Genomic DNA, 57,671 nt, shown 5'->3' with positions numbered 1-57,671 from the left:
GTGAAAATGTTGCAAGATATGATAATGGTTTACGGTTTGTCATTGAAGATAATGATTTGTATGTACGCAATGTGTTTACCGGTCACAAAATTCCTGTACGAAACAATAACAAAGTTACGCTGCTTTTAGCCAGCATGGGTCGTTTGGGTGCAGAGCTTTTAGCTGCATCACTGCGTTCTGCAGGCATACATGCTGAAGCAATGCCAGTACCTGATGCCAGAACATTGCAATTAGCACGGCAATTTGTCTCGGGGAAAGAATGCTTGCCTTCGCATCTGGTATTGGGAAGCGCACTGCAATACTTTTCTTCGTCACGATACAAGAAGGATGAAATATATTTATTATTTGTGCCTACAACCCAAGGACCATGCCGCACAGGCCAGTATTTTGTACTCTATGAAAATTTATTTAAGGATTTACGTTTTGAAAATGTATGCGTGGTAACACTTGATTCATCACATTCATATACAGAGTTGGGTCCGCACTTTTCAAAACATGCATGGTGGGGAGTTGTCATCAGCGACTATATGAAAGATATTGAAACAGCACTGAGAGCATGTGCCAAAGACCCAATAGCTGCACTTGCAGTGTATGATACACTGTGGCAGGAGTTACTTCAGGTTGCAGAAAAGGATATTACCAGAGTGATACCGGTGCTAAAAAGAATAGCTGATACTATCAGCAAAATACCATTACAAAGAGCTATCGCCCAATGCCCAAAAGTACTGGTAGTGGGAGAGATCTATGTACGCAGAGATGATTTTGCAATTGATGAACTTATTAAACATTTCAGCACAAAAGGAATTATTGCCAAGGTTTCAGGAGTTAGTGAATGGATCTATTATTGTGATTTTGTTCGCGAGTATGAGCTTAAAAAGGTAATAAAGCAAGCGCCATGGTATAAAAAGCTTTTTATAGCTGAAACAAAAAAGTTATTACGATTTTATATTGAACAATGGTATAAACATTCGGTAGAAAAAAAAGTTAAAAGAGCACTTGGGAAAACAGGGCTTATTCTGGAAACTCCTCATGATATGCATGCAATAATGGACATGGCAAAAAAACATTTTGTTAATTTAGAGCTTCAGTCCGAGATAAGTGTGTCAAGTGGCGTTGCAGCATCAGCAATGCAGGATGGGTATTCGGGCATTGTCAATATCTCGCCATTTGCTTGTTTGATTGGCCGTGTAATTGAAGGAATTCTCACCCCTTGGGCGCGGTTACAAGGATATCCCGTAATGTCATTGGAAATTGATGGAAATACTCTCCCTCCTACAACATTAAACAAGCTTGAAATATTCATGTTGAATGTGATGCGCTTTAAGGAAGAGCCCAAAATGAATGATATTATTGAGCACCGTGAGGTAAGGGCAGTTGGAGTTGAAAGAAAAATAATTAAAGAGTTATAACCTTTAGGCCTTTTTTGTAAAGGCTATTGCTTCATCAATACTATGAAAAACTGCAAAAAAGTCAAACATTGCAGGCTGTTCAATCATTATTTTTTGCAAAAGATCATCAGTCATCACAAGGAGAGCATACCCTCTTGTTTTTTTCCAGAATTGCAGCGCTTTCATTAAAACGCCTATTATTGGATTTGATACCTCCTGTACCACAAGGACATCAAGTATAAAATGCTGGTGGTCAGGGTAGTTTTGTATATCTTGCTTGACAAATTCTAGGATTTGGTTAGCTTCTTCTTTGGTGATTGTTGGTTTTTTGATTTTACCTATGAGAATGGCGTTGTCTTTTAAATATTCAGAAGAAAAAAGATCATTTAGTGTACTCATACGTTACCCTTTTTTTATAAATATTTATGTCATGGTAAAAAGTTAATAATTGATATGTCAATGAAAAAAAGTTTTTGATATAGTTACACTTGGTATTGTACTTCAAGCTTGTAATAGAACGTATGGAGCATTCACTTGAGAACTCTTACGCGATGCATCTTTTCAATTGTCTTTTATAGTGTGATAGCACTCAGCAGCCTGATCATTTTAATTGTACTGATTCTATGCATTGCCAATATTGTATTAACCAACGAACGAGTAGAAAAAATTATTATTAACCAGGTAGAGTCCAACCTCAATGCAAAAGCTTCCTGTGATGTGACTCATTTTTCTTTATTCAATGGCTTTGAAATAAAGAATTTCAAACTTTTGAATATTAATGATTTAAAACCTGTCATTTATTTTGATGAGTTAAAATTGAGGTATAGTTTTTTCCCACTGTTTATAGGGAAAATAAAAATATATGAAATTGGCATATATAAGCCACACATATATATAGAAGAGCATAATGGAATATGGAATGTTCAAAAATTGTTAAAACCACATGCAAAAGAAGATAAAATAGAAGAAGATAAAGACAAAAAAGAAAAAGAAAAAAAGGATGAAATAACTTTGCCAGTTCCATTTGAAATTCTTTTTGGGTTTGTAGTGGAAAATCTTTCGTTACATATTAAAAGCAGCACGTATAATCTCAATCTTGATAATTTTTCAGCAGGCATTTCATTCCACATTCCCCCAACACGCCATATTCCATTAAATCTTATGGCAGTAATGATATTTGACAAATTACACATAAAAGTAAATCCCGACCAAACGCTACAACTTTCGTTTGTGTCAAGGGATATTGCTGCAGGGCCACCGGTGTTATTTACTTTCAATCTTTTATATAATCCTGAAGAAACACAAGTGGCAAGTAATTTTAAGTGTGGTACCCACAATACTCCCATCAGGTTTACAAGAAAGCATGTAGCCCCCCTCAATGCACAAGTAAAATATGATATTGTATACAATCCAACAGATGATATATTGCACTGCAATATATTGAAAGTTGTATTTGCGCAATCAACCTGGATATCATTTGCTGGAACCATAAAAAAAATAAATACACAGCCTACAATACAGTTTGCCATGCTTGATAGCAATATCCGTCTTAATGAAGTGTATAGATACACCAGTATACTTCTGGGTAAAAAACCATATTTTAATGGTTCGCTTTCAATATTTCCTCTTATGATTACAGGGGATTCACATGAGTTAAAAGTTAAAGGTGCAATAAGAGGTAGTAAACTTGCGTTTTCTACGGGAGATTTTGCTATTACCATACCAACAGTTGAAATACCGTATTCAGTAATCATGCGCAATCCTTTTATTGAGGCAACTGTTGATGCTCAATTACCACATTTTGTGTATTCATTGGATGAAAACAAATCTAGGGAAAACAGTGTCAGTGTACAGTGTACTGTATTGTATTCTATGAATAATAATTCTCTGGACATCCAAAAATTACTTTTAATTCATAAAGCACCGGAGATAGCATCTGAAACAATTCGATGTGAAGCTTTTGGTAAAGTAATACTGGGTGAAAGTTTGAATGCAGACATTACAGTTTCTATGTTAAAGTTTGATCTTTCTTCAATAGCATATACTCTTCCAGCTCAGCTTAAGCATTCCCTTTCATCAAGTCCTATAACAAAACCTGTGACACTGAATATACATACAGATCTAAGTAGTTCTGAAGAAACAAATAGTATTAATATTAAAGCGATGTGTAATATACCTGATTATTCCATTGATGATTTATTGGTACAAGCAGCAATTACACAAAAACCAAAAAAAGGAAAAATTGATATATCCTACTTTGATGTATCAAGCTACAAGCACAAGGCTCATTGTTATGTGAAAGGCTCATTGATGACAAATCAGGAATTGATGCTTGATATTGAGGCAGGAGCAAAGGTTGCTCCGACGTCAAAAGTTGCATTTGGCAATTACTCATTGAGCGGTATGCTGCAAGCAATTATAGCCCTCAAAGGAACACTGCATACATTAGTTGCCACAGGAAGCTTGCAGTCAAAGGGTTTTCTGCTTAGTAATGATTCTGCAAAGCTTTTTGTTGGCCCTGTTGACATGAATATACCTATAGCCTACTCAATGGGCAAGAGCTTTAAAATACCATTTGATTCAACAGATGTTATGAATATTCAGTTTTTCAAACAAAAGGCAAACGTTTCAATTGGTAAAATTGTGGCACAGCATCCATCACGAAATATTGCATTTGAATATGTTACAAACATTCACGGGCATATTGGTTTTAATCGCAATATACTTGAAATCAAAGATTTTAGTGCACAGGTGTTAAAGGGCACGGTTACCTTTAAAGAATTATATTTCAATCTGGCCGATCTCAATCCGCAAAACATGGAATTTAAAATTGTCCTCAATGCACATGACATTGATATAGGCAAGCTTGACAAGCCTGAGTCGGTCAAAATTAATAAAGATTCATTGTTATCTTTTAATGCACAGGTTGTGGGCAAGAATCTTAATATTGCACAGGATTTTGATATTTCTGGTTCAGTAAATATCTATAAGGTGGGCGAACAATTTGCAAACAGGCTGTTCAAAGGTATTAATGAAGAGCGTGGCAGATCTAAATTGGGAATGGCACAGTTTGCAGTAGACAACTCACTTATTATTACCGGTTTTGATTTTTATCTTGATAAAGGGCTAGTTTATCCTACTGTTTTATTTAAAAAGAAAGTGCTGGGTGTTTTTGTTACTGTCAATAATGAGCAAGTACGCTATGAGCGGATACCGGTAGTTGAATTTTTTAACAGGGTAAGGGAGGAAACGTTATGAAACATATAGTGGCGATAGCACTGGCTATCGTTGCGGGAATACTGTATTCACAGGTACGATGCAGTTCATCAGCTTGCCTAAAAGGAATGCCAAGCTGTATTGAGATACATCCCCCTGCAATACACATTACAGGTGAAAAAACGGCTTTGGAGCGTCAGCTTATTGGTGAATACAAAGAAATTGAGAAGGACGCCTGGGTCACTTCAACAGTTATGGTTCCGTCAAAGGGGGAACGTTATGCATTTATATCTACAGATGAATCCCTACTACAGGCAATAAAGATACGTGAACTCAACCTTGACAGGATACGCATGTATAAAGACATGGGAATTATTGGTGAAATGAATAACGGATATGTGGGAATAGTAGATGAAAAGAAATTACAGTCAGTCAAAGATAGTGCAGCCATACGTTCTGTTGTTAATGATGAAAATAATGCACGAGTGATTATTTTTATTAAAAGTTCTGGCTCACAGGATAAAAATGATCCTAAAGCTATACGGTTTGGGTATGATTTTGCAAAAGAGCAGCATGCAAAAGCAAAAAAAGGCGACTGGATACAAAAAGAGGATGGGCGCTGGGTAAAAAAATGAAACGTATTGTAATTGCAATTGTTGTATTATTACTCACGGGATGTGCTACAACAGCATACCGCGACATACCGTTTGATTATTCACAAGTTTTAACAAAAGAATATCGTTTTGGAACAGGACGTTCAATACCGCTCACCTTTGATCGTAAGGTCAATGTGAGCGGTAGTATAACTGCTGATGGAAAATATTTTGTATATGCTTCAAATAAGGAACGCAATAATTTTGATATTTACCTGCGAGCGCTCAATGACATTACTACTGTCCGTATAACCATGCATCCCGCTCGTGATTTCTCTCCTGACGTATCAGTGGATGGTAAATGGTGTGCATTTGTTTCCACCAGAGATGATCCTGAAGGTGATATCTTTATCATGAAGCTTGATCCTGAAACGATGATTGCACAATCCGATCAGGAAGCACCATCAACAAATATTACTGTTATAAGGGACCCGCTTTCAGGAGCTATCGTACCAGTACGTGATGCTTCACCATGCTTTTCGCCAGATGGAAAATTAATTGCGTTTTCATCTACCCGCGATGGCGAGGAATCTATCTACATCATGGGAAGGGATGGGAAAGGCATAAAAAAAATTACTGAGGGCATGCAGCCGCGGTTTTCCAATGATGGTAATACGCTAATATTTGTGAAAAAAAATCAAAAAGGAACCAATGTTTTTACAGTAGATCTTACCACTGGTCAAATAAATCAAATCACTCACAATGAATATTTAGAGCTATCGCCCTGCTTTGGTAAAACCAGAAATGAAATTTATTTTATGCGCATTGAACAAGACACCAATAATGATGGTATAGTGAATACCAATGATGCAAGTATACTGTATGCCTATGATGTAAGCAAAAAAGAAGAATACCCGCTAACGCTTGTTGAAGAGCCATCAGCAACACCACGATGGGTCCCGTATGCTGATGGTGTAATTGTGTACAGCATTGTTGAAGGGGAATATATTAATATAGCAATGATCCCGCATACAGGGATAATCCCAAAACAAAAGAATGCATTGCGGCAGTATGAACTTGCTTTGAAATATAAAGAAGATTATGATGATCATGACCGTTACCTACGATGCCTTTTTGCGACATATTATTTTTTCAAAGAAGCAGGTGATGCTGAGTCTGGGATGATCATTGCAAAAGCATTATATGAACTATCGTATTACAAGCAGTATTCATTTGTTCAAACAATTCTTGCTGCAATGGCTAAAACCAGTAAACCTGCGTTCATATATGCGCGCTTAAGATCGGTCAAAGATAAGGAAAAAATATCATTGCTTGAGAACAGTATTAAGGAACTGTCGGCACAAAATAATGAGAAAGAAACACCGTTTTTTATGGAAGAGCTTGCTGATTTGTACATGAGTGCAAGAATGTTTGAGAAAGCTCAAGCAGTATACTCTGGCATTATTGCACACTATCCTCACTATGCGCGGGTGATGTATGTGCGCTACAAGGTAGGAGGGCTGGTGTATAATGATTTTGCTATTCCTGAAGAATGGATTTCTGTTTTACAATCCTCATACACCTATTTAAAAAATGCTATTACTATTCAAATTATTGATAGTGCAAAAAATATTGCAATACACAAACGATATAGCAACGCACTAGATGCATCCAAAAGCTACACTGTTCCAATCATCAAAGCTATTATGCAGTATATTGCTGCAACAAGCCTCATTGAGTTACAGCGGAATGACGAAGCAATACCGCTTTTGAAACAGGGATTGGAAAACACCAAGAAGCTTGATGTTTCATATTTTTTAATCAATATAGCATTAGGGCAATTATACTATGACCAAAAAAGTGATGAGTGGGTTGTGTACTATGAGGCTGCAGTCAATAATTATCAGGCTCAGTGGAAACAGGATATACGACCAATTATTGAACAGCTAAGTCAATATTTTGAACAAACTGGACAAAGGCTTATTTCAGAAGGCAATTATAAGGATGCTGCTTCATTATATAAGCGTTACATTACTATGAATACATTGCTCCTTCTCAAACGGCGATACAGAGATATTTACAGCAATAATGCACCAGGTGCACACACAGGGTATATTAATGCAATGCTGGGCTTATCACAGGATAGTTCAATACATGATCTTGAGAAGGAGTATCTTAACCGATTGCCTATTGCACGAATGGATTTTGATAAGGCGCACATCTTTGGCCTTGGGTATATTTATGTGAAATGGGCACAGGCATTGGCATTATCTCCAGGGCAAATGAATGGGAAATCCTCACAGGAGTTTGAAGAGCTTCTCTTGCTTTTCAAAAAAGCTTTGCGCCACATTGACTGGTCACTTTTTATAGATGACATGTTTGTGGATGCATATCTGTTAAAAGGGTGGATATATCAGTATATCGATGAACTTCGTAGTCTTTTCCCTTCAAAGAAACGAGTCATAGATACATATTTTTCTGAGTATCTGTGGGAAAAAAGTATTCCACTATATGAAAAGGCACTGGCAGCAAATAATGAAATCTTGTTTCCGCAGCGAGAAGCAGATATTCATTGCAATATTGGTAACATATATTTTCTTTTAAAAAATTTCAATTTAGCTGCACGCCATTATGATAAAGCAATTGAATTCAAAAAAGCTTTTTCAACATTGAAGGAAGAGGCTTTATTTTATTATCACTATGGATACTGCATGTGGCAGAAGGGGAATTATGCCCAGGCTTTTTCATCAATGCAGCAGTCATATCGAATTTATAAGGCGATAGCTCAGAAAAATGAACCTGCAATGGGTACATTGTTTGTACTGTATAAGTATTTTGCCCTCTTTGAACGAATGCAAGGCAATTACGAGAAAGCTATAGAATGGTATACTCACGCATTGAGTCAACTACCTAACATTCACAGTGATGAAAGCTCTTCGCGTATATATATTGAGATAGCTGAGTGTTACCGAAAAATGGATAATGATAACCAGGCTCTTACGTATTTAGAGCTTGCAAAACGGTCTTTGCAGAAAGAAAAGTCAGTACAGTATAAAATAGGCTGGAAATTTGGAGGTTTTGGCCCCGTATACTTCTATGATCTAGGACAGGACACTGTTGTTATTGGTGAGGGAAAAATTGTTTCGCACCTTTCAGGAATGCAAATGGAAATCCTTATCAATAACATGCAAGCTGACATTCTTACAAAGAGTGGAAAATTAAAAGAAGCTATAGCCCAGTATATGGCTATTGCCGAATTAACAAAAAAACAAAAATCTTCTTTAATGACTGATGCATATTTTACTGCCTTGTACAATGCGGGGTACTGTTATGCTCTTTCAGGCTCAATGCAAAAAGCACTGGAATTGTACGATAGCGCTCTTGCCATTGCGCAGGATAAAAATATTGCTATTGATAAAATCTATCAAATCCTGGTTCAATGGGCATATTGTTATACCAGCACTCTGAACAGTGATCCAGAGAAGTTGATGCGCATTGATGGTGCTCTGAAAAAAATTGAGCAGCTCAAAAATAGTATATTTGATAAAGTATATAATTCACTTGTTGATGAATATACTAAAAAGATGAAAGCCCAAAAGAAAAAACCAGCAGAACAGGATATTGCTGCACTAAAAGAACAGGCGGAAAAACAGGTAGAAGCCTATAGCATTAAATTTGATGCATTAATTGCTCTTTTGTATATGCATAAAGCTGCTATGATGCAACAGGATAGAAAAGCATCTGATGATAGCAGTGATGTAATTAAAGCTAATTCAATGTACAGGGAAGCAGAACGGTTGTTTTCTAAAGCTATTGTCTACTATGGTAATGAAGCCGTTCATCAGGAATTTGTTATTAAATTGCTTATCAATAGAGGAATATGTAAAATACGCAGTGGCCAGTACCGTGAAGGGTATGATGATATTATCAGTGCGCGCTTCAAAGCAAATAAAATTATGTCAAAGGATTTACTGTGGGATGTTGAAGCAACGCTCTGGGATATGGCTTACCGGCATGTGGAAATCAAGCAATTTATAGATAATCCTGAAAAGCTCATTATTGGGGTGTTGTCTCGCGTAGAGTTGTTACCACCCCTCTATCGTATGAAAAAGGAGTTTGTACAATACCTCTATGATGCATATACCAATGAACTATTACAAAACAAACGGTATAAAGAAGCCTACACAATACAAGCGCGCAAGCAGGTCATTACAATGGCTTTCAATGCGCTATCTATCCCTCATTTTTATAATAAAGAAGATACTGCTTTTTATGGAAAATTCTTGCGTACATGCTTTACCATACAGGATCTAGAACAAAAACTTACAAAGGCTATTCTTGCTGAAGAGGCAACAAGCAATATTGAAAAATTACAATCTCACATTGTTTCGCAGTATAGCATACTTGCAGCACATCGGTCATCTGCACCATTATATCTATTGCCCTATTTAGGTGTATATACGCCAACATCCCCTGATATTCCTGTGGTACATTTTTATATGTTTGATAGTAAACTTTATGGATGGCTGGTATATAACAATACTATAAATTGGAGACTAATTTCGGATTCACCCTATTCAGAAAGACTTGCTGAGGATGTTGAAAAATGTATTCAACCATTTGGAGGCAAAATTTACTGTATAATTAACAGTACGTTGATTACAATATACAACACTATACGCACATCAGTATTCTATGGCATGGGATGCGTTCCGGTTATTTCACGGGTAATAGATGCTGAAAAGTTGATGTGGTTGCCTGGAAATGTAGTAGCTACTGACAAAGGACTTCAAAAAATTGAAAAAACTACCATAAATATAACTGACTCGGAGTATATAGTTGATACTGATAATCCTGATATTGATGTAACACCACAATACTGTTATTCCAACAAAATAGAATGTTCAGCGCTATTTAAATATATGGATGTCTTAAAAATAGAGGAGCTAATGCTTTTGGCAGATGCAGCGGTGTATTCGCACATTGCTTCTGTTATCGTGTATTCAGATAGGAGTTCTGAAAACATGATTGCGTCGTTTATAAAGGGTGAAATACATCCATCTGATTTTAAAAAAGCAAGAGCAGTTGTTCTTGGTAAAGTTCCTGATTCTATAGAACAACAGCTACGTAATGTACAGATAGTTGGTCAGAAAAAACAAAGTGAGTTCACAGATGCTCTTATACGCGGTGATTATGATAGTGCACAGTTAGCTTTGCTGCGCTGGAGAAGGGCTGGATTAACAGAAAAAGAATATTTTGAGAAAAAGGTTTTGGTGTTGATCTACCAGAATAAATTAGATGAAGCATTGCAATTGCTGCGTTCTCAGCCCCATAACGCGCGTGCTATTTCATACAGTGTGTATATACATCTCCTAAAAGGGGATATACAGAGTGCTGAAAAATTGCTGTCCAATACTTATCTGGTTAATACATTTGATTATAGAGTGTATGAGTCAATAATTAAAGGATTTAAATATAAAGAAAAAATTGCTGATATTAATGAAATTTCACAAACCAACACATCAATTGTATCTATAAATCAGCTGTTATTGTTATTTGCTCAAGCTGCTTATCTATTGGGAGAAGAGAAAAAAGCTTTAGAACTTGTAAAGGTATATAAACCGGATTACATCCCCTCAATGCGTGAGCTGTTAGTTGCCTATTATTTAGGATATCCTCTTAATCATTACACTCATTCAATTGCATACCAAATGGTAAAAAAAGTTACAGAAGCAACGTATAGCAGCAATATTGCTAAAGCAATAATTGAATTTGGTACTTTATCACATTTTGCCATTTTAGAAATTATAAAGCAAAGCCAAAATTTAGATGATGAAAAATGGCAGCAAATCATGCTTGTTACTGAAAAAAGTGATCAGATGTGCTGGCTTGATGAGCAATTCAACACAGTAAAAATAGCTGAAATACTAAATGTCAGTAACCCTTTACGGACATTAGAGTATATAAGTGCGGCTAATTCCAAAAAGGATGTTATGTTGGCCGATGCAGTAGTTCTCAAATCTATAGTTGCATATCAAAAAAATAATAATTTTACCAAAGCATATGCTTCATGTAAATCGTTAAAGAAAGTGCCTTATGCATTGGAAAAAATATGGTATGCGTACTATGTTTATTCAGCAATAATGTTAGGCAAAACTGATGAGGCATACAAACTTTTAAATGATAGTACCTTGGTTACCAAGGATGCTTTCCTGTATAGAGTATTCAATATATGCATACAACTGCAGAAAATTTCTGCAGATAAGACTGTAGAGAGCACTTTATTACAAACTATCGCCCAGAATATTGATGAATTGATGTCAAGCTTACGTAGTGATGCTATACAATTGTATTATACTGAGTACAAGTATTTATTCGATAAACTTATTAATTACGCAATATCATATACAATGAGCAGAGGAAATCAACGCGAAGCACTGCGGTATGCTGAAATGCATAAGATGATTATGGCAACAGCGTTATTCAATGAAAATAGTCGGTATCAAAGTATCTATAATGAGCTTATTTCAAAAAATTTTCCAATCAGTGATATTCAGAAAATTATTCAAAGACACAAAGCGATATTATACATTGCAAAAAATGAAAATGATATTTTTGCCTGGATAATAACAAGGACATTCATTCAACCGGTGAGGCTACCGAATGTATATACCAAGCTTTATGCGATTGTAAGTGAATATTATGAAAAAGTAGGATTGCTACAACAGGCATTTGATAAAGAGGCTGAAATTAACAGTATAATGAAACCAATTATAAATGAAATAAGTGGGTATTCAGACATAATAGTAGTACCCGATGCATATACTGAAGCAATACCGTTTGAGATTATCCAATTTAATAGATATGATACGACAGTAAGTTTTATGCCATCTCTTATGGCAGCACTCAATGATGCAAAGCCTGTGCCGCCAATTGCGTGGATTAACGTAAGTAATACAAAAAAAGATCTTGTTGCAGCGGCACTTAAGCAATCAGGTTTACCATATACGTTTAAGGCAATACCTCAAGGGATTGCAATTGATGAAAGCCTCATTGAGTATAATAGTGATAAAAAAAGGTTAATGATGAAAGATGACATGCTGCAGTCTAATTATTTACTAATAAATGTAGGGGGTAAATCTTCTGTACCATATTATTATTTATTATTTATGATTCAAAGGGAGATACAAAACTGCATTTTGTTGCAGGTTGCGGTAGCTGATGTAAATGGAGTTATATTTATACGAGAGTTTTGCAATGCAATTCAAAGTAATAATTGTACTGCCTCGTATACAACAGCATATAAATTTATAAAAGCAGACAAGCGATTCAAAAATCCTGCGTATTGGATTGGGATTCGTTATTATAGAAGTACAATAAAAGATACAACCAATGGTGCCCAATAAATGAATAAAATAGAAATGCCAATTGTAATCATCATTGATGATGATGAGATAGTAAATGAAGTGTTAAAGTTTATTCTGGAGAATGAATATAAAGTTTATAATTTTTATACGGCTGAAGATGCACTAAAAAGTGGTGTAATAGCTTCTTCCGATGTCATAATAACCGATGTGAATCTTCCCGGCATAAACGGATTGGAATTTATACATAAAGTTCATGAAATTGATGAAAATGTTCCAATAATTGTTATCACTGCATACAATGATATTGAAATTGCAATATCAGCATTAAAAGCTGGAGCATTTGATTTTATACTTAAACCATTTAAAAATGATCAAATAACTCTGGCAGTGAAAAGGGCATATGAGCGCCATAAGCTGGTAAAAGAAAATATAAAATTGCTCGAAGAGCTAAAATTAAAAAACCAGGAACTTGAACGGCTTTATGCACAATTACAAGCACGTTCCATACAGATAGAAAATGAGCTTGATATTGCTAGCAACCTGCAGCAGTGCTTGTTTCCAGTGGTGTTTCCGGATATAAAAGGATTTTCATTTTACCTTAAGTTCAAGCCTGTTGAGAAAATAAGTGGTGATTTTTTTGATTTTATAATTCATGACGAAAAGCATTTTTCATTCATATTTGCTGATGTTTCAGGGCATGGAGTACCAGCTGCTCTTTATTCAGCTATTGTAAAGACAGCTATAACAACTTTTGTAGATATATCAAAAACTCCTGACCAAATATTAAAAGAGATGAACCAGTTTTTAATTCAGACACAAAAGATGATGAGCTACAATTATGCTACAATATTCTTTGCGCATTTTGATTTACAAAAATCCCATCTTGAGTATGTAAACGCGGGTCTACCTGCACCTATTGTGGTACATCCTGATGGACAAATAATAAGGATGGAAACAACAGGCCCCTTTGTTGGCATATTTGATACTTCGCTGTATACAACTAAAAGTATTGAACTTTTACCTGGGGATAAGTTGTTATTCTTTTCAGACGGTGCATTTGAGTGCCCCGATAGAGTTGATAGAATTCTTGGTGAAAAGCGATTCCAGCAATTAATTGATGAACACAGGCAACTAGAAATACCAGAACTCATAGAATTTTTGTTTGATAAAATACAGGATTTTTGTGGAGCCGATCGCTTTGTTGATGATGTTACAATGTTGGGGATGAAATTTAATCCGTAATAGTAAATTATAATTTTGTAGATATTCAATAATTTAAATAAATAAACACTCTAAAATTGTTGCACTTTTAATAATAATAAATAGTAATAATGTAGTTAAAAAGATTAATGGTTAATATTCACACAATAGTAGTACAAAAAGAATACTGTAGAAAATATTGGTGGAGGATGTCATGAAAAAAGTTTTATCTGTTTCTTTTATATATTTAGTATGTATTGTTGGCGTTTTATTATCAGCACAATGTATCTTTGCACTTGAAGTAAGCTTTGTGGTTGGGGAAGTAATTGTTGAACGGGATGGAAAGCAAATGATAGCAGTAGTAGGCATGAAAGCTCTCCAGGGTGATATTGTTATAACACGAAATGCAAGTATAGCAGAGTTGAAGTATACAGATAACAGTATTGTAAGAATTTTTGAAAATACAAAAGTCAAAATTGCTGCGGTACAGGATAATCAGGAAAACGTTTCTGTAATTAATGGTGTGATTAAAGCAAAGATTTCAAAATTACAAAAGGGTGAGTCTAAAAAAGTATATACCCCAACCACAGTGTGTGCAATAAGAGGAACAGAGTTTTTTGTTGCAGTAAGCGATAGCTCAAATTCCAGGATAAATATGGAAGAGGGTACACTTACTTTAATAAATCCTTATGGTGAAATCAATGTAAATAATGATGAACAGGCTACTGCTGAACTAGCAAAAAAACCTTTGATGGATGACAACCCAAAAAACCCTGAAGTGTGGAAAAATGCCGCTGACAAAGATTTTATGCTTGAGCCAGATAAATATGCTCAAAGTTATGAAGAATATCTTTCGATGTTGGAACAAAGAAGTTCAATGCAATCAGCTGAAATAGAAAAAATTAAGCAAGCATCCACTAGAAAAAAAGATCCAAAAAAATTAGAGAATGACATTAATGAATTGGAGAATAAAGTAGCCGCAATTGCAGATGACTATTATTTAGGTGATTGTGCAAATGCTGCTGTAGATCATGTGTTACAGAATTATAAAGAAAAGCGGCAGGAAATATTTGATAGTTTTAATAAAGTAAAGGCACAGGCAGATAAGGTTGTTAAACAACAAAAAGCTAATTATGAGGCAATAATGGCAATAAAAGAAGCCTATAGAAAGAGCTATGAAGAAATTAAAGGGAAACATAAGCAAAGCATCGAAAAAATTAAAGAAGAAGTTAATAAGAAAGCACAATAAATTGTGTTAGGATAGCAAAAAGTTTTTCCCTGATTGTACCCCTTGCTCAAAGCCTTCTAGAATTTTTTTTGGGTCGCGGGTTAATCTGTCTACGTTGAAATCATCAGGTGGATAAATAACACTGATATTTTTATATGTGTGTTCAAGTTCATCAAGAATTGCGTTATACATAATATACCGGTTTTCAAGTGCCTGAATGAGATATCGATATTTTGAATCTTTAAAATAATTTTCTATGATATAGCGGATCCAGAATGATTCCTCTTTTTTCCTATATCCTTTTTTCCTTGTTACAACAACAAGAATATCTTCTTCCTTAAATCCCATATGTAGCGCTTTCTTAAAGGGAATAGGATCAAGTAGACCTCCATCGCAGAGCTTTCGATTTTGATATTCTACAAAACCTCTGTATAATACAGGTATTGCTGCTGATGCTTTTAATGCGGTAACGATATCATCTTTTTTAGAATTTAAATAGACTGTTGCAGGAGGATTGTTGTCGCTATATTCAGTTGCAGTTATTAAGACGGGAATAGAGTGTTTTAGGTATTGAAAATTTAATGTTTCCTTGCCCTCGATGACTGTTGAAACCATCCAATCAAGGTTAAGTATATGTTTAGTTGGCCGTAAAATGTTTGAAATCTTAATGAAGTTATTGCTTAGCAGTACACCAAAAAAAGCATCGCGCGCTAAATAAATTTGAGAAGCAGAATACGCTACACCAGTTAAAGCACCAGCTGATGATCCAATGATGAGTTTAAAAGGGAAATAATCTCTGTCAGTGAATGCCTGAAGGACTCCTGTGAGGAAAACTCCACGCATACCTCCGCCTTCTAATATGAGCACTTTCTTTTTGGGATATGATTTTTTTTGAGATTGTTTGCTTACATATTTAATGATATGCGACAGTACTTTCATTGTGATTCCATTTTATTTAGCGTAGAGTAATTATTCTAAATATGTAACTATACTGCACAGCCTTTATGCAGTCAAACGTAAAAAATAGTGTTGATTAATTAAAATCGATAGAGTATACATTTAGTACAATGTAGATATAAATTTTTGTTGTGAAGTCTTTTATTTTTCCTGGAGGCCGTAATGGAAGCAATTATCATACAACATGGTGAAGCGGTTGATTCTTCGATTAACCCCCAGCGGCCATTGTCACAAAAAGGCAGAGAGCAGTTTTTACGATTTGCAGATTTTTTGCATATAATTAATTGGAGGCCTGATATTGTGTTGCATAGTGGTGTTTTGAGGGCTCATGAAAGTGCAGCAATACTTGCTGAAAAATTTAATTGTGAAATTGCAATCAACAAATCAATAAATCCTAACGATAATCCTGATAGTATTATTCAATATTTGCTACAGGAAAAGAGGAATACCATTGTGGTTACCCATAAACCATTTATTGATGTACTTGTGGCAAAAATTCTTTCAACTTCTCAAACAGGGATTTTAACTATAACTAATGCTTCTCCTGTGTTTGTAACTAGCGATGGCGAAATGCTGTATTGCACAGCATATATACCTGAAAAGATGATTGATGTAATTATTCGTTCTTTTTTAAGCCGGCAAGTATAAGGATAATGATACCAATAATTGACCATATAAAAGTACGCAATCGTCGCACTATACCTATTGTAAGGCCCATTGATGGATCATATCCTAAAAGTTTAAGGGCTAATGAATACGATCCTTCACTGGTTCCTAAGTTGGCTGGCATGAAGAACATTACGGATGTTAAGAAAAGACCAAATACATACAGAAAAAGTGCATGATATATATTAAATTGAATATTGAGGAAATATACTATCAGATATATCTCTAAAGTACATGATATTGTCACTGCAAAATAATGAAGTAATACTGATATGATAAACTTATATATGTGAGATTTGCTGCTGAAGATGTATTTAATTTCTTCATCCAATTCTTCAATTTTTTTTCGTCTGTCTTCTGTAATTATTTTAGTGCTCAATCGTGATGGTATTATTGAAATGATAAAATCTAATAGACCTTCACGCTGTTTTTGAATAATCAAAAAAATAATTAACAGAGTAAGTGAAAAAAATCCTAATGCAATAGCTGTGATGTAAAGAGGCAGTTTAAGAATAAATAAACTTAATATAATTCCTGTTAAAAACATTAGTGCATTTGCCAGTGAATGTGCAGTCCTGTCCAGCACAACAGAGGCCAATCCAATCTGAAAAGGGATATATTTTTTCATAAACATAGCTTTTAACGGTTCTCCAGCAATAGATCCAAAAGCGTTTATTGAAGAAGTTGAATCACCAGCAATACGAGCAAAAATAAGCAAAATAAATGTTTTCAAGGGAACAGGATGATTTATTACAACCTTCCAGCCTAGTGTAAGAAATATGTGGCTGAAAATAAATATACTGACAATAATCCAGAAGCCCCATCCAACAGATAGTATTTGTGAAATTGTTTTCTGAAAGCCAAAAGTTTTAAAAAGAAAAATAAGGATTAATATTCCTATTATTAAAAAAATGTAACGTGCCTTTTTCATGATGTATCCAAATTTAATTAGAATTGAATGGCTAGTACTGTAAAATCGTCCAGAAATTCTTTATCAATATCAAGGGTAACAAGATTATCTTGAAGTCGAGCTATCAAAAAATCGGGGCCTTTGTTTATTGATGTGAGTGCAATTTCAATAAGCTGTTTTTCGCCAGCATCCATGTTGCCGTTGCCCAACAAGTCAAGAACTCCATCGGTAAAAAGCACAACAAGATCTCCATCGTCAAAAAATAATGCTTTTTCTTCATATTTTGCATTATTGGTAATTCCTAACGCGACACCTTTTGCATTAAGGTGAATTGCCTCAAGCGTTTTAGCGCGTATCAACAGTTGATTATTATGTCCTGCACTTCCATAGGTTAAAAGTTTATTATGTGAGTCAATGAGCATATAAAATACAGTTACAAACATTCCATATTCTGAATCTTCATAAATGTATTTATTGGCATGAGTGAGCAACTGCCCGGGCTGGTTGTTGATACGGGATTCTGCCCTTAATACGTTGCGGGCGGTACCCATAAACAGTGCTGCTGGTATTCCTTTGCCGGATATATCGGCAATTAGTAAACCAAATTTTTCATTGTCAAATTGGAAGAGGTCATAAAAATCACCTCCTACCTCTTTTGCGGATTTATTAAAAGCTGCAAGACGGTGATTATTAATTGACTGTGGAATTTTTGGAAGAATTCTTTTTTGTATTTCTGATGCAATATCAATTTCTTGCGCAAGCCTGCGTTGTTCTTCTGTTTGTTGTAGGTACAATGAATTCTGATATGCTTCAACTATCTGATTAGCTATGGTAGTTGCTACTCTCAAATCATAAGCGTCAAAACTTGTTTTATCTAATTTGTCAGCAAGATTTAAAACGCCAATAATAGTATTTTTATAACGTAAAGGAATGGAAATAAAAGAAGGTGTGATGTATTCATGAATTTTTGCAAAAGAAGCAAGTGATGGATCGGCAATAATATTATTCACTAATAGTGGATCTCCACTGGANAAAACGTGATAGGCTATAGGTGCTTGATCTTTTGTCAATGGTGAACTTATAGATTCAGGAAGATTGTAAGATGAAGCAATAGAAAACTTATCGGTTGATGTATTGTACAATAATATGGATGCTCGCTTAACACCCACTGAGGAGGCAAGAGGCTGTATTATCTTTGAAAAAATATTTTCTGAATGGCTGGAATGTGCAATAGCCTGAGATATCTCATACATTATTTCAAGCTCTTTCAAGCGTGTTGACAGATCCTGATAGAGCTGTCGGTGCGTAATTGCGATAGCAGCTGAATCAGCTATATACATTAATACTTTGAGATCATCCGGAGTGAAAGAATCCCTGCCTATTGTGTTGACTGCTTCTATAACACCAACAAGTCTGTCAACCAGTACCATGGGGGCACAAATAATATTGCGCGTATGAAAATGTGCTTTATTGTCAATTTCCTTATAAAACCTGTCATCGTTTTGAGGATCATTGACTATACAAGGGGTCCCGGTGAGTGCTACATGTCCAGCAATGCCTTTGCCTTTAGGAACTATCTCCCCTTTTATAAGAGAGTCACTCCCTCCTCTTACAATGTAAAAATACAAATCTTCAGTGATTGGATCGGTAAGGAGGATTGAACAGCCTTCTGTTTGCAACATGTCTTTGGTTATATCAAGAATAACCATCAATAAATCTGAAAGCTTAAGGTTTGAATTTATTCTTTTATTAATAGCGCTGAATTTTTCAATATCGTTTTGTAACACGTACTTTCACCGTATATTTAACATACTAATTTTATACATCCCCATTTATGGAGCATACGTAGATTGTAATGCCAAAGATATTATGAAATTAATATTTACTATTAGAAAATAATTTTGTAAAATGTCTATCTTTTTTTATGGGATATGTAGTTAATTGATATATAAATAAATGAAACGATATGAAGTTTAGCAACAATAAAAAGGGCACAAGCTTAAAAAATCTTAAAGATAGTGACATAAAGTGGCTGTTATGAAAGTGATAATAGATTTTTCAGTTACACCAGATTTTAAGGAAGAAACGATTTCAATTGAACTGTCGCGAATTTGTGGCTGTACCATTACAGATTATTCTATACTGAAAAAATCACTTGATGCGCGTAAAAGAGTTTTATATCATTATCGCTGTTGTGTGGATATTCCCGGCCATATAGCAACAGAGCTTGTGTCAACTGGCAGGGCATTGCCCTACAGTGAAGAAGAACCTGTCATTATACCAACAGTGAAAACAGACAAACGAGTGCCAATAATTGGTTGTGGACCAGCGGGATTGTTCTGCGCTTTAACTCTTGCCACATCAGGAGTAGCAGCAGATATATATGAAAGAGGTCAAAGCCTGTCCCAAAGACACAGGGATGTTGCAATTTTAAATGAGCAGGGGATTCTTAATACCGAAAGCAATGTTGTGTTTGGTGAAGGTGGTGCGGGCACATATTCTGATGGGAAACTGACAACACGGATAGATAAAAAAGAGATAAAACTTTTTTATGACTTTCTTATTCAATTTGGTGCTCCTTCATCAATTATATATGAAGCAAAACCGCATATTGGCACAGACAAGCTTGTTGGGATAATCGAAAATATTAGGAATTATCTTTTACACAAAAACTGTACAATACAATTTAAGAAAAAACTAACAGATATTGCGGTGAATAATGGCGCTTTGGAAAGGTGCATCATAAATAATAATGAGGAGATAGTTACTGATATACTGGTCCTTGCTACAGGGCATTCTGCTCGTGATATATACCAGTTGCTGCAAAAAAAAGGCATTGCATTGCAAAAAAAAGGTTTTGCAGCAGGTGTACGAGTGGAGCATCCACGAGAACTTATTGATGAGATTCAATATGGCAAAGATAAAGACAGATATGGATTATATGGCGCTGAATACCGTCTCACGTATAAAGATAGTTCAGGTAGAGGGGTATATTCATTTTGTATGTGCCCTGGTGGGTATATTATTAATTCTTCATCCCAAAATGACAGGTTGTGTATAAATGGGATGAGTTATTCAAAACGAGATGGTGCTTACTCAAATGCAGCTTTGGTAGTAACACTTTCCGCAGATGACTTTAATGATGTTCTGGATGGCATTCATTTTCAAATTGCACTGGAAGAAAAAGCATATAGAGCAGGTGGTGGTGGATTTGTAGCTCCAGCACAGCGCATAACGTCATTTTTGAAAAATTCAGTTGATTCTTCATTGCCTGTATGTACGTATAAACCAAAAGTAATTCCGCATAATTTGAATGAAATTCTTCCCGATATAATAAGGGAACCGTTGAAAAGAGCTATCGCACATTTTGATTCAAAAATGAAAGGGTTTTTGACTCAGGAAGGCATTGTGGTGGGCGTTGAAACCAGAACATCTTCGCCGGTGCGAATTGTGCGCGATGAAAATTTTCAATCGATTAACTGCAAGGGGTTGTATCCTGTTGGCGAGGGTGCAGGATATGCAGGTGGAATTGTAAGTTCGGCAGTGGATGGCATACGTGCAGCACAAAAGATATTAACAACATTAGAGAGGATTTAATGCTATGATTCCCGTTAGGTTAAAATTGAAAAATCCACACAACATTGAAGAGCGTCACCATTTTCCAAGGCCAGATTATATACGAATTCCTACATATAGCCTTAATGGTACATGGGTAGTTGTGCCTGATAAAAAAAATAAGGGAAAATTATTGCAATGGTATTCAAAGACAAATGTTCAAAAAATTGTGCATCAATGGTATAACATCGATGAATTTGAATCATATCCAGTAATAGTTCCATTTCCCTTAGAAGCAGAAATAAATAAGGAATTTCATGCTCAAAGCCACATAAAACCTGAGGATGTAATATTTCATAAGCGATACTGGTATTTTTGTTCATTTTCCATTGATGATATTAAAAGCGGATTACTGCATTTTGGCGCATGTGATTATAGAGCTACAGTGTGGCTCAATGGCAAGCTTTTGGGTTCACATGAAGGCGGGTATACTCCATTTTCGTTTTTTACAAATTTTGAAGAAATTAACTATTTAGCAGTTCTGGTGGAAGATAGCCTTTCGCTATCACAGGTACGAGGGAAACAAACATTTTTAAAAAAACCATTTATGGTATGGTATACCAATATAACCGGTATATGGCAGGATGTGTGGGTTGAAAAAACCGGGACATCTTTTATTAGTTCAGTGATATCCTATAGATCAGGAAATAGCGTACGCTTTGTTATAAATGTGGTAAGCAGTGAAAATACAGTGAATGATTTCAGAATAGAACTATTACTATATGCATCTCAGGTGTATGGGAAAAAAAGTGCATTAAAAACGCCTATCAAGGTGTTCAAGGACATTGTAGTGTTTGATATTTTTAAAAAAGGTGAGGTTACGTTTGAGTTGCCTGATCAGCTATTTTCAGCTTGGAGCCCTCAGTATCCAGCACTTCATCCAATTCAGGTGATCCTGAAAAAAGGAACAAAAGAGGTTGATTGCATCTATAGCTATTTTGGCAGAAGGGATATTGAGATTAATAATGGTGCTATCATGTTGAATAAAAAAAATCTGTATCAAAGGCTTGTGCTGAATCAGGGGTATTATCCTATTGGGTTGTATCGTCCTGCCGATAACTCAATGTATAAGACTGATATTGAAAATATGAAATCGATGGGATTTAACGGATGCCGTATGCACCAAAAGATAGAGGATCCACGATTTTTATATTGGGCTGATGTGTTGGGATTTTTAGTATGGGAGGAAATGCCCAGTTACTATCTCCCGTTACAAAAAAATATGAAAAAGCTATATGCACAATGTAAGGAAGTTATGAAGCGCGATTGCATGCACCCTTCAATTATTACGCTTGTACTGTACAATGAAAGCTGGGGTCTTTATTCAATGTTTTTTTCAAGAAAAGTGCGGGAAAAACTCATAGATATGTATCAAACGGTAAAATCTGAATTTCCAGGATATCTGGTAATAGATAACAGTGGTTTTCATCATGTAAAAAGCGATATTGCTGATATCCATCACTATTTACAGCGATTTGATGATATTGAGGAATTCTATCGCAGGCTTGTAGCAGGAGTTCGTGAGGCGCCACTGTGGGCAAATTTTATTTCTATGATTATGGGTAAGGAAAATGTCCAAACACCGTATCTAAAAGGATATGGCGATACCAGAGCACCCCTTTTAATAAGTGAAATGGGTGGATTTGGGTTTGGCATGTACCAATCCCAGGCTAAAACTCTGGAAGAGAGTTTTCAAAAACATTGCGCAGTGTTAGCAAAATTTCCCCAGATTCAGGGATTTTGCTATACACAGTTTACCGATACTTTTCAGGAAACTAATGGCGTATTTTCTTTTGATCGCACCCCAAAAGCAAAACTTCTTCCCATAATGCAAAAAGCATTAGCCAAACATATATTTTGGTAACAAATAAAAGCCTATTAGTCGATAAAATGAGTAAGAAAATCTACTCGTTATACGATAATTGAAAATATGAAAAAAATACTATTGACAGTTTTTTTTATATTGCTCGCTACTGCAATATTCCCTGAAGGAAGCCAGTACCTGAAAGTAACTCTGGTAAGCCCAAAAACATCCTACGATGAAAATGATGATATAATCGTATACTGCGTAGTTCATAACACAGCAGGTGTGCCTGTTGAATTTAGGGTATATGATATTCCTTATACAACATTTCAGCCAGTTGTTTATTCAATGGATGGCAAAGAAGCCCCAATAAAAGTTGAATATAGATTAAAGAATATACCAACTGCACAGATACTTACTAATGAGCAGGGGCGCACAATAACGCTACAGCCCGATGAAAAATTTGTGTATACCGCATATTGTAATAATTTTTATTCGTTAAATAAAAACGAAAAATACAGGATAAAAGTATATTTTTACCCTGATGCAAAGGATGAATATGTAATAAAGTCAGCAAATGAAGTATGTATTAAAGTAGTACCAGTACCTGAATTTGCCATGCGTACTGGTATTGTAAAGCATGAACGTAAAGTAACTCCTTCAGAGGTGGTAATGCTGGCACTGATGGCGGAAAAGAACAAACAATGGGATAATGTGGTCAAATACATCAATATAGAAAAATATATATATGCATATTCTGAATTTGCAAAACGGTATTCCACAACAAATGATTACGAACGCTTGATTGTTCAGCAGGATTTTATTAATTTTATTACAAAGGAACGTCCTGATTATTTGATTGACTTTTCTATAATTGGTGAGCAGATAATACCCCAAACAAATGTTGCTTATGTTGATGTGAAGGTGAAACGATGGGGGCCGCGGTTCCCTGCAACAATGAAATACAGGTATACCTTAGAACCGTACAAGGATTTATGGGTGATAGTTAATTTAGATGCATCAATAGTTAAGGAATAATCTATGACAGAGATACTTTCACAGGATGAAATCGATGCCCTGTTAACTGCCATATCAACTGGGGAGGCCGATACAACAGACTACACTGCTGTAAAAGAGCAGCGGAAGGTCAAAATCTATGATTTCAGACGTCCAGATAAGTTCTCCAAAGACCAGATACGTACGCTGCAGATGATGCATGAAACATTTGCACGTTTAACCACCACAGCACTTTCAGCGCAATTACGGGCACTGGTCAGTGTACATGTGGCATCAGTTGATCAGCTGACATATGAAGAATTCATACGTTCAATTCCTAACCCAACTACACTTGCTGTTATTAATATGGACCCCTTGAAAGGTTCTGCTGTCCTGGAGATAGATCCTTCAATTACCTTCACTATAATTGATAAGCTTTTTGGCGGAACCGGAGAATCCACCAAGATAAGCCGTGAACTGACTGATATTGAGCTTTCGGTTATGGAAGGCATAATAGTACGAATACTTGGTAACCTTCGTGAAGCGTGGTCAAACGTAATAGATTTACGACCACGTCTTGGGAATATTGAAACAAACCCCCAGTTTGCTCAGATAGTGCCACCCAACGACATGGTGGTGCTTGTGACGCTTGAAACAAAGGTGGGTGAAGTTGAAGGAATGATGAATCTTTGTATCCCGTACATTACTATTGAGCCGGTTATTTCAAAGCTTTCTGCTCAGTACTGGTATTCAAGTATCCGTAAAGGGGCAACTGATGAGAATGCTGCAATTATCCAGAGCCGACTTGAATCTGTAGAATTGCCAATAGTTGTTGAAGTTGGTGAAGTTGAAATAACCATGGAGGAATTGCTTGCGGTACAGGTAGGAGATGTAATTAAGCTCCCCAATACAAAAATAAATTCGGATATGATAGTAAAAATTGGTGGGAGAAAAAAATACAAATGTCGGCCGGGCGTTATTGGGAATAGGATTGCAGTACAGATAGGCGAAAGGATAGAAGAAATCCCTGATGAATTGCTAGTCAGCAAGCGAAGCGAAGAAGAATAAAATTTATTGGTTCACAACTTTGTTTAGATATGGCAGCGGATCTACAAATTCTGTTCCAATTTTAATCTGATAAAAACATATATGGCGGGTTGCATTGCCAGTTTTGCCAACATAACCTATAACTTCACCTTTGGTTACTTTCTGCCCTTCTTCAACAGTAACGCGCTGACAATGGGAATATGCAGTTACAAATCCATACTTATGTTTTACAGAAACTGTTAATCCAAGTTGACTATCCCATCGTACTGATTCCACAACACCGGGTGCGGTAACTTTTATAGGGGCACCGGGAAATGACGCAATGTCAACGCCCTCATGAAATTCTTTTTGGAATGTATAGGGGGATGTTCGAACACCATAGCGGGCAATCACAAACCCATCAACTGGCCACATTGAAGGGGTATTTTCGATAACTTTACGCCGCTCCCGCATAAATTTTTTAATATCTTTGAGCACATCTTTTGCTGTTTCAAGATCCTGGACCATCTCCTCGATGTTGAGGATTTCAATGGGGGGTGAAGACTGTTCCTGTTCAACGTCTATATTTTCGGATACACCGCCTTTTGCCCAGAGCGTATCTGCCCTGTTGCCAGGTGTTAATGAATAAAGGTATGATAATTCCGGTTTTAAACGCTGAAATATATCGTATAACTTATTAATTTCCTCTTTATATTTTGCAATCTGAATTTTAGAATTAGAACCATACATCTTAAGACGTGATACCTCTTTAATAGTTGATGTATGATTAATGATAAAAATAGATGTTAATGTAAGGATAAGTATTAATGAGGCAATAATACCAGTAAGTGTAAAAAGAGTTACATGCAGGTTAACAATCTTTTTTTCTGAATGTGGGATTATCATTATGGTTAAACGCTCATTGCCTCTTTTTTTAATATATTCCCACTGAGTTGAAATCTTGTGCCGAATATGACCCCACTTTTGGGAAATCAGTTCTTGAATTTGTTTCTGGAGGTCGCTTATGTTTGATTCTTTAAATGGATTCAATCCCATAGATCATTAAAACCTGTGTATTATGTCCTTTTTTGTAATATAGTGGCGTAATTTTACAGCATATAAAAATGAAAAACAAACAACCTGTCTATTCTAATATTCGACTAATTATTGTCAAGTTTATTCTTTTTTTTGTAATTTGCTATCGCACTTTATTTATATATAGCACTATATATAATAGAACATTACTCCTCCATTAAGAAACACGTTTATGCAAATGAATTTAATTAGAATAACAAAGCAAAAGAGAGAAAAAAATTTTAAAAAAAATTCTAAAGCAAAAATTTTATAATCCGAAATGGAGATTAAGGGTAAATATGCATAAAAAATCAAAAAATAGATAAAAATATATGATACTATTGCATATTTTATAATAATTACCTATAATCAAAAATAAATAACTTTATTTAACTTTAATAATATAAATAATAGTACCGAACATCACAATAAGCTGTAAGGTTCTTTGAAAACTGTACAATGAGTAGCTACAACGCCATGTTCTTCATGGTATAATGTATTTAATACCACTATAAATGAGGAACAAGGGGTTGTAGTGAAATACAAAAGGGTATTCCCTTTTTGAAGATCACCAACCCGGTTTAAAGCCCTGATAGGGAGATCAGGGACAACTTAACACAAAGGAGTGTGTGTATGATTATTAACCACAATTTAACAGCCATCAACTCTAACAAAGTGCTTAAATTCAAGCACTGGGATGTTGACAAGTCAATGGAGAGGCTATCCTCTGGCATGCGAATAAACCGAGCAGGGGATGATGCTTCCGGTTTAGCTGTTTCAGAAAAAATGAGGACTCAGATTCAAGGGTTGCGGCAGGCTGAACGAAATACTGAAGATGGTATGTCATTTGTGCAGACTGCTGAAGGGTATTTGAATCAGACTGCATCAATACTGCAACGAATCAGGGTTCTTGCAGTACAGTCTTCAAATGGTATTTATACTCTTGAGGACAGACAGCTCATACAGGTAGACAGTGTCTGCTCTGGTAGATGAAATTGATCGAATTGCATCTCAGGCAGAATTCAACAAATTTAAGCTCTTGCTTGGTGATTTCTCGAGAACCAATCCAAAAGCAAGTATGTGGTTCCATATGGGTGCAAATATGCATCAGAGAGAGCGAGTATATATTGGAACCATGACTTCATTGGGCTTGAATCTGCGGGAAAAAACCGGAAAGTTTTTGGCAAATCTTTCAACTGCAGAAGGTGCCAACAGAACTATTGGTATAATAGACGAAGCTTTGCAGAAAATAGCCAAACAGCGTGCTGACCTTGGTGCATACTACAACAGGTTGGAGCATGCTGCAAAAGGCTTAATGAATGCCTATGAAAACATTCAGGCATCTGAAAGCCGTATACGAGATGCTGATATGGCTGAAACAATGGTAGACTTAACCAAGGATCAGATCCTTGTGCAGAGTGGTACTGCGATGCTGGCTCAGGCAAATTTACGTCCACGGACAATCTTACAGCTTTTAGGAACTTAATATAAACACGCGCAATGTAGCAGGGAATACCCGCCCAATTACATATACCCGCCCCATGTGGCGGGTATTTTTATTTGTGCGATAGCTCTTCTAAAATGCGCAGTATTTCTGGTAGCAGCTGTTTTTTGCGAGAAAGTATACCTGGCAGGCTGTACATGTTTGGTGCAATTTCAGAATAACTAAGATTTTGTTGGCCTTTGAAATCAGTGGAGAAGAGTATACTATTCTGTGTGGTAATATCAGTTACCAGTAATAATGCCCAATGTACATTTTTGCTTTTGGCAAATTCTGACAATGCAGAAAGAAGTGCGTCCTTAACGCTTTCAACATCATCAAGTGTAATAACTTCAACCTGCGAGATGGCAACTGAGATGCCATATTCCTGATAGATTTTGCAATCATTGCTTACTACATACATTGGGTCCATGGTTTTAAGACTTTCAGTTGATGAAAGCAGTTTCTTCCCGTATTCCTGATACTGTATACCTGCAATTGCCGATAATTCTTCCAGTGCTTTTCTATCAATCTCGGTGCTTGTAGGAGATAACAGCATTGCAGTATCTGATAATATCCCGCTGCACAGAAGAAGTGCAATTGAGGGGTGGGGTTGAACCCCATTGTGTTTATACAACTCATAGATAAGCGTGCAGGTACTGCCTACTGGTTTGGAATAAACAAATATGGGCATTGTTGTTTTAATTGCACCTAACCGGTGATGGTCAATAATTTCTATGATATGAGCCGTTTGGGCACCTTCAACTGCCTGCGATAGTTCATTGTGGTCAACAAGTATCATTTTCTTGGCATAGTGCTTAATAAGATCTGAACGGGTGATTATACCAGTGAGCTTACCATTGTCACATACTGGCAGTCCACGGTATTCGCTCTTTAGTAATTGTTCCCGTGCTTGCTGAACCGTATTTTGCGGCGAAATACTATCCGCTTGCCTCATGATATAGTGACATGGCATACTCAGAGTAAGCAGGCGCAATGTATTGAATGTATCTAACTTTGATAGGTACACCCAGCCCAAATAGGTACTTGTGTTATAATTAAAATCCTGGGTGCCTGTTACAATAATTGCAGCAAAATTATGCTGGATTGCAAATTCAATTATTTTTTTGCGGTTGCCAACAATAAGTACTGTTTTTTCAGGAGTAACGTTTTTTAAAACATTGAGCGATTGTGCTGAATCCATTGCACCAATGACGATATGGCCTTCAAACTCCTCTGGTTGACCTCTTTTAATAAAGTGACCTGGAATGGTTGTAATGAAATTATCAGGCTTAAAGTAATACACGGGATGTGCAGTGGATGTAGTAGAAAAATAAAATTCTGCAAGCTCAGCAAAACTTACGATCCCTTTATAGTAACTATCGCCATCAACTATAGGAATTATGCGTATTCTGTCTTTTTCAATGTGCTGTATTATTGAAAATAATGGGTCTTCAGGATAAGCTGTAATAACATTGCGAGTCATTATATCGCCTACTTTGGGATACACGTCTTTCAAAATCTCTGGCGGCTTTAGGCCAGCTTCTTCAAAGACAAAGCGTGTTTGCCTATTAACGTTGCCACATCGGTAGGGAATATACCTGTTATGTGGGTCAATGATGTTTTTAAGGTGTGCATAACAATATGCTGCACAAATTGAATCGGTATCAGGATTTTTATGGCCAATGACAATAATTTCTTCCATGGTTAATCAATGCTCTCGTTCCAGAATCAGTAAGGCTTTAGGGTATATAAGTGCAGTAATAGCGTAAATTTCCCAGGCAAATGTTGCAAAACCAATATACCCCAAAATTGGCATTTCAAATAATTTTATGTGCGGAAGTATGGGTACAGTATATATCCATTTAGTAGCTGCTCGCCAGTTCCAGAATTCCCATAAGTAACCACACAGAAGTCCTGAAACTAAAACTGCTACAAGCTTTGTGTATTTCCCCAGTACCAGATCAGCATATAGGGATGGTCGGTTTAAGAGATAGTTAACAGGTTCAAGAATGAAGATGAATCCTAACCAGATAAACCCTGCAGTAAATTCGCTGAAGTAAGTGTTGGCTGCCCACTTAAGCCAAATGAAAAGATCAGGATCTGCAGCCCTGCCTGTATAATACATTGAGAATGGCAGTATGGGGATGAAAAGAAACAATAAGCCAATGATGAAGGATGCAACAAGAAACGCAGAAGTAAGATGCAACTGTTTATACAGAATTCTTGGCACAATTGTAAGTACAATGCCATATACTAAAAGAACACCAGGAAAGATTGTTGCAAATGACCAGACATACCCAAAGTAACGTACACTAAGAGATTGTACTAATCCCTGATAGTGCCAGTTTGAAAAATATATGTTAAACCATTCAAACATCCACCACGCCACTACTGAGATAATTGCTAATTTAGCTAAGGCTTTGTTCTGGATTAATGAACGGTTAGTTTTGGCAAGTATACCATCTAATAGAAGGATCAATCCTGTCCACAAAGTTGGAGTAGCCCAAATGGTTATAGAGCTAAAATCAAGTATTAAGCAGATTTGCATGAAAAGAATCAAAACAACGCCCGTATAGAAATAAAATGGATATGTTTTCATTTCTCCCTCCCTAATGTATGGGTATTACCCGTGCCAGAACTCTTCTAGTATTGATACTACAGCAGCAGATTTATTTAATGGATAAAAATGAAAACCTGGCACACCAAATGATTGGAGCTGTCTACACTGATTAATTGTAAATTCTATCCCTACTTTACATATATCATCAGGCAAAGTGCATCTTTGAAGTTCCTTAAGCAATTGTGCAGGAATATCAGGGTTACACATGGCAGTTACTTTTTGAAGTTGTGCCATATTGGTTAGTGGCATGATACCAGGGATAATAGGAACGGTAATGCCAGCTTTTGCAGTTTTATCCATGAAGGTATAGAATTTATCATTGTTAAAGAAAAGTTGAGTGATAATAAAGCTGGCCCCTGCATCAACTTTTCTTTTCAGATTAGTAATATCGGTATCTAAATCAGGTGCTTCTATGTGTCCTTCAGGGTAACCCGCAACACCAATGGTGAAATTGTCCATACTACGAATGAATTCCACAAGCTCATTTGCGTACCGGAACCCTTCAGGGTGGGGCTTAAACTGATTTTGCCCTGCCGGTGGATCACCACGCAATGCTAATATATTGTGAAATCCCAGTGATTTTACATGATTAAGATATTGTGCAATATCCTGCTTGCTTTGTCCAACACAGGTAAAATGAATTAACGGCTCAATAGCAAATGTGGTTTTAATGCTAAGAGCTATCTCCAATGTTTTTTCCCGTGTTGAACCACCTGCACCGTAAGTAACCGAGATGAAATCAGGTTTAAAGCGTACCATGACCGATAGCTCATGGAATAAATTTTCCTCCCCAATCTTAGTTTTTGGTGGGAAGACCTCAAACGATAACATTGTTTTTTTTTGCTGTAAACGATTCATTAAATTCATTTTGCTCACTCTCATAACAGGGGTATTAATTATGAAGTAGCATAATATGCGCTACCAACACCAAAGAAATAGCATTTTTCCATGATACAGCATTATACATAACCTTTTGGTTATATTCAAAAGTTGGGTGTAATATGATTGCTATTATATTATAATGATTTTAATACAACTGTCTGAAATATTCTTAAACATATGAATAAAAATCAATAATAATTGTATATAAATAATGTATAAAAAAATAAATAAATATTAATTTCTTGACATACTTACTATACTATTGCATACTATCGAAGTAATTAGTTGGCATTTCGTGGTGTTATTCAATTTGTGATGACACAAAATGTTTAGTAAGTTCACTATGGTATCAAATTAATACTAAATTTCTTTACTTTTTTATCCGATTATGTATATGATATCATAGTGGTATGATAGTGTTAATAGTTGAATATCGTTTATTGTTCCATAATCTTTTTTATAAAGGAGTCGACAATGAGAAGGGAGGTCAAAGCTTTTATATTGTCGCTTGCCATCGGTAGTCTGGTATTAGTTGTCGGTGGAGGCAATATAATGGTGCAGGCGCAGGAAGCGCAGCAACCAAAAAAACAACAAACAGGGTTAGTTGAAGATTGGATGGATGACTTTGAAGCATGCGAGGACTGGCGTGCAGTTGCAACATGCCCTATTGGTGAAACAAAAATTAGGAAGATACCTGGCAAACCACGTCCAATAGATGATAGTGGAAATGAAATCAACTATCCTGATACTATTACTGACGATAATGGGATTACTCACGAGAATAAATATGTGTTAGGTGTAAAAACATATTATTTAGACCGTGGATATGATAGGGTTGAAGTATTCCCACCTAATGAATATATTATCCGAGGAAAAGCAAAAGAAGTAAAAGTATGGGCTTTAGGGAGGAAGTTCAGGCATACCCTGTATATAAAACTCAGAGATTACAAAGGGACTATTCATAAAATAAAAATAGGAAGGCTGGATTTCTGGGGGTGGAGAGAGATGTCAGTTGTTGTTCCTGGATGGCTACCCCAAAGTCCGGGATATGCATTGTTGGATAAAAATTTACACTTTGTGTCCTTTTTTGTTGAGAGTGATATCTATGAGGTTCCAGGGACATTTTATTTCTACCTTGATAATTTCAGAGTAATTACAGATCTGTCCGAATTCACTGGTGATACAAGCATCAGAGATAATTGGTAAAATTGAGTATGATGACCAAATATGAGACCTCGGAGGCATTAATATGAAATATACACGATTTATTGCAGTATGTGTTGTGATTATTGGGATGGTGTTTGTAGGGGTTTTCCCTGAAAAAGCACAATCCAGGATAGTAACCAATGTACAGCCTGACATAAGCGCTGAGCAGTATAATGCACTTGTTGTAGAAGATTTTGAAACACAGGCTGACTGGGTTGTGGAAACAGTTCCAAAAAAACATCAAGATCCCAAAAAGGACCCCGTACCAGTATTGGAATTAAAATATGTTGATGGTGGCCCGGCTGACCTTATACCTGAAAAGTGGAGCCCGCTTAACAAAGGATTGGATAAAAAGAAATGTCTTGGTATACATTTTAAATTCAAATACCCGGGGTTTAATAGTGTTCACTTACTACCACCTCTTGAAGTGAGATGGGATGATCCAACAAAAAAAGTGATGACATACGATTCACGTGCTGGTCAGGAAGTTCAAGAACGTGCAATACAGCTTCCTGGAAGAGCAAAGGCTGTTTCTGTATGGGTTCATGGCAGAGGCAACAATTATGACCTGGAAGTTTGGATAAAAGACTATAAAGGCGATGTGCATATATTGAAGATGGGTTCGCTCAATTTTGTTGGGTGGCGACCAATGAAGGCATATATACCTGAATACGTTCCTCAGGAAACTAATTCATATCCACAAACACGAGTAACAAAAATTGTGCGCTTTGTGATAAGAGCAAAACCTGAAGCTGGTAATGAGGATGTATACCTCTTTTTTGATCAGTTGAAAGTTCTCACTGATACATTTGAAGTTAATTTTGATGGTCAGAATCTTCATCAACTAATGGAACAAGGTGGAGGGACAAAATAAGCCTGCAAAAATAGATTATTGATTAAAGATATTGTATGTTATATATAAACACCACGGATTACCGTGGTGTTTATATATTGGCAAAATATGAGATTTGCTATAAAAGTTCTTGCTTTTTTGGCATAAGGAATGTAGAGTATACCTATTGCCAGGTAAAGTACTAATTCCTTCCTTAAATTTTATAACTGTGTGGCTAATTTTTTAATATATATATACATTGAGGGGTGAAGTAGTATTTAGTAGTTTTAAAAGACTGATATATATATGGACAATTATTATTATATATGATATGACAACGTATATCATTATATGTTTATTTAAGAGGAGCATGTATGGAAAAGGATAAATTAATTGAACGTGTACATTCCATGTTTAAAGAAGAAATGTGGGGGAGATTGGATCCAAAGGATGTAGGAATATCCCGGTTCAGGATTCTTGATGATCTTTTCAATTCGGTTGTAGCAGCAGGTATTGTAAAAGAAGTTAGAGATATATGTAAAGAGCATATACAAAGTCATCCTGATTCAATAGTTGCATCGTATCTTATTGGGTTAACAGGCTATCATCTGGATATTATCGATGATAAAATGGAAATGCGCAGACTCATTGATATGTATCAAAAATATCATAAATGGGTTATTGTAGAGCTTTTATCGGAAAAAGTATTAGAATATGGAGAAAGCAGCTTTGCTTTAAAAGCACTTGCAACGAGTTTGGAACGCCTTGGGAGAAGTAAAGAGGCTATACCGGTGTGGGAAAACCTTCTTAAAATTGACAGATTTGATGCTGAGGTTGCAAAAAAATTAGCTGTAGCGCTCATTGATGAGGATAAACAGAAAAGTATTCAGTATATGAAACTTTCTATTGAAGGACATATTAAAAACGGGTTATATGATGAAATAACTGATCTTTGGAATAAACTTGTGCAGGTGTCGTGGGAGGATATACAGTTTTTTGAAAGAATTGAGAGGATGCTAATTGAAGCGCGCCAATATGAATTGACAGCTTCATTGTTAAAAGTGCTGTTGCATAAATATAAAGATGAGGAACATCCTGATCAGTCAATACAGCTGTTAAAAAAGATATTAGAATATACGCCCAATGATACTGCTGCTCGCAGGGAACTGGTGAAATTATATGAGAAGAAATACGGATCACATTCGCAGTTCCAGCTATTTTTAAAGTTATCAAAGCTTAATAACTTTAAATACCCGGTAAAACATGCAATACAGGATTTTGAAAACAGTATTATTTTTGACAAAGGCCATTATGTACGTCATAGAAGCTGGGGTGTGGGTAGAATAGTAGATATTACTCCTAACCATATCATTATCGATTTTAAAGACAAGCCAGGGCATCAAATGTCTGTACAGATGGCATTACAGGCTTTGACACCACTTAAAGATGATCATATCCAGGTGTTAAAATACGAGGACTATGAGGGCCTTAAAAAACTTTTTGAGGAAGACTTCCTGCAATTTTTTGAGATACTAATTCGTTCGTACAATGGGAGTATTTCTTTAACAGATATAAAGAAAGAACTAATACCGGATTTTGTTAGTGAAAAAGCATGGGCAAAATGGTGGAGCAATAAAAGAACAGAGATAAAAAAATCACCTTTGTTTGGAATTTCACCTGATAAGAAAGATGTCATCATAATGCGTGATAAACCCCTTACTTTTGCTGATGAGCTTCTTGATAATTTCCTTAAAACTGACTCATTTACTGAAAAGCTTGATGTTGCAATTGAGTTTGTAAACAATATAGATGCTAGTGAAGGCGCAGCAGTTGCTCAATTCTTTGTAGATTATTTTTCCAGTGAATTAAAAGGTGATTCGATTACCAGAAAGATTTTATCATATTTTATTTTAAATGGGTTGAGCAAGTTTATAGATGCTAAAAAGCTGAAACTTGATCAGGCCTATAGGAATATACTTGCTATAGTGAAAGAATCGCAGGACTTACCCTCAATATCACGAAAGATAGGTTCATATGATTATAAAAAGGATTTAATTAATCTTATCAAAGAAGCTAGAGAAGACTGGGCTGATATTTTTTCGCAGATTCTTTTTGAAACACCCGTGAGAATTCATAAATATATTGTTAATATTCTAATACGCTCACATGAATATACAATTATTAACAGATTTGTTGAACAGGCACTCATTGGTGCCAAGGAATTTCCTGAAATATTCTTATGGGTTGCAAAAAATCTTTTATCAAAAACATGGGATTATGATTGGCTTGATTATTCCCGTGAACAGCTGGTCCTTACGTTATTCAGGTTGATGAATGAACTTAAGAAAATTGAACAAAAGGGGAATAAGCTTAAAAACCTTGCGCTTGATATAATATTTGATAACGATGCAGCAGTATTAAAAGACATAGTTAATACTTTTGATATACAGTTTTTAGGAAAGGTGTATGATATTTTCAGCGGTATCCCGTATATTGAGGAGTCAATGAGGGAGAAATTTTTAGAAATAATTAAATCCCGATATCAAGATTTTAAACCATTACAGAAAATTGCAGAAGAAGAGTGGAAGATTGATGCTGAAGTTCTTATAACAACACAGGAAGGGTATACCCGCAAGCAGGAAGAGCTCAACAGGCTTGTTAATGTTGAATTAGCTACTATTTCTAAGGAATTGGCAAAAGTTTCTGATGCAACTGGCGATGTGCGTGAAAACGTTGAATACAATGCCTTGCTAGAGAAACAGTCAATACTAAAGCGTGACATTAATAAACTGGAAAGCGAAATCAAAAAGGCTCAGATATTAGATTTAAGTACCATAACAACAGATAAGGTGAATATTGGTACTGTGGTGACAATAAGTGGGGATGGTGAAAAAGAAACATTTACAATACTTGGACCATGGGATGCCGATTTTGAAAAACGTATATTATCGTATCGTTCACCTATTGCGCAGGCGCTTCTGGGTAAGAAAATAGGTGATGTGGTGGAAATTAGAAAAAATGATCAGATCAAACAGTATACCATTGAGTCAATTGAGAAATATAAGCCATGAATACATACAAGGAATATTTTACCTATCGTAACGGAATGCTATATTGCGAAGAAGTCCCGCTTTCAACTATCGCACAAGAATATGGGACTCCAGTGTATGTGTATTCTTCACAATGCTTTAAAGATAAATTTATGCAATTAGACAACGCATTATCCGGGTACAGACATCTGATTTGCTATTCAGTGAAATCAAATTCAAATATTAATATTTTACGGATGATGCACGCTTTAGGATGTGGTATGGATGTGGTGTCCGGTGGGGAAATATACAGAGCTATCGCCGCGGGCGTTGATCCTGGAAAGATTGTGTATGCAGGTGTAGGGAAAACCCAGCCCGAGATTGAACTTGCTCTTACATCAGGAATTAGCATGTTCAATTGTGAATCGCTGCCAGAGATTGAAAGAATTAATACAATAGCCAAACAAATGGGGAAAATAGCTAATATTGCTATAAGGGTAAATCCTGATGTTGAGGCAAATACACATCATTATATTACCACCGGTAAAAAGGAAAATAAATTTGGTATATCTATACAGAATCTCCAGGGTATTGTAGATAGTTTGAAGAATCTAAAACATGTGAAATTAGCAGGACTTCATGTTCATATCGGTTCTCAGATTACTGACGTTGCACCCTTTGAACAAGCATGTAAGAAAGCTGTGGAAATCATGGGCAAAATCAATGCAATGGGTGTGGGGGAGTGCACTACATTGAATTTAGGCGGCGGTTTTGGGATACAGTATAAAGATGAAACTCCACTTGATATAGACAAATGGTCTCAAATTATTCAAAAGACCATTAGCAATAAAAATGTTTTTTTGATAATTGAGCCAGGAAGGTATATTTCGGGTAACAGTGGTGCACTAATTACTCAGGTGCAGTACAAAAAGAAAGCGGATACAAAAACATTTGTCATTGTTGATTCGGGGATGCATCATTTAATAAGGCCAACGCTATATCAGGCATATCAACATATTGCAAACCTGACCTTGAGGGAAGGCAGCGAGGTAGTTGATGTTGTAGGGCCAATTTGTGAATCAGGTGATTTTTTTGCTAAAGATAGAGAAATTTCGTATACAATGCAGGGTGATTATTTGGCCATATTGTCCGCAGGGGCCTATGGTATGTCAATGGCATCGCGGTATAATTCGCATCCTTTACCTGCTGAAGTACTGGTAGAAGGAAACACATACAGGCTTATCCGTAAAAGGGAAACCTATGAAGATTTGATTTCACTTGAAAGGGTATGATTTTTTTATGCAAGAAATGGATAAATTCTAATTGCTTAAAAAGTCCGTAAGAATTTTAATTAAAAATTTTTATTTGACAAATATGTAATGTGATAAAATCAATACAATAAACATGCCGCGATGGCGGAATTGGTAGACGCGCCAGGTTCAGGGTCTGGTGGGCGTACGCCTGTGAGGGTTCGAATCCCTCTCGCGGCAAATTACATTTTTATACCTTCTCTATCATATCTAAAAATACATTGATTGGCTGAGCCCCAACAAACTCATAGATATCATTTATCACTACTTTGGGTACTGAAGAAACATTGTGCTTTACCGCAAGTGGTGTAAAGGTAGTGCTTTCTATCATGTCAGCTTTAATATTTGGATTTTCTATTGCTAGCTTATGAGCGGATGCAACTGCACCCGGACAGTATGGTCAGGTGAGGGTGACAAATACCTGAATATGAATAGGTTTTGATATTTTTTTTATTCTTGAAAGAATTGCTTCGGGCAATGTTTCTTTAACCCCTGAAACTTCAATACAGGCAGCAATAAATGAATTAATTTCATATCCAGCAGGTATCCCAAAGAAACGTACTCCTTTGATGGTATTTTGTGAGTCGGTTACCACAATAGCTGGAATTTTATCGATGCCATATTCTTTGGCAACATCAGAATTTTTTACCAGATCAAACACTCTAAGCGAAATCTTGTTATTGAGGCTGGCTATCTCTTCAACAAATTGATGAGTAGTTTGACATGTTGGGCATTCAATTTCCTGAGTAAAAAAATTTATTACGATTGGATCTTTTATTTTAGATAGTAACTGGGATAATTGTGATTTTACTTTGTCGTCAAAAAGTGGCATTATGTACCTCCTGCATAAATTTTATTTATTGGTTAAGACATAATCGCAGGCTGACAAAGCTGCTTTGGCACCTTCCCCTGCTGCAATGATTATCTGTTTATAAGGGACGGATGTTACATCGCCTGCTGCAAAGATGCCCGGTCGTGATGTTCTGCAGCTGCAATCAATAATTATCTCACCATATTCATTCAATGCAACTACATTCTTTACAAGCTCACTATTAGGAACAAGTCCAATTTCAATAAAGATACCCTGAACTACAAGAGTATGGTCCTTTTTATTCTTTTTATCATGTACCGAAACTGATTCAACTGCATTGGTTCCATGTATTGCTTTTATTTCGTGTTCAAATAGAATCGAAACATTAGTAAATTTTGATAATTCATCAATAAGTACTCTGTCAGCAGTTAATGTTGGTAATAGTTGAATCACAGTAACAGAGTTAGCTAATTTTGCAAGGTCAATGGCGGCTTCTACTGCTGAATTGCCTCCGCCTACCACGATAACATCTTTGTTTTTGAAAAGAGGTGCATCACAGATAGCGCAGTAAGCAACCCCTTTTCCGGTAAGTTCAGCTTCGCCGGGTACGTTAAGCCTGCGCCATCGTTTTCCTGTAGTTATAATGATTGATTTAGCCTGATAGGTATTCCCGTCCTCACATTCTACTTTTTTAATGTTACCATCAATTACTTTTGTTGCTTTATACCCTTGAAGGAAGCCTATTTCAAATTGTTCAACCTGCTCTTTAAAACGCTGCACTAAAGATATGCCCTCTATATGTCTGTATCCCATATAATTTTCAACTGTTGAGGTTTCGGCAACCTGACCCCCTACATCAAGGGTAATAAGACCTGTCTTAATTCCTTTACGCATACAATAGACTGCTGCGGTGAGTGCTGCTGGACCACCACCAACAATTAAAACATCATACACAAATGAACTGTCCAAGGGGACAGTTCGTTGTTCAATTGTTTCAAGTCCCGGTAAATTAAATGTCAATTCCATACACACACCATTATTATGAAAATTATTGTAAAATAATAACAAAAAATTTAACTTGAGTCAATAAATAAATTATGAAATAAATTTGCATGACTTCAATCCAAAAATGTATAGTGTTTTCAAAGAGGATAGTATAGTAGAGTAATAATGAAGTGACGAAGAAAATATTTAATTACCTTGGGGAACATTCTAAAGCTCCCCAAGGTGATTATAAGAAAATACGAAAATACTATTTAAGTATCTTTTTTAGTGTTCTTTCTAAATAATCAATGTGTTCAACCACAGCTTCACGTGCAAGATCGGGTTTATGTGAATTTATCGCATCAAGAATCTTAATATGGTGTTCATAGATATCTTGTGATGTGTTTTTTACTCTGGCTAATTTTTCACGGCTGTAAGGAAGTACACCGCGTAGTATTGTTGAAATTGCATTGAGGATGTGAGCAAAGATAGTATTATTTGTTGCTTCGTACAGATGATTATAAAATTGAGCATAGAATTTACCGCCTTCGCGTTTTTGTATAAGGTTTTCAACACCCATAAGTTCAATCTGCGTCCTGAATGAATTGAGCTTTCGCCGCTGCTCCTCATTTGCTCGTAGTGCTGCCAGCGCTGCAGCTTCAGCATCAATTATGCGACGTACTTCCAGTAACTCCCATATTTTTTTATGATCAATTTGAATTAAGCCTTCTATAGGAGTTTTAATTGCATCATCAACTACTGATTTTACGTATTTCCCTTTTCTTCCCTGAGATTCAATGTAACCTTTAGCTTCCAGTAATTTCATCGCTTCCCGTAAGGATATACGGCTTATGCCAAATCGGCGTGTCATTTCAAGTTCTGAAGGGAGTCTATCGCCGGGTTTAAGTACACCTGAAGAAATAAGTTCTATTATTTGAGAAACCACCATGCTTGGAATATCAGGAGCTTTTTCAATTTTGTTAATCATCAATTGAATGCCTTTGTTTCGTGATGCCATGAATTGATTCTCCTTTTGTTTGTTATATTATTAGTAAAATATGTTATTTTTAGAAAAGTGTATATTGGTAATATCGTAATACATAATATAATATTATGTATATTATGTCAACAAGATTAATATTGCAAATTCATTGAGTAATTTATACAAATTAATATAATTAAAAGAACAAGAAAATTATTGTATTATTATATCATTACTATACAAACAATCTAAAAAAAATGTGATTTGATTTATTGTCAGTCAATATATATGTCAAGTGTAATATTCTTAAATGACATCATAGATATTTTAAGTATCAAAGTTAATGTAATTGTCTATGTGTTTACGTGAAAAGTGTAATGTTTGCTGTGGTAGCTGTATACTTTTTTTAGTTTATGGGATATTGATTATATAATTATTCAAGTGTAAAAAAGTTTTAATTGACTTGTTTGATTATGTACACTGTAGTGATTGATACACTAATATGAACTTTTTTTAGTGAGGGAAGCATATAGACAATGAAGATAATTATTACCGGCCCCAAAGGTGTAGGAAAATCAACTACTGGTAAAAAAATAGCTGAACGTTTACATATACCTTTTTTTGAAACAGATGATATAATTGAATCTATTTTTGAAGAAAAACACTCTGTAAAAAAAAGCTGCAGGGAAATTGCAAAAGAATTTGGTGAGCCATTTTTTAGAGATCTGGAAAAAGAGGCAGTAAAGAAAGCAGCATTGCATGACTGGTGTGTGGTAACTACTGGTGGCGGTGCGATGCTTTATCCTGAGAACAGAATTGTATTAAGAAAAGAAAGTATTATTATCCTATTAAAGGCAGAGCTTGACTTTTTGTGGGAAAGGATGAAGGTAACTGGAATCCCACCATTTCTGCAGGGCAGTGATGCTTATGCTTTATATAGTCAGAGGGTAGAGAAACTGTATGAAGCAGTTGAACACATAAGTGATATCGTCTATACTGTAACTAAAGAAAATGAACAATCTGTGCATGAAGACTTAATACAGCAAATTTCTTTTGTGCTTTCTCAATGGATGTGGGCTCCCAACACGTTTGGGCAGGTGCTCAGAGTAACAACTTTTGGTGAGAGTCACGGGAAAGCATTGGGGGCTGTAGTGGATGGATTGGCTCCAGGAATACCAATATCCACTGACGACATCCAGCAACAGCTTGATCGCCGTAAACCCGGGCAAAGTGTAGTGAGCACACAACGAAAAGAAGCCGACCGTGTTGAAATTGTGTCCGGTGTGTTTGAAGGTAAAACAACAGGAACACCACTATGCATGATAGTGTATAATAAAGATCAGGATTCTGACGCATATAGTGCTATAAAAGATATATTTAGGCCGGGACATGCTGATTTTACTTTTTGGAAAAAATTTGGCATAAGAGATTACCGAGGTGGTGGAAGGTCGTCAGGGCGTGAAACAGTGGCAAGGGTTGCTGCAGGAGCTATCGCCCTCAAAATGTTACAGGAAAAAGGTGTGAGAGTGATAGCATATGCCGAGGAGATTGCGGGTGTAAAAGGTGAGAAAGTAGATATCAATTTTATTGAAAAAAACCCGGTGCGGGCAGCAGACCCGGATAAGGCGCATGTAATGGAACAGGCTATACAGCAAGCTCAAGCGGAACATGATTCTGTTGGGGGGATTGTTACGTGTGTTGTTACTGGTTTGCCTGCAGGGTTGGGTGATCCAGTATTCTATAAATTGGATGCACGTCTTGCAATGGCCGTTATGTCTATTGGTGCAGTCAAAGGTGTTGAGTTTGGTAGCGGTTTTGCTGCTGCACAAAAAAAGGGAAGCCAAAATAATGACCAGATGAGTGATGGAAAATTTTTGACCAATCATGCAGGTGGTATTCTGGGTGGCATATCAACAGGGCAGGATGTAGTGATGCGTATTGCGGTAAAACCAACGCCATCAATAGCACAAACACAAAAAACAATGGACATACATGGTAATACTGTTGATGTGGTGGTTAAAGGCAGGCATGATCCATGCATTGTACCACGAATAATTCCTGTTGTAGAGGCAATGGTTGCTCTGGTATTATACGATGCATGGTTACTTCAGGAGAAGATAGGACGCTATGACGGTACTGTATAATTTATCTGAGTGTGACGAGGTTTTTGAAAATCCTGTAATAACTATTGGCAGCTTTGACGGCGTGCATATGGGGCACAGGGCAATATTTAACCGTATGCTTGCCCTTGCAAATTCAATTAATGGTCAACCGGTGGTCTTTACATTCAGCGAGCATCCACGTAAACTTTTAACACCTCACACACCACCTAAAATATTAACTACAGCAACTGAAAAAATTCATGCAATTGAGCATGCTGGTATCACTAATATTGTTATGATGCCTTTTACGCAAGAGATTGCATCGTTAACAGCAGAAGAATTTTTATATAAGATTGTATTTTACCATATTGGTAAAGCGCATATTGTGGTGGGGTATGATCATGCATTTGGTAAAGGCAGACAGGGGGATTTTGAATTTTTGAAAGAATTGGCATTGCGTGAAGGGTTTATTGTTGAGCGAGTTGAGCCAGTGTGTATTCAATCGCGCCCTGTTTCTTCATCTTGGATACGCACTGAAATAGAGGATGGTAATATTGCCATGGCAAATATGCTTTTAGGAAGAACATATACGCTTAGCGGTACGGTGATGAAGGGGCACATGCGGGGAAGGCTTTTGGGATTTCCCACAGCCAATATTATCCCGGATGATTTGGATAAGATTATACCAAAAGATGGAGTATATGCAGTAAAGGTAGGTGTAGAGGGGAAATTATTTAATGGCATGCTCAATATTGGCAATAATCCTACATTTGAAAATACCGAGCGGACAATAGAGGTTCATATATTTGATTTTGATGATGACATTTATGGAAAATCTATCCAAGTACATTTTATAGAGCGAATCCGTGATGAAAAACGCTTTAACTCAGTTGCTGAACTAAAGGACCAGCTGCAAAATGATAAAATTGTATCAAAAAAAATATTATCTGAGTGTTTGAAATGAACGCTTTGGTAGATATGCGTGATTATCTTAAAGATTCAACGTATACTCCATTTAATTTTTTTCATTTCAAAATGTATATAGTTGGCAATGAAAAATTATTAAAAACAATTGTGTTCGATAGTTACCAAGAAAAAGATTTAGTGAAGATTATTAACACTACAGTACAAAAAGGGATAACTCCGGTAATTCTTGAAGCAATTGACTATTTGGAAAAATATACAAAAAAAATATTTCTTAAACCCCCACCATGTGATCTTTCACTTTATACACAAAAAGAACAGATCGTTTTACGGGAATTGTTGAGGGTAACTAGTGGCACAACGATTTCGTATGGTGCACTGGCACAGCAGTGTGGATTTGCAGGTGCTGCACGATTTGTTGGCAATGTAATGGCAAAGAATATGTTTCCTGTTGTGTATCCCTGTCACAGGGTTATACGAAGCAATGGCAGTGTTGGAAACTACAGTGGAGGGGAAGATATAAAGAAGTTTTTGCTAAATTTTGAGAAAATAGCAGCAGGGAAATCTTGAAAAAAGTATTAATTATATGCTGCGTATTTGAATTTATTAAAGTTTTCCACATTATGATTTAATGTTTACATCGTTATTTTTATATATCGCTTCCCATTTTTTATATTCTTGCAAAAATGTATCTTCCTGTATGCTTTTCTGTATACTTTCTATAAATTTCTTCATAAAAAAAAGATTATGGTAAGTATTATAAATTAATGCTGCTATCTCATTCATCTTGTAGATATGCCGCAAATATGCTTTGGTGAACGTTTGGCATACATAGCACTGACAATCTTCATCCAATGGGCTAAAATCACGTGCATATATACCGGATTTAATATTGACTCTTCCTTTTGAAGTAAACAGTGTTCCATTGCGGGCAATTCTTGTTGGCATCACACAGTCAAACATGTCCACACCATGTTGTATTGCTTCTAGTATCTCTAAGGGGCTGCCAACACCCATCATATATCGGGGTTTATTCCAGGGTAACAGAGGCACAGTCATAGCTGTTATCTGGGCATAATCTGCTTTTGGTTCACCAACAGAAAGACCACCAATAGCATATCCTGAAAAGTCATGTTCTAGCAGTGCTTCGGTGCATAATTTTCTCAAATCCGGGTATGTGCTTCCCTGTACAATAGCAAAAAGTGCTTGCCTATCAGTATCAAAATTGCTATGCCAGTAGTTATACGAAACTGTTGCCCAGTGTATAGTCCTTTCAACTGCCTTTTTTGAGATATGGTACGATGCGGGATATTCCACACATTCATCAAGCACCATCATAATATCCGAGCCAATAATTTTTTGTATATCGAGCACTTTCTGTGGGCTGAAAAAATGTTTGGAGCCATCAATGTGAGATTTAAATTCTACACCTTCATCATGCACTTTTCGCAGATCCGCCAGAGAAAAAACCTGAAAACCACCCGAATCTGTTAATATGGGTTTATGATAGTTCATAAAGGCATGTAATCCACCAGCCTGTGCAAGCAATTCAATCCCCGGGCGAATGTACATGTGGTAAGTATTTGATAAGATTATTTCAAAGCCTATTTCTTCAATGTCACGAATGGTGAGAGCGCGTATAGCTGCTCTTGTAGCTACTGGCATAAATACAGGTGTACGAACTATACCATGAGGGGTAAATAACATACCTAATCGAGCATGGGTTGTGCTATCTTTCTTTATAATTTCAAAACGCATGTGGTATCCTGCTATTAATATGCAAACATGGAAAATGTGAAACAGAATATAATATAGGTAAAATAATTGTACAACAATAAATATTTGGGCAATCAGATTATTTAGGTGTTAGTAAACATTGAAGCACAATTATTCAAGAAATTCAGGTTTTGAAAAATCTGGGTGAGGATATTTGTAAAATCCTTCTCCAGTTTTTGTACCTAACAAGCCCTTATCAATGTATGTTTTTAAAAAATCTGCATTCTTTTTACCCTGAGCGTCATTTAATAAGTCTGCCCAGTACTTAGTTACTTTGTACACAGTATCAAGACCTATGCTATCCATTATGCCAAAAGGCCCTATAGCAGTATGCATAACACCCATAAAACTTCTATCAATATCACGTATGTTGGCTACCTCATTTGCAGCAAGCGTCAATGCAGAGCTTATCAATGTCATAAGCATGGTATTGAATACATAGCCATAATTTTCTTTTTTAAGAACAATTGGTATTTGATTTAGCCTTTTTGCAAAGGCGATAGTAACCTGTGTAGCTTCTTCACTTGTGCCGGGATGTGGCATTATATCAACAATCTTTGTCATCCTGACATCATGGAAATGAAATGCTAAAAATTTTTCTGGCCTTCCTGTTTCCTGTGCAATCTGTGAAGGTATAAGTGAAGATGTGTTGGTGGTAAAAATTGCATGTTCAGGACATAAAGTGTTGAAGATTGCAAAAACCTTTGCTTTTAACTTTGGATCTTCAGGTACAGATTCACTTACAAAATCTACATCTTTTGCGGCTTGTTTAGGTTCAGTGAAATAATGAATTTTTGACAGAGCATCTTTTGCAGTAGTAACATTATTATTCTCAAACCATTGGGCTAAGCGTTCTAATCTTCTCTGTGCATTGTTGAGGATTTCATCGCTTATATCATACATGTGAACAGAACAGCCATGAAGAGCACATAAAAAGCCAATCTGCTGTCCCATAGTGCCGGAACCAATAATTAATACAGTTTTGATGTTTGTGGCATCCATACAATCCTCCATTGATTATATATAAGTAACTATCGAATAATAAATGTTTTATAAAAGGAAATGGCAGAGTAGTGTAAATGTTCGTCAAGTATTATTATGGTGAATGAAAACAAAAGGGGCATTATGCCCCTTTTATTGATGATTGTGCAACAAGATAGTATGTTGTTTTTAACTGTAGTTATTTTAAAGGCATCCGTAAATTGTCAACACTTACCTTATAGCCACCTGATACGGTAACGTAGCCTTTATAAAGGTCTGTAGTGTCAGTTATCTTTGCCATAAACCAGTTTTCAGCCCGTGCTTCATCTTTATTCTTTGGTGGCATAGCTATATTATTTTGATAATTGCCATCAAAAATGATTACAATGGCTCCAATTTTAATATCAGAACTTGTTGCAATACGTGATTTCCAGTGATATTTAGTCCAGATTTCCTTACCATCCTGAACCTTCATAAATTGGCCTTCATTTTTAGTTTGAGTTGAAGGTGGAGTAACCACTTTTGCAATGTACACATAAATCCATCCCTGGTTGGGAAATTCTCTATCGGCAATAAAATAATCAGATGGCTGAATATAGTGGGCATCAGCATCGGATGGGACATAGTCGCCGGTGGATTTTGATTTCTGTGTTGATTTGGTGTCAGTAGATTTAGTTGTTAAACTATCCAGCGCTGCATCAGTTACTCTCCCTTTTATTGTATCGCTGAAATAATTTCCGGTATCACTTTTACATCCGGAAATGACTGCTACAAATAGCACGGCTACACAAATGATCATAATTTTTTTCATAATTATTGCTCCTTGATGTTATTTTATTGTAATGCGAATATTTTCTTTATCAATTTTGTATCCTCCTGATACTGTCAGGTAGCCTTTATATAGGTCGGACATATCAGTTATCCTTGCCATAAACCATGAACCGTATCGTGCATTGTCCTTATCCTCAGGTGCATGGTATACGTCATCTTTTATGTTATCATTAAAACAAATAACTACAGTCCCAACTTTGCATTCCGCTACAGTTGCTACTTTAGTTTTCCAGAAATATTTAGTCCACCACTCCTGACCTTCTCGTACTGTCATGAACTGGGCCTCATTTTTTGTTTCCGGTTTTGGCGGCTGTACCATTTTAGCCAACTCTACATATATCCATCCTTGTTTGTAGGGCTGTTTGGAAATAAAGTAGTCATCATCCTGGATGAAATGAGCATCATCAAGGGCAAATGCAATAAACGGGACGGTAAAACATACAACAATCGCAATAGTAAATAATTTGCGATACATACATAACCTCCTTTGGGTATGATTATACACTTTATACAGGTTGGCAAAAAAGAGATGTCAAGGTGTAATAAAGTGTGTTAATTCATTATATACAGCAATAGCCTAATTTTTTAAAGCTATCGCCTTAAAATGCCTCATGAATGTGCACACCATTTGTGTGTGTTTTAGCTGCATGTATCATAGAGTGTGCAACGTGCATTGCATCCACTGGTGCATATTTTCTTAGAGGCCCTTTCAGTATATAGCTAAAAGGTTTTGCACATCGCTGAGCGATATCTTCAAGAAAACGTGATTCTTCCCTTTGTCCCAGTAAAAGTGAGGGCCTGAATATATGCACAGCCTCAAATGGAATTGATGCAACGTCTTTTTCCATAAGGCCTTTAATTCTGTTATAAAAAAAAAGTGAATGTGGGTTTGCACCAACAGCACTGACTACAAGAAATTGTTTTGCTCCTTGTGAATAAGCTAATTGTGCTGCTTTCGCTACATAATGATAATCAACCTGCTTGAAAGCTTCTTTTGAGCCTGCTTTTTTCATTGTTGTACCAAGGCAGCAATAAATATCATCAACAGCAAATGCATTAGCAAAAGTTTCTATAGTATTAAAATCAGCTATATATTGAATAATGTTTTTAGCCTCCAGTGAAATCTTGCGGCGTGTTATAATATTAATACTAGTATAATATGGATCATCAATAAGTAACGAAAGGAGCTTTGAACCTACCAGACCGGTTGCTCCAAGTACACACGCTTTCCTGCACATAAAAGTAATGAAATATAAATGTTTGATAAAGTCAACAAAAATGAAAATAATTTTTTATTATTTTAAAAGCTTTGGCACAATAAAGGGTGTGATTTTTTTGTAATGAATATACTCGTCGCCAAATTTGTGTATAAGTTCTCTTTCCTCATAATACTTATCGTAGATCATGTGAGCAATAGCTATGGCAATTAATAGTATAGCAGCAATCAAATTATATATTATCATCCCCGCTCCGATGTAGTATAGCAGCAATCCCAACGTCATGGGATTGCGACAAAATCTATACGGTCCTGAAATAATAAGTTTTTGTGGCCCATACATTGGAATTGGTGTACCTTTTCCAAGTACAATTAATGATACTACTGCCCATAAAGAAATTAATAGACCACTAACAGACAATGCAATGCCGGTACTACAAAACGTTATTGGAGGTAAAGTATAATGTGTATATGTTACATAAAATGAAATATATGCGATAGTAACTGGTAAAAGCACTATCCAGAAAAAAAATCCTGTGATAGTAATTATAAATTTCAGGATCATTAGTAATGAACCAACTCTTGAGGATTTATAGAATTTTTTCCCTTATACACTTCATAGTGGAGATGCGGGCCAGTTGCTCTTCCTGTTGCTCCTACAGTTCCTATCTGTTGACCCTGGGAAACGATATCGCCTGCTTTAACTATCCTTTTTTCCAGATGTGCATATAGTGTTTTTATATCATTGGCATGTTCAATGATAATACAGTTACCATAACCATTGTTCATGTAGACAGATGTAACTATTGTGCCACTTGCACTTGCAACCACTTTACTCCCCTTTGGTGCTGCTATGTCAATTCCCTTATGGAATGAATATTTTTTAGTGACCGGGTTTTCCCTGTATCCGTATTTGCTTGTCATTTTTCCTTGGGCTGGTGCAATGAAAGCTTCATCTTTTTTCTTTGCTGGGGTATGTTTTTTTTCAGGTGCCTTTTCTTTCTTTGCATATTCATCGTGGTCTATAACATCTGTAGCTTTATCCGGTTCAACAGGTATGATTAATTTTGCCTTTCCGTCAACATGTGAATTAATTTCATCCATTAACTCATACATTCTCTTTTTTAAAGCTTCCTTTTTTTCAATATCAGCTTCATGTTGGTTTTTAACCCTTTCAGTATCAGTATGTTTTTGTGTGACAACTGTGGCCTGTATATTTACAAGCATGATAAGCAGTATAATCAAAATCACATGTTTTTTCATATTTGCATTGATGCTCCTTATTAAACTTATACTACAACACTCCTTCACTATACAGTGTTATAATCGGATAGTAGGATGAAAAAACTTATTGTGCCAGGACTTGGTTTATGACTTTTATTATTTCTGCTATATTGTAGGGCTTAGCGATAACTCCTTTAAATCCGTATTCGTGATAGTGGGACATGATGGGGTCATTGGAATATCCGCTGGAAACGATAACTTTTGCATTAGGGTTGATCTCAAGAATCTCCTGTACAGCCTGAGCTCCGCCCATTGCACCGGGGACTGTTAAATCCATAATGATTATATCGTAGGGAGTACCCTTGCCAATAGATTCTCTGTATTTTGCAATTGCCTTTTCGCCATTTTCAACCCAGTCAACACTAAATCCGTATATTTCGAGCATGTGTGACGCAACTTCATAGATTGTGAAATCATCATCCATTAAAAGTATCCTCCCCTCAGCAGATGATACCTGTAAAGGTGATTCCCCTTTGTGATGTGATTGTTTGTCTGTGGCGTGCAAGTAGATAATAAATTCGGAGCCTTTGCCAATCTCGGAATTTACCTCTATGTAGCCACCATGGCGCTTTATTATTGAGTAACTGGTTGCAAGGCCAAGGCCACTACCGGTTGCTTTTGTGGTAAAAAAAGGATCAAATATTTTTGAGATATTTTCTTTTGGGATGCCTACACCCTGATCTTTAATTGAAATTTTGATGTACTTGCCTGCAAGCAGTGGCTTTTGCTCAGAGCCATCGTAAATATAGTTGTGGGCAGTGATAGAAATTGTGCCACCGTGAGGCATTGATTGCGCAGCGTTTAAAATGAGATTGTGGAATACCTGGCTTATTTGCCCTACATCTATCTCACAATTCCATAAATCATGGTCAATGGCTATATCGCACCGTACGTTGGAGCCTGAGAGCGTAAATTGGGCGGTATCATGAATTATCTGTTCCAAAGATGCAACTTCTTTTATTGGTTCACCACCTTTTGAAAAGGTGAGTAATTGCTTGGTCAGGTCGGCTGCCCTTTGTGCTGCGTTTTCAATCCGTTCAATATATTTCTGATTATCGGAGCTATCGCCCAATTTTACTTTTAATATTGATAAATTGCCAATTACAGAGGTCAATAAATTGTTAAAATCATGTGCAATACCACCTGCTAAAATGCTGAGAGATTCAAGCTTGCTGATTTTTTGTATTTCCTTTTCAAGAAAGTACTGATCAGTAATATCGTGCACCACAATAACCGTGCCGATACGTTTACCTTCAACATAAATTGGAGCGCCCGACAATTCAACAATAATATTCTTTTCTGATGTTTGAAGGCTTAGCGCAATACCACTGGTATCAAGCTTCCCGTGTTGCAAAATAGTTTCCACCGGATCTTTAAAATCCTCTTTTGTAGTCATATATTTGAATGAAAAGACTTGATTAAATGGCTTGCCCTGTAACTCTTGAAATGTTTTTCCGGTTAAATTTTCTGCACGTTCATTGGTTAAAATAATGGTTCCGTGTAAATCGGTTGCTATAACAGCATCATAGATAGAATGCAATGTTGCCTGCAACCGCTCCTTCTCTTCCGCTAGTTTATTGGTTGTGTCAAATAACTCATAATGTGTACGTGCCATTTCTTCATTTATTGCTTCCAGTTCTTCATATTGTGATTGTATTTCTTCATATTGCTGCTGTATTGTATCATAGGCTTCCTTCAACGCACTTATATCGGTGATTATGGCAATGCTGGTGGGAATGCCATCAAGCGCTACAAGTTGAGCCGAGATTAATACATCTACGATTGTTCCTGTCTTGCGTTTCAGTTGAGCTTCGTACTGGAGTTTTGCCTGGCGTTGGTGTAATCTATTGTTGTATTGTATGATTACCTCTTGCCCTAATGGTGTAGGAGCTATAATTGATTCAATGGGCATGCCAGTAAGTTCTTCAATGGAGTAGCCCATTATACGAGCAAAGGCTGCATTAGCATAGATTATTGTACCATTTTGGACAAGGATAATGCCATCGTGGGCATTTTCAACCAGGGTGCGGTATCTGGTTTCTGATGTTGCCAGCCGCGATAGAGCACGCTCTTTTTCCCTGCGCCAGGTGTTTACTTTATCTGCAATGCCCAGCGAAAAGAGTATTATCATAGCAGAAGAGCCTAATTGGTATCCCCAGGCTGTAAAGAAATTGTCGCCAAGCACTCCAAAGGAACGCAGTCCAATAAGCAATACACCTGTTACAAAGCTTATGGTTGCAATATTGTAAAAAATTGCTTCTCTGATTTTTTTTATCTGGGCAATAATACCAGTTATGATAACTACACACGAGCCTATGGCTGCCATAAGCACCGATAGCTGTGTAACATAATAATATGGAAGAATAAACGGAAGAACACAGCACAGGGTTGTAATGCCTGCAAGATAGAGAATAAATTTATCAAGGCGTGAGATGTAAATGTGCAGTGATAAAAATTCACGAGTAAAAAGTAAAATTCCTACCATTGCAAAGAATACAAAAAATGGATGGCAGATATTTCCCCACCAGGTTGAAGAAGGCCATAGATATTGTGCTGCTATGCCGTTATTTGCCATTGCAAAAAGAGTCACACCAATAATAAACATTGATACAAATAAAAAGCTTTTTTCACGCACAGTAGCGAATAAAAACATATTGTAGAAAAATAATGCTAGCATAAGCCCATAATGCATCCAGATAAGCGGAAGAGTACTATTACGCATGTGTTCAAATGCATGGGGTGACCACAGTTTTAAAGGTGCAACTAATGAACCCTCGGAGCGAATACGTAAAAAATATGTAGTAAGCCCTGGTCTTTGGTTAACAGGAAACACGAATGACCGGTAGGGGATAGGGCGTGTTACAAATGGATACCTGTCGCCTGTCTGAATGGCTTTAAAGGGTGTATCAGGAATAAATAATGTTATGTCATCTATAATGGGGTAATCATACTCAAAAAGTAATGATACAGTGTTCATGGATTTATTTTTAACAGTAAATGCAATCCATACGCAATATTGTGAGTATCCAAAAGACGGATGCAGAGCGGTGGAATGGGTAAATTCTTTGTTTTTGTAACGGGTTACAATTTCATCAATTGTTGTATGAAGTGGTACATCAGTAAGGTATTGCACATACGGGCCTGCTTCAGCAAATTCAAAATTGTCATCAATAACTAATGCTTCAGCAACGGCACCGGTTGCTATCGCACAACATAATAGTACTATTGAAGATAACAGTAAGCTATTACCCACAAATAACCTCATGCTAATTACAATAACAGTACAGCAAGACTAATTCAAGTAAATTTTGATATGTTTTTTGTCAACAGTATATTATGTGGTAAAATATCCATTGACACAGGCTGCCGTTTTCATAGAATGGTATAAAAAATGAAATATCAATAAAAGGGAAGTTGTAGTATGGCACACTTTAAGCTTGATGGCGCAAAATTTGAGACACTTGAAGAACTGAAAGAAGTGATGTGGCAGTTGTACAAAGACAAAATGTCACGTGAAGAATTTGAAACATACGTTGAACAGAATGTTCAAAAAACTGAATGAAGAGTAAGTATATATTCTACCACTTCCACAAAACCAGCGGGCCCCTGCTGTTTTGTCTTATGTACATGTGAACAGTGGTTTTGAATAGAGAGATACACTTCCTGTGTCCCTACAAAATATGCTTCATCAACTGCATTGAACATTTCGCAATCGTTTAATCCATCACCAACAGCATAGGAAAAGATTGAAGGGACAGTTGCACTGAATGATTCTTTTGCTATTTGTATTGCAGTTCCCTTGTTAACAGAACTGTCAATTAATGTAAAAAATTTCCCACCAGTTGTTATTGCAATGCCATACTGTTTTAGTGTATCGTTGATTGTGTAAATATTGACATTGTCATCTGAAAGAAACAGCACTGATGCTGTGCGGGACATCATGTCTTTTACATCAGCATGCGATAATCCTGTATACTGCGATAGTTCCTGAATTGACATGCTGTCGGCCCATCGTAGGTGGTTAAAATGCTTGTGCACAATTGATTTGTAGCCTATAAGTTCATGTTGCTTTTTTCCTAATAGTGAGTACGTACCGTCAGGATGGGCTATGCCAGCGCCGTTTTCAAAAATAAATGGCCATTTGAGCGATAGTTTTGTGTGTAGCTTACGCATCTCAATGTATGTTTTACTTGATACAAGTATGAGAGGAATATCCCTGCTGGCAAGCTTTTGTATTGCCGGCAGGGATACATCATATGAGTATGTATTTAAATCAAGAATTGTCCCATCAATATCACAAAAGATGATGGGATGACTGTTCATATTACCTTTTATCCTGCATTATTTCTTCAGGCTTGATAAGTAAAAATTCAACACGTCGGTTACGCCTTCTGTTTTCTACGCTGGTGTTGGGCATAAATGGTGATGATTCACCCAGGCCCCGCGAAGATAAACGCTTTTTATCAATACCCTTACTGATTAGATAATCCAGTACTGATTTTGCCCGCGCTTCAGAAAGCTTCAGATTATACTGTTCTTCGCCAATGTCATCAGTGTGGCCCTCAATCAGAACATTGTATTTTTCGTATTTATTAAGGATTTCTGTAACTCTGTTCAAAATTGGAAATGCTTTCCCTGTTAGTTTTGCGCTGTCAAATGCAAATTCAATATTGCTGATGCGGATTTTCAAGCCGCGCTCTGTTACCATTACAAGTACATCGATAGGCAGCTTAATGCGTTTTGTTTTTGCAGTATTGCCAGTTATATCGGTGGCCGATAGCTCAACAAAATAATCCGCAGCAGATTCAACCAGTTCATTGTTTATACCGATGCCGTCCCATTTAAGTTCGGTTGGGACATCTGTGCCTTTAAATGTTTTGAATACATACCCTGCGGGTGCATAGATTGTTATTTCCCAATTTTTAACTCCCACATTATCGTTAATGGAAGGGGTTATGGTAAGAATATCATTTTCACCGTCGCCATCAGGTGAAAACAGTTTTGGTTCATATGCAAGGTCAACATCAGGCGGTGTACTATCCAGTATAAATGATTTAACAAAAGACTGAGGGTTGTTACCGCTTAAATATTCTGCCGTGAATCTATAGCGGTAGATGCCATCATTTAATTTTTGACCTTTATTATCCTTACAGTCCCATGTAATTGTTTTTGGCACCGTTTGACCTTCTAGCTGATATACTGGCTTGTCTTTTTCATTAGTAATAACAAATTGCCATTTCACAAGGTCTTTAGTGTCAGAGACTGATGGGGTAAATGTTATTGTATTGTGTAACGAGTAAGAAAAATATTCTAATGAAGCACTGATATCCACTGTTTGGTATTGTCGGGTTAAACTGATTTCGCGGACTAAAGCGTTTGCTTTATTCCCAGCATTGTCGGTACACTGAATCTGGTAGGTATATAAACCCTCAGGAACATCATTGCCAGCATCATCTTTACCATCCCATATTAATGCTTTAGGGACATCAGTTCCCTGCCAGCTATACCTTTTCACTATTTTACCGGATTTATCTACAAAAGAAGCCTGCCACATGTCATTACTCTGTGTTTTTATTGCCTGAATTATTTTTAATGTATCTTTGCGGCCATCGTTGTTAGGAGAAAAGAATCTATCCTCTACCGTCAGTTCTACCGCCGGGGCAGTATTGTCGATAGTAACTACACCAGTAACCTCTGGCGATATGTTGTCGCGCTCATCCCATGCCATGAATGCGTACACGTAATCACCATCAGGCAATATATTAGAATTTGCATCAGTGCCATCCCAAAATATTGTTTCTGGAACCACAGCTGATTCCCTTGGTGTCCATATCTTCTGTATAAATGTTTTCAATGTCAGGGATTCTTCCACATCTCTATCGCTTACCCTATATTCTTTAACGACTGTGCCAGCATCATTTTTGATCTGTAATCGCCAGCCACCAATCTTACTTGTATCGCTAACAGTAAGATTAAACAGAACAAAATCCTGTACACCATCAGTATTGGGGGATATGTATCGTTCGCTTGCTTTTATGCTAGTTTGGGGCGGCTCCTTATCCAATTTGCCATACCGGATTTGAGTGCCAACATAATGGACAAAATCAGTCTTTTTATAATGTACCAGAGCATAATTGAATTCAGCTTGATATTCCTGGCCTGTCAGCCTGTAGCCAGCGCCCAATGTAAAATCAGCATAGTGGTAGGCGTCAGGTGACATGAAGCCCGTGCGTACAATATAGGAATTTTTATAAACAGCCTCAGCACCAACTTTGACTGCTAGTTCGTCATATTGTACAAATGAAAGATCATTGAGCAGGCTTACTTGAATATCATTTCTTTTATACAGTGGAAGTGTATATCCAATAGTGATTTGGTTTAAATCGGCAAAATCCTTGTCATTACCCATTGGTAGGCCTGCATTAATTGAAAATCCAATGCTGGGGAGATATATTCCAAATCCACTGCCAATATCTGCATTTATTTTAGTTTGATAGATACTGCCAATATTGATTCCAGTAAAATATGCACCAGAATCTGGACCATTTCCCAAAAGCAGTGATAGCGATGCTCCCATTGACAAGCGCTTGGTAAATTCTTTAGCACCGCCAAGGACAAATTGATATCCATTGAGGGTGTCAGAGCCGGAAATCATCCTGAATGCACCGCCAATAACACCATAGGAGGTTGGGAATCCAGCAACAACTGAAGGGTTATAGTAATCCAGAAGAAGATTGCCAAAATTAAATGAGCCAACGAACCTCTCTTCTTTGGCAATGCTTGAGGGATTGAGAAAGAAGGTGTCAGAGCCAAAGTATGCAACGCCAGTGTCGGCTCTTCCTAACATGCTTGCACTGCCACCCAGCATCATCAATGCAGTCCCATCAGAAGCAGCATGTAAAGCGGTGACAGAGCAAAGCAAAATTATATTTATTATAAGTGCACAAATTCTCACGATTTACCTCCTGTGAAATTGTGATTTTTATTTTTATTATTTTTTTGCATTTATTTCACGTTAAATATTTTTTGTCAAGTGCATATATTTTATCTTGCTATAATTGACAAATCTTAAAAATGTTAGTATTTTAGAATATACTTGATTATCGGGTAAATGTATGAATAATTTCTGAGTACGTAGGAGAAGAAATCATGTTAAGAGATCATCTATTAAATAAAGAAGCTCCACAATTTAAACTTCCTGATAAAGATAAAAAGGTCGTTGATAGTGACAGTTTTAAAGGCAAATGGGTAGTATTATACTTTTATCCAAAAGACAACACTCAGGGATGTACATTAGAAGCTATCGATTTCACAAACAGTATAAATGAATTTAAGAAATATAAAGCAGTTGTCGTTGGCATTAGTCCTGATAGCCCTGAAAGCCATTGCAGGTTTTATGATACCCATAATCTTAATATTATTTTACTGTCAGATACAGATCACAAGGTGGCCCAAGAGTATGGTGTATGGAAGAAAAAAAGTATGTATGGAAAAAGCTTTATGGGAATTGAACGCAGTACCTTTCTTATTGATCCAGACGGCAGGGTCAGAGCAGTATGGCGAAAAGTCAAAGTACCTGGACATGTTGATGAGGTTTTGCAGACACTTGCATCATTACAATAAATAGGAGGGAAATATATGAATTTACAGGAAGCTATTGAGAATCGTAGAGCTTACAGGTCACTGGTTCCAGTTGTTATTACAGAAAATATGGTGTCAGAGCTAGCCAAGGCTGCGTCACTTGCACCTTCATGCTATAACAATCAGCCATGGCGTTTTGTATTTGTATATGAAAAGACTAAGCTTGAGGAGTTAAAAAAAACCCTGGCAAAGGGGAATGAATGGGCTCATAAAGCTTCAATGATTATTGCAGTGTTCAGTAAGGAAAAAGACGATTGTGTGCTAAAAAATCGTATATATCATCAGTTTGATACAGGTATGGCGACAGCTCTGCTTTTACTCAAGGCAACTGAACTTGGGCTTGTGGCTCACCCTATTGCTGGATATGATGAGGCGGAAGTTCACAAAGTGTGCAATATACCAGATGAATATACAGTAATCACCCTAATAATAATTGGCAAAAAGGACTCTACAATTCACGATGATCTAACTGAGTGGCAGAAGGAAAGTGAAAAAATCCGACCGCCACGCAAGGCATTAGAAGAGTTTGCGTTCCATAATGTGTATAGATAGGGGTCAGAGCAAAAGTTCACCCCTACAGTATGCACATAGTCTTTGGCAGCATTCTTCCAAAGTATCACCCAATTGCAAGAAATACTGGTGTAGTGTAATTTTTAAGTATGGGCGATAGTTACTGTCAAAATATGCCTTAGAGCCACCAAAATAACTCTCAAACGGGCTTTTTACTTTACCTGCTT

43 protein-coding genes, 1 tRNA gene and 3 pseudogenes (1 of these 47 running past the window's edge) are annotated in these 57,671 nt (G+C 36.5%); 24 read left to right on the top strand and 23 right to left on the bottom strand.

All coding sequences use genetic code 11. The features are described 5' to 3' along the window. Positions 1-1,409, top strand: partial view of an acyl-CoA dehydratase activase gene (locus N3F66_02505; protein MCX8123017.1) — the final stretch only. 2,893 nt of this gene lie to the left of the window's left edge; only the last 1,409 of its 4,302 coding nucleotides appear in the window; its start codon lies off the left edge, out of view; the stop codon is at positions 1,407-1,409. 3 nt (positions 1,410-1,412) lie between these two features. On the opposite strand, the gene N3F66_02500 is transcribed toward N3F66_02505, so the two are convergent. Further along, positions 1,413-1,787: a hypothetical protein gene (locus N3F66_02500; GenBank protein ID MCX8123016.1), complete on the bottom strand. Its 375-nt coding sequence runs from the start codon at positions 1,785-1,787 to the stop codon at positions 1,413-1,415. A 135-nt stretch (positions 1,788-1,922) separates the two neighbouring features. Between N3F66_02500 and N3F66_02495 the strand changes: the two genes are divergently transcribed. From N3F66_02495 to N3F66_02475, 5 genes are all read left to right on the top strand, one after another. Continuing rightward, a complete protein-coding gene (locus tag N3F66_02495) occupies positions 1,923-4,646 on the top strand; it encodes an AsmA family protein (protein MCX8123015.1) in 2,724 nt (907 codons plus the stop codon). Further along, positions 4,643-5,239, top strand: a complete 597-nt coding sequence (locus N3F66_02490; protein ID MCX8123014.1) for a YdbL family protein — start codon at positions 4,643-4,645, stop codon at positions 5,237-5,239. Before N3F66_02495 ends, N3F66_02490 begins: the two co-directional genes overlap by 4 nt. Continuing rightward, positions 5,236-12,603, top strand: a complete 7,368-nt coding sequence (locus N3F66_02485) for a tetratricopeptide repeat protein (GenBank protein ID MCX8123013.1) — start codon at positions 5,236-5,238, stop codon at positions 12,601-12,603. Before N3F66_02490 ends, N3F66_02485 begins: the two co-directional genes overlap by 4 nt. Continuing rightward, positions 12,604-13,806: a fused response regulator/phosphatase gene (locus N3F66_02480; protein MCX8123012.1), complete on the top strand. Its 1,203-nt coding sequence runs from the start codon at positions 12,604-12,606 to the stop codon at positions 13,804-13,806. It abuts the gene before it with no gap. A 172-nt stretch (positions 13,807-13,978) separates the two neighbouring features. Then, complete coding sequence (locus tag N3F66_02475) at positions 13,979-15,013, top strand: FecR family protein (protein ID MCX8123011.1); 1,035 nt, start codon at positions 13,979-13,981, stop codon at positions 15,011-15,013. 6 nt (positions 15,014-15,019) lie between these two features. Here N3F66_02475 and N3F66_02470 read toward each other — a convergent pair whose 3' ends face one another. Continuing rightward, positions 15,020-15,931 carry a patatin family protein gene (locus tag N3F66_02470; protein MCX8123010.1) on the bottom strand — a complete coding sequence of 304 codons (912 nt, stop codon included), beginning with the start codon at positions 15,929-15,931 and terminating at the stop codon, positions 15,020-15,022. Positions 15,932-16,111: 180 nt separating this feature from the next. Here N3F66_02470 and N3F66_02465 point away from each other — a divergent pair, with 180 nt between their 5' ends. Then, complete coding sequence (locus tag N3F66_02465; protein ID MCX8123009.1) at positions 16,112-16,597, top strand: histidine phosphatase family protein; 486 nt, start codon at positions 16,112-16,114, stop codon at positions 16,595-16,597. On the opposite strand, the gene N3F66_02460 is transcribed toward N3F66_02465, so the two are convergent. Continuing rightward, positions 16,566-17,546 carry a flippase-like domain-containing protein gene (locus N3F66_02460; protein MCX8123008.1) on the bottom strand — a complete coding sequence of 327 codons (981 nt, stop codon included), beginning with the start codon at positions 17,544-17,546 and terminating at the stop codon, positions 16,566-16,568. The genes N3F66_02465 and N3F66_02460 overlap by 32 nt on opposite strands. 17 nt (positions 17,547-17,563) lie before the next feature. Beyond that, positions 17,564-19,312, bottom strand: coding sequence for a SpoIIE family protein phosphatase (locus N3F66_02455; protein MCX8123007.1), 1,749 nt, complete (start codon positions 19,310-19,312; stop codon positions 17,564-17,566). 250 nt (positions 19,313-19,562) lie between these two features. Here N3F66_02455 and N3F66_02450 point away from each other — a divergent pair, with 250 nt between their 5' ends. The 4 genes from N3F66_02450 (at position 19,563) to fliM (ending at position 25,008) form a co-directional block, all read left to right on the top strand. Continuing rightward, complete coding sequence (locus tag N3F66_02450; protein ID MCX8123006.1) at positions 19,563-21,122, top strand: hypothetical protein; 1,560 nt, start codon at positions 19,563-19,565, stop codon at positions 21,120-21,122. A 4-nt stretch (positions 21,123-21,126) separates the two neighbouring features. Further along, on the top strand, positions 21,127-23,004 hold the full coding sequence (locus tag N3F66_02445) for a hypothetical protein (protein MCX8123005.1): 1,878 nt from the start codon (positions 21,127-21,129) through the stop codon (positions 23,002-23,004). A 66-nt stretch (positions 23,005-23,070) separates the two neighbouring features. After that, positions 23,071-23,982 carry a hypothetical protein gene (locus N3F66_02440; protein MCX8123004.1) on the top strand — a complete coding sequence of 304 codons (912 nt, stop codon included), beginning with the start codon at positions 23,071-23,073 and terminating at the stop codon, positions 23,980-23,982. 3 nt (positions 23,983-23,985) lie between these two features. Beyond that, positions 23,986-25,008 carry a flagellar motor switch protein FliM gene (gene fliM, locus N3F66_02435; protein ID MCX8123003.1) on the top strand — a complete coding sequence of 341 codons (1,023 nt, stop codon included), beginning with the start codon at positions 23,986-23,988 and terminating at the stop codon, positions 25,006-25,008. Positions 25,009-25,011: 3 nt separating this feature from the next. Here the strand turns inward: fliM and N3F66_02430 are convergent, their stop codons facing one another. Then, positions 25,012-26,022 (bottom strand): M23 family metallopeptidase, encoded by a 1,011-nt coding sequence (locus tag N3F66_02430; GenBank protein ID MCX8123002.1) that lies wholly within the window; start codon positions 26,020-26,022, stop codon positions 25,012-25,014. A 651-nt stretch (positions 26,023-26,673) separates the two neighbouring features. Here N3F66_02430 and N3F66_02425 point away from each other — a divergent pair. Then, positions 26,674-27,526 (top strand): annotated as a pseudogene (locus N3F66_02425) (flagellin). Positions 27,527-27,596: 70 nt separating this feature from the next. Here N3F66_02425 and N3F66_02420 read toward each other — a convergent pair. The 3 genes from N3F66_02420 to metF are packed head-to-tail and all read right to left on the bottom strand — an operon-like array spanning position 27,597 to position 31,010. After that, positions 27,597-29,225 (bottom strand): putative manganese-dependent inorganic diphosphatase, encoded by a 1,629-nt coding sequence (locus N3F66_02420; protein MCX8123001.1) that lies wholly within the window; start codon positions 29,223-29,225, stop codon positions 27,597-27,599. A 6-nt stretch (positions 29,226-29,231) separates the two neighbouring features. After that, positions 29,232-30,122 carry a hypothetical protein gene (locus tag N3F66_02415; GenBank protein ID MCX8123000.1) on the bottom strand — a complete coding sequence of 297 codons (891 nt, stop codon included), beginning with the start codon at positions 30,120-30,122 and terminating at the stop codon, positions 29,232-29,234. A gap of 24 nt (positions 30,123-30,146) precedes the next feature. Next, the gene (gene metF, locus N3F66_02410) at positions 30,147-31,010 is read right to left on the bottom strand and encodes a methylenetetrahydrofolate reductase [NAD(P)H] (GenBank protein ID MCX8122999.1); all 864 of its coding nucleotides are present in this window, start codon (positions 31,008-31,010) and stop codon (positions 30,147-30,149) included. Positions 31,011-31,499: 489 nt separating this feature from the next. Here metF and N3F66_02405 point away from each other — a divergent pair, with 489 nt between their 5' ends. From N3F66_02405 to N3F66_02385, 5 genes are all read left to right on the top strand, one after another. Next, the gene (locus N3F66_02405; GenBank protein ID MCX8122998.1) at positions 31,500-32,231 is read left to right on the top strand and encodes a flagellar filament outer layer protein FlaA; all 732 of its coding nucleotides are present in this window, start codon (positions 31,500-31,502) and stop codon (positions 32,229-32,231) included. 43 nt (positions 32,232-32,274) lie between these two features. Beyond that, the gene (locus tag N3F66_02400) at positions 32,275-33,105 is read left to right on the top strand and encodes a flagellar filament outer layer protein FlaA (protein ID MCX8122997.1); all 831 of its coding nucleotides are present in this window, start codon (positions 32,275-32,277) and stop codon (positions 33,103-33,105) included. A 332-nt stretch (positions 33,106-33,437) separates the two neighbouring features. Continuing rightward, a complete protein-coding gene (greA, locus tag N3F66_02395) occupies positions 33,438-36,134 on the top strand; it encodes a transcription elongation factor GreA (protein ID MCX8122996.1) in 2,697 nt (898 codons plus the stop codon). After that, entirely contained in the window at positions 36,131-37,384 is a 1,254-nt protein-coding gene (gene lysA / locus N3F66_02390) for a diaminopimelate decarboxylase (GenBank protein ID MCX8122995.1), read from the top strand. The genes greA and lysA overlap by 4 nt, the downstream gene beginning before the upstream one ends. 114 nt (positions 37,385-37,498) lie before the next feature. After that, positions 37,499-37,582 (top strand) — tRNA-Leu (locus N3F66_02385). A gap of 10 nt (positions 37,583-37,592) precedes the next feature. Here the strand turns inward: N3F66_02385 and N3F66_02380 are convergent. The 4 genes and pseudogenes from N3F66_02380 to N3F66_02365 all read right to left on the bottom strand — a co-directional run bounded on the left by N3F66_02380 (position 37,593) and on the right by N3F66_02365 (position 40,215). Next, positions 37,593-37,787: pseudogene (locus tag N3F66_02380) on the bottom strand (thioredoxin family protein). Positions 37,788-37,802: 15 nt separating this feature from the next. Continuing rightward, entirely contained in the window at positions 37,803-38,234 is a 432-nt protein-coding gene (locus N3F66_02375) for a thioredoxin family protein (protein ID MCX8122994.1), read from the bottom strand. Positions 38,235-38,255: 21 nt separating this feature from the next. Further along, positions 38,256-39,239, bottom strand: coding sequence for an FAD-dependent oxidoreductase (locus tag N3F66_02370; GenBank protein ID MCX8122993.1), 984 nt, complete (start codon positions 39,237-39,239; stop codon positions 38,256-38,258). Positions 39,240-39,465: 226 nt separating this feature from the next. Beyond that, entirely contained in the window at positions 39,466-40,215 is a 750-nt protein-coding gene (locus tag N3F66_02365) for a FadR family transcriptional regulator (protein MCX8122992.1), read from the bottom strand. A gap of 500 nt (positions 40,216-40,715) precedes the next feature. Between N3F66_02365 and N3F66_02360 the strand changes: the two are divergent. From N3F66_02360 to N3F66_02345, 4 genes and pseudogenes are all read left to right on the top strand, one after another. Next, a pseudogene (locus N3F66_02360) lies at positions 40,716-41,216 on the top strand (shikimate kinase). Between the two features lie 33 nt (positions 41,217-41,249). Then, positions 41,250-42,323, top strand: a complete 1,074-nt coding sequence (gene aroC / locus N3F66_02355; protein ID MCX8122991.1) for a chorismate synthase — start codon at positions 41,250-41,252, stop codon at positions 42,321-42,323. Next, positions 42,307-43,245 (top strand): bifunctional riboflavin kinase/FAD synthetase, encoded by a 939-nt coding sequence (locus N3F66_02350; GenBank protein MCX8122990.1) that lies wholly within the window; start codon positions 42,307-42,309, stop codon positions 43,243-43,245. The genes aroC and N3F66_02350 overlap by 17 nt, the downstream gene beginning before the upstream one ends. Continuing rightward, positions 43,242-43,775, top strand: a complete 534-nt coding sequence (locus N3F66_02345) for an MGMT family protein (protein MCX8122989.1) — start codon at positions 43,242-43,244, stop codon at positions 43,773-43,775. Before N3F66_02350 ends, N3F66_02345 begins: the two co-directional genes overlap by 4 nt. Before the next feature lie 51 nt (positions 43,776-43,826). On the opposite strand, the gene tgt is transcribed toward N3F66_02345, so the two are convergent. The 8 genes from tgt to N3F66_02305 all read right to left on the bottom strand — a co-directional run bounded on the left by tgt (position 43,827) and on the right by N3F66_02305 (position 52,546). Continuing rightward, entirely contained in the window at positions 43,827-44,963 is a 1,137-nt protein-coding gene (tgt, locus tag N3F66_02340; protein ID MCX8122988.1) for a tRNA guanosine(34) transglycosylase Tgt, read from the bottom strand. Between the two features lie 129 nt (positions 44,964-45,092). Then, on the bottom strand, positions 45,093-45,983 hold the full coding sequence (locus N3F66_02335) for a 3-hydroxyacyl-CoA dehydrogenase (GenBank protein ID MCX8122987.1): 891 nt from the start codon (positions 45,981-45,983) through the stop codon (positions 45,093-45,095). A gap of 178 nt (positions 45,984-46,161) precedes the next feature. Beyond that, entirely contained in the window at positions 46,162-46,773 is a 612-nt protein-coding gene (locus N3F66_02330) for a hypothetical protein (protein ID MCX8122986.1), read from the bottom strand. 18 nt (positions 46,774-46,791) lie between these two features. After that, complete coding sequence (locus N3F66_02325; GenBank protein MCX8122985.1) at positions 46,792-47,268, bottom strand: hypothetical protein; 477 nt, start codon at positions 47,266-47,268, stop codon at positions 46,792-46,794. 124 nt (positions 47,269-47,392) lie between these two features. Next, the gene (locus N3F66_02320) at positions 47,393-48,031 is read right to left on the bottom strand and encodes an oxidoreductase (protein MCX8122984.1); all 639 of its coding nucleotides are present in this window, start codon (positions 48,029-48,031) and stop codon (positions 47,393-47,395) included. A 57-nt stretch (positions 48,032-48,088) separates the two neighbouring features. Continuing rightward, entirely contained in the window at positions 48,089-48,574 is a 486-nt protein-coding gene (locus N3F66_02315; protein MCX8122983.1) for an isoprenylcysteine carboxylmethyltransferase family protein, read from the bottom strand. Continuing rightward, the gene (locus N3F66_02310) at positions 48,574-49,272 is read right to left on the bottom strand and encodes a M23 family metallopeptidase (GenBank protein ID MCX8122982.1); all 699 of its coding nucleotides are present in this window, start codon (positions 49,270-49,272) and stop codon (positions 48,574-48,576) included. The genes N3F66_02315 and N3F66_02310 overlap by 1 nt, the downstream gene beginning before the upstream one ends. Before the next feature lie 85 nt (positions 49,273-49,357). Next, on the bottom strand, positions 49,358-52,546 hold the full coding sequence (locus N3F66_02305) for a PAS domain S-box protein (GenBank protein MCX8122981.1): 3,189 nt from the start codon (positions 52,544-52,546) through the stop codon (positions 49,358-49,360). Between the two features lie 168 nt (positions 52,547-52,714). Here N3F66_02305 and N3F66_02300 point away from each other — a divergent pair, with 168 nt between their 5' ends. Then, entirely contained in the window at positions 52,715-52,855 is a 141-nt protein-coding gene (locus N3F66_02300) for a hypothetical protein (GenBank protein ID MCX8122980.1), read from the top strand. Here the strand turns inward: N3F66_02300 and N3F66_02295 are convergent. After that, entirely contained in the window at positions 52,840-53,616 is a 777-nt protein-coding gene (locus tag N3F66_02295; GenBank protein ID MCX8122979.1) for an HAD-IIB family hydrolase, read from the bottom strand. The genes N3F66_02300 and N3F66_02295 overlap by 16 nt on opposite strands. Before the next feature lies 1 nt (position 53,617). After that, positions 53,618-56,248, bottom strand: a complete 2,631-nt coding sequence (locus N3F66_02290; protein ID MCX8122978.1) for a gliding motility-associated C-terminal domain-containing protein — start codon at positions 56,246-56,248, stop codon at positions 53,618-53,620. A gap of 194 nt (positions 56,249-56,442) precedes the next feature. Here N3F66_02290 and bcp point away from each other — a divergent pair, with 194 nt between their 5' ends. Further along, positions 56,443-56,916, top strand: a complete 474-nt coding sequence (gene bcp / locus N3F66_02285) for a thioredoxin-dependent thiol peroxidase (protein MCX8122977.1) — start codon at positions 56,443-56,445, stop codon at positions 56,914-56,916. A 15-nt stretch (positions 56,917-56,931) separates the two neighbouring features. Further along, positions 56,932-57,486, top strand: a complete 555-nt coding sequence (locus tag N3F66_02280) for a nitroreductase family protein (GenBank protein ID MCX8122976.1) — start codon at positions 56,932-56,934, stop codon at positions 57,484-57,486. Positions 57,487-57,489: 3 nt separating this feature from the next. On the opposite strand, the gene N3F66_02275 is transcribed toward N3F66_02280, so the two are convergent. Continuing rightward, on the bottom strand, positions 57,490-57,671 hold a 182-nt coding region (locus N3F66_02275), incomplete at its 5' end, for a hypothetical protein (GenBank protein MCX8122975.1).

It is taken from the genome of Spirochaetota bacterium (assembly GCA_026414805.1).
Classification (GTDB): Bacteria; Spirochaetota; UBA4802; order UBA4802; family UB4802; genus UBA4802.
This window is presented reverse-complemented; position numbering and strand designations above follow the sequence as displayed.

Coding starts and splice junctions, on each gene's coding strand:
- N3F66_02440 (MCX8123004.1), top strand. CDS start 23,071: ATGAAAAAAATACTATTGACAGTTTTTTTTATATTGCTCGCTACTGCA.
- N3F66_02415 (MCX8123000.1), bottom strand. CDS start 30,122: ATGAAAACATATCCATTTTATTTCTATACGGGCGTTGTTTTGATTCTT.
- N3F66_02280 (MCX8122976.1), top strand. CDS start 56,932: ATGAATTTACAGGAAGCTATTGAGAATCGTAGAGCTTACAGGTCACTG.
- N3F66_02310 (MCX8122982.1), bottom strand. CDS start 49,272: ATGAAAAAACATGTGATTTTGATTATACTGCTTATCATGCTTGTAAAT.
- N3F66_02295 (MCX8122979.1), bottom strand. CDS start 53,616: ATGAACAGTCATCCCATCATCTTTTGTGATATTGATGGGACAATTCTT.
- fliM (MCX8123003.1), top strand. CDS start 23,986: ATGACAGAGATACTTTCACAGGATGAAATCGATGCCCTGTTAACTGCC.
- N3F66_02490 (MCX8123014.1), top strand. CDS start 4,643: ATGAAACATATAGTGGCGATAGCACTGGCTATCGTTGCGGGAATACTG.
- N3F66_02485 (MCX8123013.1), top strand. CDS start 5,236: ATGAAACGTATTGTAATTGCAATTGTTGTATTATTACTCACGGGATGT.
- N3F66_02300 (MCX8122980.1), top strand. CDS start 52,715: ATGGCACACTTTAAGCTTGATGGCGCAAAATTTGAGACACTTGAAGAA.
- N3F66_02335 (MCX8122987.1), bottom strand. CDS start 45,983: ATGGATGCCACAAACATCAAAACTGTATTAATTATTGGTTCCGGCACT.
- N3F66_02420 (MCX8123001.1), bottom strand. CDS start 29,225: ATGGAAGAAATTATTGTCATTGGCCATAAAAATCCTGATACCGATTCA.
- aroC (MCX8122991.1), top strand. CDS start 41,250: ATGTGGGCTCCCAACACGTTTGGGCAGGTGCTCAGAGTAACAACTTTT.
- N3F66_02365 (MCX8122992.1), bottom strand. CDS start 40,215: ATGGCATCACGAAACAAAGGCATTCAATTGATGATTAACAAAATTGAA.
- N3F66_02320 (MCX8122984.1), bottom strand. CDS start 48,031: ATGTGCAGGAAAGCGTGTGTACTTGGAGCAACCGGTCTGGTAGGTTCA.
- N3F66_02315 (MCX8122983.1), bottom strand. CDS start 48,574: ATGATCCTGAAATTTATAATTACTATCACAGGATTTTTTTTCTGGATA.
- N3F66_02330 (MCX8122986.1), bottom strand. CDS start 46,773: ATGAAAAAAATTATGATCATTTGTGTAGCCGTGCTATTTGTAGCAGTC.
- N3F66_02450 (MCX8123006.1), top strand. CDS start 19,563: ATGAAAGTGATAATAGATTTTTCAGTTACACCAGATTTTAAGGAAGAA.
- metF (MCX8122999.1), bottom strand. CDS start 31,010: ATGAATTTAATGAATCGTTTACAGCAAAAAAAAACAATGTTATCGTTT.
- N3F66_02325 (MCX8122985.1), bottom strand. CDS start 47,268: ATGTATCGCAAATTATTTACTATTGCGATTGTTGTATGTTTTACCGTC.
- N3F66_02460 (MCX8123008.1), bottom strand. CDS start 17,546: ATGAAAAAGGCACGTTACATTTTTTTAATAATAGGAATATTAATCCTT.
- N3F66_02500 (MCX8123016.1), bottom strand. CDS start 1,787: ATGAGTACACTAAATGATCTTTTTTCTTCTGAATATTTAAAAGACAAC.
- bcp (MCX8122977.1), top strand. CDS start 56,443: ATGTTAAGAGATCATCTATTAAATAAAGAAGCTCCACAATTTAAACTT.
- N3F66_02470 (MCX8123010.1), bottom strand. CDS start 15,931: ATGAAAGTACTGTCGCATATCATTAAATATGTAAGCAAACAATCTCAA.
- N3F66_02475 (MCX8123011.1), top strand. CDS start 13,979: ATGAAAAAAGTTTTATCTGTTTCTTTTATATATTTAGTATGTATTGTT.
- N3F66_02375 (MCX8122994.1), bottom strand. CDS start 38,234: ATGCCACTTTTTGACGACAAAGTAAAATCACAATTATCCCAGTTACTA.
- N3F66_02445 (MCX8123005.1), top strand. CDS start 21,127: ATGATTCCCGTTAGGTTAAAATTGAAAAATCCACACAACATTGAAGAG.
- lysA (MCX8122995.1), top strand. CDS start 36,131: ATGAATACATACAAGGAATATTTTACCTATCGTAACGGAATGCTATAT.
- tgt (MCX8122988.1), bottom strand. CDS start 44,963: ATGCGTTTTGAAATTATAAAGAAAGATAGCACAACCCATGCTCGATTA.
- N3F66_02345 (MCX8122989.1), top strand. CDS start 43,242: ATGAACGCTTTGGTAGATATGCGTGATTATCTTAAAGATTCAACGTAT.
- N3F66_02465 (MCX8123009.1), top strand. CDS start 16,112: ATGGAAGCAATTATCATACAACATGGTGAAGCGGTTGATTCTTCGATT.
- N3F66_02400 (MCX8122997.1), top strand. CDS start 32,275: ATGAAATATACACGATTTATTGCAGTATGTGTTGTGATTATTGGGATG.
- N3F66_02430 (MCX8123002.1), bottom strand. CDS start 26,022: ATGGGATTGAATCCATTTAAAGAATCAAACATAAGCGACCTCCAGAAA.
- greA (MCX8122996.1), top strand. CDS start 33,438: ATGGAAAAGGATAAATTAATTGAACGTGTACATTCCATGTTTAAAGAA.
- N3F66_02480 (MCX8123012.1), top strand. CDS start 12,604: ATGAATAAAATAGAAATGCCAATTGTAATCATCATTGATGATGATGAG.
- N3F66_02350 (MCX8122990.1), top strand. CDS start 42,307: ATGACGGTACTGTATAATTTATCTGAGTGTGACGAGGTTTTTGAAAAT.
- N3F66_02370 (MCX8122993.1), bottom strand. CDS start 39,239: ATGGAATTGACATTTAATTTACCGGGACTTGAAACAATTGAACAACGA.
- N3F66_02405 (MCX8122998.1), top strand. CDS start 31,500: ATGAGAAGGGAGGTCAAAGCTTTTATATTGTCGCTTGCCATCGGTAGT.